Origin of the sequence: Bifidobacterium sp. UTCIF-38 (genome assembly GCF_006454495.1) — a bacterium.
GTDB lineage: Bacteria > Actinomycetota > Actinomycetes > Actinomycetales > Bifidobacteriaceae > Bifidobacterium > Bifidobacterium callitrichos.
On record NZ_JFAL01000002.1, the window covers coordinates 57672 to 112816 of the forward strand.

At 63.6% G+C, this 55145-nt stretch carries 68 protein-coding genes and 1 other RNA gene (2 of these 69 cut by a window edge); 49 read left to right on the forward strand and 20 right to left on the reverse strand.

Features of this window, described 5'->3' with window-relative positions:
* Both BW11_RS00735 and BW11_RS00740 read right to left on the reverse strand, forming a co-directional pair.
* Positions 1-113: the start of an alpha-mannosidase gene (locus BW11_RS00735; RefSeq protein ID WP_043167044.1), read on the reverse strand. It extends 3022 nt beyond the left edge of the window; 113 of the gene's 3135 nt are visible here — the first part of the coding sequence; the start codon lies at positions 111-113; its stop codon lies beyond the left edge, outside the window.
* Positions 114-1056: 943 nt separating this feature from the next.
* A complete protein-coding gene (locus BW11_RS00740; RefSeq protein ID WP_140444312.1) occupies positions 1057-2223 on the reverse strand; it encodes a site-specific integrase in 1167 nt (388 codons plus the stop codon).
* Between the two features lie 83 nt (positions 2224-2306).
* Between BW11_RS00740 and BW11_RS00745 the strand changes: the two genes are divergently transcribed.
* Entirely contained in the window at positions 2307-3056 is a 750-nt protein-coding gene (locus tag BW11_RS00745; RefSeq protein WP_181162431.1) for a PolC-type DNA polymerase III, read from the forward strand.
* A gap of 34 nt (positions 3057-3090) precedes the next feature.
* Here the strand turns inward: BW11_RS00745 and BW11_RS00750 are convergent, their stop codons facing one another.
* Entirely contained in the window at positions 3091-3492 is a 402-nt protein-coding gene (locus BW11_RS00750) for an ImmA/IrrE family metallo-endopeptidase (RefSeq protein ID WP_258184414.1), read from the reverse strand.
* On the reverse strand, positions 3485-3865 hold the full coding sequence (locus tag BW11_RS00755) for a hypothetical protein (protein ID WP_140444314.1): 381 nt from the start codon (positions 3863-3865) through the stop codon (positions 3485-3487). Before BW11_RS00755 ends, BW11_RS00750 begins: the two co-directional genes overlap by 8 nt.
* A 97-nt stretch (positions 3866-3962) precedes the next feature.
* On the opposite strand from BW11_RS00755, the gene BW11_RS11455 reads away from it, so the two are divergent.
* The 37 genes from BW11_RS11455 (at position 3963) to BW11_RS00935 (ending at position 27398) form a co-directional block, all read left to right on the forward strand.
* On the forward strand, positions 3963-4139 hold the full coding sequence (locus tag BW11_RS11455) for a hypothetical protein (RefSeq protein WP_181162432.1): 177 nt from the start codon (positions 3963-3965) through the stop codon (positions 4137-4139).
* A 23-nt stretch (positions 4140-4162) separates the two neighbouring features.
* Positions 4163-4486 carry a hypothetical protein gene (locus BW11_RS00760; protein ID WP_140444315.1) on the forward strand — a complete coding sequence of 108 codons (324 nt, stop codon included), beginning with the start codon at positions 4163-4165 and terminating at the stop codon, positions 4484-4486.
* The gene (locus tag BW11_RS00765) at positions 4486-4680 is read left to right on the forward strand and encodes a hypothetical protein (RefSeq protein WP_140444316.1); all 195 of its coding nucleotides are present in this window, start codon (positions 4486-4488) and stop codon (positions 4678-4680) included. Before BW11_RS00760 ends, BW11_RS00765 begins: the two co-directional genes overlap by 1 nt.
* Positions 4677-4883 (forward strand): hypothetical protein, encoded by a 207-nt coding sequence (locus tag BW11_RS00770; protein WP_140444317.1) that lies wholly within the window; start codon positions 4677-4679, stop codon positions 4881-4883. The genes BW11_RS00765 and BW11_RS00770 overlap by 4 nt, the downstream gene beginning before the upstream one ends.
* Before the next feature lie 333 nt (positions 4884-5216).
* Positions 5217-5429 carry an AlpA family transcriptional regulator gene (locus tag BW11_RS00775; RefSeq protein ID WP_140444318.1) on the forward strand — a complete coding sequence of 71 codons (213 nt, stop codon included), beginning with the start codon at positions 5217-5219 and terminating at the stop codon, positions 5427-5429.
* On the forward strand, positions 5426-5569 hold the full coding sequence (locus BW11_RS11460) for a hypothetical protein (RefSeq protein ID WP_181162433.1): 144 nt from the start codon (positions 5426-5428) through the stop codon (positions 5567-5569). The genes BW11_RS00775 and BW11_RS11460 overlap by 4 nt, the downstream gene beginning before the upstream one ends.
* Entirely contained in the window at positions 5566-6114 is a 549-nt protein-coding gene (locus BW11_RS00780; protein WP_140444319.1) for a hypothetical protein, read from the forward strand. Before BW11_RS11460 ends, BW11_RS00780 begins: the two co-directional genes overlap by 4 nt.
* Positions 6111-7145 (forward strand): YqaJ viral recombinase family protein, encoded by a 1035-nt coding sequence (locus BW11_RS00785; RefSeq protein WP_181162434.1) that lies wholly within the window; start codon positions 6111-6113, stop codon positions 7143-7145. The genes BW11_RS00780 and BW11_RS00785 overlap by 4 nt, the downstream gene beginning before the upstream one ends.
* A 2-nt stretch (positions 7146-7147) precedes the next feature.
* Entirely contained in the window at positions 7148-8029 is an 882-nt protein-coding gene (locus BW11_RS00790) for a recombinase RecT (RefSeq protein ID WP_140444321.1), read from the forward strand.
* Positions 8029-8487 carry a single-stranded DNA-binding protein gene (locus BW11_RS00795; protein ID WP_140444322.1) on the forward strand — a complete coding sequence of 153 codons (459 nt, stop codon included), beginning with the start codon at positions 8029-8031 and terminating at the stop codon, positions 8485-8487. Before BW11_RS00790 ends, BW11_RS00795 begins: the two co-directional genes overlap by 1 nt.
* Entirely contained in the window at positions 8487-8645 is a 159-nt protein-coding gene (locus BW11_RS11465) for a hypothetical protein (RefSeq protein ID WP_181162435.1), read from the forward strand. The genes BW11_RS00795 and BW11_RS11465 overlap by 1 nt, the downstream gene beginning before the upstream one ends.
* Complete coding sequence (locus BW11_RS00800; protein WP_140444323.1) at positions 8623-9252, forward strand: hypothetical protein; 630 nt, start codon at positions 8623-8625, stop codon at positions 9250-9252. The genes BW11_RS11465 and BW11_RS00800 overlap by 23 nt, the downstream gene beginning before the upstream one ends.
* Entirely contained in the window at positions 9236-9736 is a 501-nt protein-coding gene (locus BW11_RS00805; RefSeq protein WP_140444324.1) for a hypothetical protein, read from the forward strand. Before BW11_RS00800 ends, BW11_RS00805 begins: the two co-directional genes overlap by 17 nt.
* 78 nt (positions 9737-9814) lie before the next feature.
* Positions 9815-10789, forward strand: coding sequence for a hypothetical protein (locus BW11_RS00810; RefSeq protein ID WP_140444325.1), 975 nt, complete (start codon positions 9815-9817; stop codon positions 10787-10789).
* Positions 10790-10895: 106 nt separating this feature from the next.
* A complete protein-coding gene (locus BW11_RS00815) occupies positions 10896-11201 on the forward strand; it encodes a hypothetical protein (RefSeq protein WP_140444326.1) in 306 nt (101 codons plus the stop codon).
* Complete coding sequence (locus BW11_RS00820) at positions 11201-11515, forward strand: hypothetical protein (protein ID WP_140444327.1); 315 nt, start codon at positions 11201-11203, stop codon at positions 11513-11515. The genes BW11_RS00815 and BW11_RS00820 overlap by 1 nt, the downstream gene beginning before the upstream one ends.
* The gene (locus tag BW11_RS00825) at positions 11512-11712 is read left to right on the forward strand and encodes a hypothetical protein (protein WP_140444328.1); all 201 of its coding nucleotides are present in this window, start codon (positions 11512-11514) and stop codon (positions 11710-11712) included. Before BW11_RS00820 ends, BW11_RS00825 begins: the two co-directional genes overlap by 4 nt.
* Before the next feature lie 11 nt (positions 11713-11723).
* The gene (locus BW11_RS00830) at positions 11724-11945 is read left to right on the forward strand and encodes a hypothetical protein (RefSeq protein WP_140444329.1); all 222 of its coding nucleotides are present in this window, start codon (positions 11724-11726) and stop codon (positions 11943-11945) included.
* Positions 11942-12214, forward strand: a complete 273-nt coding sequence (locus BW11_RS00835) for a hypothetical protein (RefSeq protein WP_140444330.1) — start codon at positions 11942-11944, stop codon at positions 12212-12214. Before BW11_RS00830 ends, BW11_RS00835 begins: the two co-directional genes overlap by 4 nt.
* A complete protein-coding gene (locus BW11_RS00840; protein ID WP_140444331.1) occupies positions 12211-12462 on the forward strand; it encodes a hypothetical protein in 252 nt (83 codons plus the stop codon). The genes BW11_RS00835 and BW11_RS00840 overlap by 4 nt, the downstream gene beginning before the upstream one ends.
* Positions 12459-12650 (forward strand): hypothetical protein, encoded by a 192-nt coding sequence (locus tag BW11_RS00845; RefSeq protein WP_140444332.1) that lies wholly within the window; start codon positions 12459-12461, stop codon positions 12648-12650. The genes BW11_RS00840 and BW11_RS00845 overlap by 4 nt, the downstream gene beginning before the upstream one ends.
* Positions 12651-12751: 101 nt before the next feature.
* A complete protein-coding gene (locus BW11_RS11710; RefSeq protein WP_258184416.1) occupies positions 12752-13513 on the forward strand; it encodes a hypothetical protein in 762 nt (253 codons plus the stop codon).
* Positions 13514-13523: 10 nt separating this feature from the next.
* Positions 13524-14018 (forward strand): hypothetical protein, encoded by a 495-nt coding sequence (locus BW11_RS00855; protein WP_140444333.1) that lies wholly within the window; start codon positions 13524-13526, stop codon positions 14016-14018.
* Between the two features lie 612 nt (positions 14019-14630).
* Positions 14631-15833, forward strand: a complete 1203-nt coding sequence (locus BW11_RS00865; protein ID WP_181162436.1) for a DNA modification methylase — start codon at positions 14631-14633, stop codon at positions 15831-15833.
* A gap of 10 nt (positions 15834-15843) precedes the next feature.
* Positions 15844-16443 (forward strand): hypothetical protein, encoded by a 600-nt coding sequence (locus tag BW11_RS00870; protein WP_140444336.1) that lies wholly within the window; start codon positions 15844-15846, stop codon positions 16441-16443.
* Between the two features lie 14 nt (positions 16444-16457).
* Positions 16458-18050 carry a terminase gene (locus BW11_RS00875; protein WP_140444371.1) on the forward strand — a complete coding sequence of 531 codons (1593 nt, stop codon included), beginning with the start codon at positions 16458-16460 and terminating at the stop codon, positions 18048-18050.
* Between the two features lie 16 nt (positions 18051-18066).
* Complete coding sequence (locus BW11_RS00880; protein ID WP_140444337.1) at positions 18067-19482, forward strand: phage portal protein; 1416 nt, start codon at positions 18067-18069, stop codon at positions 19480-19482.
* The gene (locus BW11_RS11715; protein ID WP_258184420.1) at positions 19469-21487 is read left to right on the forward strand and encodes a phage major capsid protein; all 2019 of its coding nucleotides are present in this window, start codon (positions 19469-19471) and stop codon (positions 21485-21487) included. Before BW11_RS00880 ends, BW11_RS11715 begins: the two co-directional genes overlap by 14 nt.
* An 11-nt stretch (positions 21488-21498) precedes the next feature.
* Positions 21499-21939 carry a hypothetical protein gene (locus BW11_RS00895; RefSeq protein WP_140444338.1) on the forward strand — a complete coding sequence of 147 codons (441 nt, stop codon included), beginning with the start codon at positions 21499-21501 and terminating at the stop codon, positions 21937-21939.
* Positions 21940-21958: 19 nt separating this feature from the next.
* On the forward strand, positions 21959-22480 hold the full coding sequence (locus BW11_RS00900; RefSeq protein ID WP_140444339.1) for a hypothetical protein: 522 nt from the start codon (positions 21959-21961) through the stop codon (positions 22478-22480).
* Positions 22477-22875 carry a hypothetical protein gene (locus BW11_RS00905; protein ID WP_140444340.1) on the forward strand — a complete coding sequence of 133 codons (399 nt, stop codon included), beginning with the start codon at positions 22477-22479 and terminating at the stop codon, positions 22873-22875. Before BW11_RS00900 ends, BW11_RS00905 begins: the two co-directional genes overlap by 4 nt.
* 6 nt (positions 22876-22881) lie before the next feature.
* The gene (locus tag BW11_RS00910; RefSeq protein WP_140444341.1) at positions 22882-23172 is read left to right on the forward strand and encodes an HK97 gp10 family phage protein; all 291 of its coding nucleotides are present in this window, start codon (positions 22882-22884) and stop codon (positions 23170-23172) included.
* Positions 23169-23588 carry a hypothetical protein gene (locus tag BW11_RS00915; RefSeq protein ID WP_140444342.1) on the forward strand — a complete coding sequence of 140 codons (420 nt, stop codon included), beginning with the start codon at positions 23169-23171 and terminating at the stop codon, positions 23586-23588. Before BW11_RS00910 ends, BW11_RS00915 begins: the two co-directional genes overlap by 4 nt.
* Before the next feature lie 67 nt (positions 23589-23655).
* Positions 23656-24870 carry an Ig-like domain-containing protein gene (locus BW11_RS11470; RefSeq protein WP_181162437.1) on the forward strand — a complete coding sequence of 405 codons (1215 nt, stop codon included), beginning with the start codon at positions 23656-23658 and terminating at the stop codon, positions 24868-24870.
* Positions 24871-24947: 77 nt separating this feature from the next.
* On the forward strand, positions 24948-25841 hold the full coding sequence (locus tag BW11_RS11475; RefSeq protein WP_181162438.1) for an Ig domain-containing protein: 894 nt from the start codon (positions 24948-24950) through the stop codon (positions 25839-25841).
* 47 nt (positions 25842-25888) lie between these two features.
* Positions 25889-27088 (forward strand): hypothetical protein, encoded by a 1200-nt coding sequence (locus BW11_RS00930; protein WP_140444343.1) that lies wholly within the window; start codon positions 25889-25891, stop codon positions 27086-27088.
* Between the two features lie 55 nt (positions 27089-27143).
* Entirely contained in the window at positions 27144-27398 is a 255-nt protein-coding gene (locus tag BW11_RS00935; RefSeq protein ID WP_140444344.1) for a hypothetical protein, read from the forward strand.
* On the opposite strand, the gene BW11_RS00940 is transcribed toward BW11_RS00935, so the two are convergent.
* Entirely contained in the window at positions 27364-27714 is a 351-nt protein-coding gene (locus BW11_RS00940) for a hypothetical protein (RefSeq protein ID WP_140444345.1), read from the reverse strand. The genes BW11_RS00935 and BW11_RS00940 overlap by 35 nt on opposite strands.
* A gap of 225 nt (positions 27715-27939) precedes the next feature.
* Here BW11_RS00940 and BW11_RS00945 point away from each other — a divergent pair, with 225 nt between their 5' ends.
* The 8 genes from BW11_RS00945 to BW11_RS00975 all read left to right on the forward strand — a co-directional run bounded on the left by BW11_RS00945 (position 27940) and on the right by BW11_RS00975 (position 37456).
* The gene (locus tag BW11_RS00945; RefSeq protein ID WP_140444346.1) at positions 27940-28362 is read left to right on the forward strand and encodes a hypothetical protein; all 423 of its coding nucleotides are present in this window, start codon (positions 27940-27942) and stop codon (positions 28360-28362) included.
* Positions 28363-28514: 152 nt separating this feature from the next.
* Positions 28515-28673 (forward strand): hypothetical protein, encoded by a 159-nt coding sequence (locus BW11_RS11480; protein WP_181162439.1) that lies wholly within the window; start codon positions 28515-28517, stop codon positions 28671-28673.
* A gap of 28 nt (positions 28674-28701) precedes the next feature.
* Complete coding sequence (locus BW11_RS00950; RefSeq protein ID WP_140444347.1) at positions 28702-32166, forward strand: hypothetical protein; 3465 nt, start codon at positions 28702-28704, stop codon at positions 32164-32166.
* A 1-nt stretch (position 32167) separates the two neighbouring features.
* Positions 32168-32968, forward strand: a complete 801-nt coding sequence (locus BW11_RS00955) for a hypothetical protein (protein WP_140444348.1) — start codon at positions 32168-32170, stop codon at positions 32966-32968.
* Between the two features lie 12 nt (positions 32969-32980).
* Positions 32981-34510 (forward strand): phage tail spike protein, encoded by a 1530-nt coding sequence (locus BW11_RS00960; protein ID WP_140444349.1) that lies wholly within the window; start codon positions 32981-32983, stop codon positions 34508-34510.
* Positions 34507-35289, forward strand: coding sequence for a hypothetical protein (locus BW11_RS00965; RefSeq protein WP_140444350.1), 783 nt, complete (start codon positions 34507-34509; stop codon positions 35287-35289). The genes BW11_RS00960 and BW11_RS00965 overlap by 4 nt, the downstream gene beginning before the upstream one ends.
* Positions 35290-35363: 74 nt before the next feature.
* Positions 35364-37082 (forward strand): hypothetical protein, encoded by a 1719-nt coding sequence (locus BW11_RS00970; protein ID WP_140444351.1) that lies wholly within the window; start codon positions 35364-35366, stop codon positions 37080-37082.
* A 23-nt stretch (positions 37083-37105) separates the two neighbouring features.
* Positions 37106-37456, forward strand: a complete 351-nt coding sequence (locus tag BW11_RS00975; protein WP_140444352.1) for a hypothetical protein — start codon at positions 37106-37108, stop codon at positions 37454-37456.
* Here BW11_RS00975 and BW11_RS00980 read toward each other — a convergent pair.
* On the reverse strand, positions 37453-37674 hold the full coding sequence (locus BW11_RS00980; protein WP_140444353.1) for a hypothetical protein: 222 nt from the start codon (positions 37672-37674) through the stop codon (positions 37453-37455). The genes BW11_RS00975 and BW11_RS00980 overlap by 4 nt on opposite strands.
* 624 nt (positions 37675-38298) lie before the next feature.
* A complete protein-coding gene (locus tag BW11_RS00985) occupies positions 38299-39159 on the reverse strand; it encodes a site-specific integrase (protein ID WP_140444354.1) in 861 nt (286 codons plus the stop codon).
* An 84-nt stretch (positions 39160-39243) separates the two neighbouring features.
* On the opposite strand from BW11_RS00985, the gene BW11_RS00990 reads away from it, so the two are divergent.
* The 3 genes from BW11_RS00990 to BW11_RS01005 are packed head-to-tail and all read left to right on the forward strand — an operon-like array spanning position 39244 to position 40934.
* Positions 39244-39687: a hypothetical protein gene (locus BW11_RS00990; RefSeq protein WP_140444355.1), complete on the forward strand. Its 444-nt coding sequence runs from the start codon at positions 39244-39246 to the stop codon at positions 39685-39687.
* 21 nt (positions 39688-39708) lie between these two features.
* A complete protein-coding gene (locus BW11_RS11635) occupies positions 39709-40686 on the forward strand; it encodes a GH25 family lysozyme (RefSeq protein WP_219846710.1) in 978 nt (325 codons plus the stop codon).
* A gap of 17 nt (positions 40687-40703) precedes the next feature.
* The gene (locus BW11_RS01005) at positions 40704-40934 is read left to right on the forward strand and encodes a hypothetical protein (RefSeq protein ID WP_140444356.1); all 231 of its coding nucleotides are present in this window, start codon (positions 40704-40706) and stop codon (positions 40932-40934) included.
* Between the two features lie 217 nt (positions 40935-41151).
* Here BW11_RS01005 and BW11_RS01010 read toward each other — a convergent pair whose 3' ends face one another.
* The 13 genes from BW11_RS01010 to BW11_RS01070 all read right to left on the reverse strand — a co-directional run.
* A complete protein-coding gene (locus BW11_RS01010) occupies positions 41152-41421 on the reverse strand; it encodes a hypothetical protein (RefSeq protein WP_140444357.1) in 270 nt (89 codons plus the stop codon).
* Positions 41418-41855 carry a hypothetical protein gene (locus tag BW11_RS01015; RefSeq protein WP_140444358.1) on the reverse strand — a complete coding sequence of 146 codons (438 nt, stop codon included), beginning with the start codon at positions 41853-41855 and terminating at the stop codon, positions 41418-41420. Before BW11_RS01015 ends, BW11_RS01010 begins: the two co-directional genes overlap by 4 nt.
* 75 nt (positions 41856-41930) lie before the next feature.
* The gene (locus BW11_RS01020) at positions 41931-42422 is read right to left on the reverse strand and encodes a hypothetical protein (protein WP_140476339.1); all 492 of its coding nucleotides are present in this window, start codon (positions 42420-42422) and stop codon (positions 41931-41933) included.
* Positions 42423-42817: 395 nt separating this feature from the next.
* Positions 42818-43214: a transfer-messenger RNA gene (gene ssrA, locus BW11_RS01025) on the reverse strand.
* A gap of 174 nt (positions 43215-43388) precedes the next feature.
* Complete coding sequence (locus tag BW11_RS01030; protein ID WP_043165284.1) at positions 43389-44363, reverse strand: cell division protein FtsQ/DivIB; 975 nt, start codon at positions 44361-44363, stop codon at positions 43389-43391.
* Positions 44363-45901 (reverse strand): UDP-N-acetylmuramate--L-alanine ligase, encoded by a 1539-nt coding sequence (murC, locus tag BW11_RS01035; RefSeq protein ID WP_258184424.1) that lies wholly within the window; start codon positions 45899-45901, stop codon positions 44363-44365. Before murC ends, BW11_RS01030 begins: the two co-directional genes overlap by 1 nt.
* A 95-nt stretch (positions 45902-45996) precedes the next feature.
* Positions 45997-47154: a glycosyltransferase gene (locus BW11_RS01040; protein ID WP_140444373.1), complete on the reverse strand. Its 1158-nt coding sequence runs from the start codon at positions 47152-47154 to the stop codon at positions 45997-45999.
* 44 nt (positions 47155-47198) lie between these two features.
* On the reverse strand, positions 47199-48407 hold the full coding sequence (locus BW11_RS01045) for a putative peptidoglycan glycosyltransferase FtsW (RefSeq protein WP_081887223.1): 1209 nt from the start codon (positions 48405-48407) through the stop codon (positions 47199-47201).
* Positions 48394-49875 (reverse strand): UDP-N-acetylmuramoyl-L-alanine--D-glutamate ligase, encoded by a 1482-nt coding sequence (murD, locus tag BW11_RS01050; protein ID WP_140444374.1) that lies wholly within the window; start codon positions 49873-49875, stop codon positions 48394-48396. The genes BW11_RS01045 and murD overlap by 14 nt, the downstream gene beginning before the upstream one ends.
* A gap of 114 nt (positions 49876-49989) precedes the next feature.
* The gene (gene mraY / locus BW11_RS01055; RefSeq protein WP_140444375.1) at positions 49990-51096 is read right to left on the reverse strand and encodes a phospho-N-acetylmuramoyl-pentapeptide-transferase; all 1107 of its coding nucleotides are present in this window, start codon (positions 51094-51096) and stop codon (positions 49990-49992) included.
* Between the two features lie 102 nt (positions 51097-51198).
* On the reverse strand, positions 51199-52713 hold the full coding sequence (gene murF / locus BW11_RS01060) for a UDP-N-acetylmuramoyl-tripeptide--D-alanyl-D-alanine ligase (protein WP_140444443.1): 1515 nt from the start codon (positions 52711-52713) through the stop codon (positions 51199-51201).
* A 61-nt stretch (positions 52714-52774) separates the two neighbouring features.
* Complete coding sequence (locus BW11_RS01065; RefSeq protein ID WP_043165296.1) at positions 52775-53662, reverse strand: hypothetical protein; 888 nt, start codon at positions 53660-53662, stop codon at positions 52775-52777.
* A 28-nt stretch (positions 53663-53690) separates the two neighbouring features.
* Positions 53691-55145: the 3' portion of a penicillin-binding protein 2 gene (locus BW11_RS01070; protein WP_107043281.1), read on the reverse strand. 369 nt of this gene lie beyond the right edge of the window; 1455 of the gene's 1824 nt are visible here — the last part of the coding sequence; its start codon lies beyond the right edge, outside the window; the stop codon is at positions 53691-53693.

The window sequence follows — 55145 nt, forward strand, 5'->3', positions numbered from 1 at the left end:
ATGTCGAAGGATTCGACGTCCAGATGCGCCACGACCGGGTGGACATGCGGGTCGACGCGCTGTCGGAGGATGCGTTTGCAGCGTTCCAGCTGCGCTTCGGGTTTGAGGAACATCGGTGCTCTGCCACTTCCTTGTCGTGTCTTGTCGTGTTGTCGGCCGTCGTCCGTCGATGTCGCCGTCGGCATCGCGGTCACGTCATCGTGTGTCCTTGACGCCCGCGCTCACGGACCATGCCCTGTCTGTTCGCGCCGTTCGATCCCGACTATCCCGTCGATCCCGACGAACACGGGAACTAAAGCGCTTTAGTATGTATTCTCGTCAACAACGACCACCCTGTCAAGTCCGACGGCGTTGCTCGCCGCCGAAATCCGACGCATACACGCGCCATCCGGGGCAACCGGCCCGTAACGTTCTAATCCACCCTCCGGGAGCACCGCCACAGCCCCATCGCCGGTATTGCCTCCCAAGGTATCCCCATATCGAGATAGCGGTCCGAGACGTTCCTGCCACAACTCGTACGACGTGCCGATTCCACGTTGTTGTGGCCCTCTGCTTGTCCACAACTCGACCGAAACCTCATTTTTGCGATCTTATGGCAATGATCTCTGCCACATCGCACGCAACTGCGTTCTTTCAAACACTTGTGGCAACAGGTCCCGCCACAACACTGCGGAATCGACGCAACGCAAGAGTTGTGGCAATCCCTGAAATGGCCGAATCCTTGGAAATCTGCCATTTTACGCGAATCGCATCCACAACGTCTCGGACGAGCATTGCCACAACATCCTCAGAATCCTTTTTCCGAACACTTGTGGCAGCGGATTCTGCTGCAGAATCCGTCAGACCACATGCCGCACCACACATACCGCTCCCAGAAACCCTCTACAACGACCCGAAACGGCATGTCGGCGAGCGCTGTGGCGGCGGAAACGGCTCGAAATCGTTGGTATCCCAACGAAAAAGCGCCACCCCGGTTGGAGTGGCGCTTTTTGCTGGTGGAGATGCGGGGAATTGAACCCCCACACATCACACCCGAAACCCCTACTCCCGCTTGACCTAAGACGCCTCGCCCTGCTCTTTTGCCCACATATTGCCCACACTCTCCAAAAGCATCGAATTCATCGACTCGCCCACCGCGTCCAGGTCATCGTCGAACAGGTCGGCGTACACATCCAACGTCATGGAAGCGGTCGCATGGCCCAGCTGCCGCTGCACGGCCTTCACGTTCGCGCCGGCATGCACCATCAGGCTCGCGGCCGTATGCCGCAGGTCATGGACGGTCATGCTCCCCTCGATGCCCGCACGCTTGCGCGCCCAGTAGAACCACGACGACGTGGTGTTCGGCCCGTGGGTCCTGCGCACATACCCGCCGTCCGCGCCGGTGAACACCAGATCGCCGGCGGACTTGCCCGCGCACGCCTCCCGCAGAGGGGCGTCCAGCACGGCGGGGAACACGACCTGCCGCCAGCGGTCCGACTTCGGGGTGTCGACGACGATTTTCCCTTTGACCTCGGTGGCGCTGCGTCTGATCGAGAGACGTCGACGCCCGAGGTCCACGTCGCCGACGCGCAGGCCGGCCATCTCGCCCCAACGCAGACCCGTCAGGCCCAGCACGAGCACGATTGTGCGCCGGTCCCCGGCGGCGTCCGCCAGCCGCAGCAGCTCCGCGCAGGTGAGGTACCGGTGCTCCCTGCGCTGTTTGCGGGGCAGTTCGAGGTCACGGCAAGGGTTCGCCGGGATGAGCCTGTCTCGCACCGCCTGTTCGAGAAGGCCGGAGAGGATGCCCTCGGCTCGCAGCACCACCGTCGAGCTCGAGCCTTTTCTGGTGACGTTGCCGTCGGCGTCGGTCTCGCCGGCGTGCAGGTCCGCGACCCATGCCTGTATCTCGGCGTGGGTGATGGACGCGACCTCGCGGCCTCCCCACTGCGGTTCGACCCTGACCCGCCATTCACGTTCGAGGCTCTCGAGGTAGCTGGCCTTCACCCGCACCCTCTTGGCGGCGATCCACGCGGGCCACAGCGACGCGACCCTCGCCCGCCCGGCCTGCGGATCGATGAACGTGCCCCGCGCCTTCGCGACCGTCACGTGCTCCGCGGCCCAATTCTCCGCGTCGACCTTGCGGCGGAATCCACGCCGGTCGGTCTGGCTCCCGTCCGGCTTGCGATACCTCACCCGATACCGCGTCTCACCCTTACTAGTGGTGTATTTCGTTACGCTCGCCATGCGCGACACCCGGCCTTTCCCGCCTCGCGGATACACTGTGCCCTATGCCTCGACGACTGCGGTCGAGGAGAAGGAAAGAACTCATGAAGAAACGAACATTGTGGATCATCTTGGCGGTGTTCTTCGGCATCACCACCGTGTACTCTCTTTTCACCCTCAGCGAGAGCGGCATCGAGGGCCTGATCGGCTGCGCGCTCGTCACGGCCGTCTTCGGCGTGCTCGCCGCCCGCACATCCCCGGACGCACGATTCAAGTCGAAGCCGAAGCGTGCCAGGGCGAAGAAGGTCAGGGTGGATTCCGCCGGTGACTATACCGCGGTCGATCTGGAGACCACCGGGCTCACGCCGGAGGTGGACAGGATCATCGAACTGGGTGCCGTCCGTGTGCGCAACGGCAGACCCGTGGCGACGTACAGTCAGCTCGTCGACCCCGGTATTCCGATCCCGCCGCAGGTCCGACGCATCACCGGCATCACCGACTCCGACGTGCAGGGCAAGCCCACTATCGACAAGGCGCTGCCGGAATTCCTCGATTTCATCGGCTCGGATCCTCTCGTGGGCCATAACATCATCCGGTTCGACGGCGAGTTCCTGCGCCATGAGGCGGCTCGCACCGGCAACACGATCCATCCGACCACACTCGTCGACACGCTGCCGATAGCGCAGCGACTGTTCCCGACCCAGCCCCGTCACCGTCTCGTCGATCTCATCCAGCTGCTCGGCATTGGAGAAGTCGAGACCCATCGTGCCTCCGATGACGCGCTCCAGACGGCGCAATGCTACGAAGCGATGAAGATGTACGCGAAGCGCAGGCATATAAATCTCCGCAAGTAGCCCACAGCCCCGGCAAGATGCCGGGGCTTTGCTTTTACTCGCCATGCAGTATGGCCTTGTAGTCGTCGATGATCTGCACGGTCAGGTCGAGAGCCTGCGCGATCAAGAAGCTGTCGCCTCCATAGATCCTCTCGGCCGTCGCGTAGTCCACCGGCCGGATGCAGCGTAGCGCGGTCTCGCGCCGTGCCCGGCGCTCGGCCTTGGCGTCGCCGTGGCCTCCCTGATCGTGGTGTTCGGCGTGCACGAGCTCGTGGACGAGTGTGCAGCGTCGCATGTAGTCCGGCATGTTCTCGTCGATGATGATGAGATGGCCGGGATCGTAGTAGTAGCCGCATTTGCCGGGCGCCATGGGTCGTTCCTCGACCCTGACGCCCATTCTCGCGGCCTCGTCGAGCAGGTCCTCGTACCGCAATGCCCGCTCTCCCTTCCTACTCACGCGGAGTGTTCATCTCGTTTTCCTTGTCGGGGTTGGTGCTCGCCGCGAGATCGAAGCTGTCGGGGTCTGCGACGATGCGATCCGCCAGATCGGAGGCGGCGCGTTCGCGTTCCAAGCGTTCGGCCTCGGCGATGATGTCGCGCAGCGTCTGGACCGGGTCCGCACCGCACACGTCACAGATGATCAGAAACTCAGACAGACGGATCGGCGCCTTGAGTCCGTTCCTGATATCTCGCACTCGGTTGTATCCAATTGCGCTTTTAGACGCTCGGTCGATGGCGGAATTGTTCATCCCTGCGTGCTGGATCACGTTGTCCATAACTTTTGCGGACACCTCATCGACAAGGCTTCGCTCTCTCTTATTGGCTGCCATATCAGCAACTATAGCAGACACGCCGAGCATTTGCTATGAGATATAGCAGGCGCTATATTGGGAGTCAGTTAGAGCAAATGCTATAGAGGAGGTCAGGATGAGCGAGACGGAAGCCAAGGGCTGGAGCGAGACGCACAAGCCGGAGGGGGTCAGCGACACGGACTGGTGCCACTACCTCTGGCAGGTCGCCGGACAGACGACGGAGGTCAGGGCGGCCAAGGCCCGGGAGTTCGGATACCCGCAGGTTCCGGACAACGTCCTCGCCCTCGCCTGAGTCCCAGAAAGGACAAAGTCATCATGCAGACAGTGAAGAGACTGCCGCCGAACGCCGGCATCGGCCGAGGTCCGGCATTGCCGCTGAAGCCCGGCATGAAGAAGATCGCGAAGCGCCTCACGCGCAAGGCATGGAGGGCATTGAGGACAGGGAACGTTCCGGACACGCAAGTGGCAAGAGCTGCAGAGGTGAACCGGATGACCGTCCAGAGCTTCCGTACCGAAGAGAGACCGCGCGATGACATGAGCCTCAAGCTGTTCCTCGCCGCCATCAACGAAACCGGCGGCGATCCGGCGCAGGTCATCGCGGACACGTTGAACGCCGCCGGTTCGACGGAGGTTGCGTGATGGCTGAGATCACTCGCATGACGTGGAACGGCGACTGTTCCATCGACCGTCAGGGACCGGCAGGCTCGTGGCGCATCTGGATGGCCAGCGCCGACCGCGTTCACATCGTCGAGGGCATGACCACCACCGCCATGCGCGAGTTCGCCCGCCAGATCAACCGGACCCTCAAGGAATCGAAGGAGGAATCACGATGAAGCGTGAATCGTTTTCGCATCGTTACCCGTATACGACCGGCCTGATTTGCGTGGTGCTCATCATCGGAGCGTTCCTTTACGTGGTCACTCACTGGTGGCCGACTGACCCGTGGGGCATGACGGCAGCGTGGCTGATCGGCGCGGGCGGTTTCATCCGCCTGGCCTGCCTCATCCTCGCCGACCTCGACGACCTCGACGAATAACAGTCTTGCCCGCCGGGACACCCTTCCTCGCCCCGGCGGGCGGCGACAAAGGCCAGTCGTTAAAACCAAATAACCGAATATGACCATACTCCCGGCGCGACAACACATGTTCCCCGCGCCGGGCCACACACGCCGGGGTCGCAACCTTGTCCACGTATTTCCCCCCCGGCACCGGGCGGCAGCAGGCAGGCCCCCAGCCGAGATCGCGGGTCATGTACGCGGCAAAGGCCGGGCTCGTGGTGCAACTCCACGACCGTCCACGAGCAACCGCTCAACAAAAAAGCCCCGGCTGCAACCGAGGCAAGAGAAAGAACTCACAGAAAGGATACCACGATGTGCAAGCTGCTGTCATACGCCGATCTGGCCAGACATTACGGCATCACCGTTACCTCGATGTACGACCGTGTTTACCGCGGCTCAGCCCCAACCCCTGTGCTCGGCCCCGGAGGCCGCGTCCGCGGATGGCGACCCGAGGAGGTCGAGAAATACGACCGCGCCCACACCATGACCCGCAGGGAATACCTCTACGCGCAGAAACGCAAATGAACGACCTCACCCAGCTCCTCGACCGACTCGTCACCGACACGGGCCTACGCCGCATCCTCTACGAAGCCGACCGGGATACGTTCCACACACTCATGCATGCCGCAATCAACCAACTCATCCAAAGGAAACACGCCAAATGACCGACACCCCTCAAACCGACGACATCGAACTCGTCAACCGTTTCAGCGGCCAGCTGGGCAAAAACCTTGACCTGTTCAAGGTTAAGGCCAGCCGGCAGTTACTCCGGCAACTCGTTTTCCTCAGCCTGCTCTCGACCGGCACATGCCTCACCCCGGTCGCCTACGAGAGCGACGACGAGAACGCCAAACCCATCATCGAGTCGACCGACTCGCGCATCAACCGCACCCTCGACATCATCATCGACGAACTCGACCGACTGCACGCGACCCGCGAACACCTCGACGCGAGCCTCAACAACGCCCCGACAAGTCCGACGAACAGCACCTCCGACATGGAGACGGGGGATGAAGCCCGATTCGGCCGCTACCGGACCCTGCTCGACGGGGCGTACAAGGCCGTCGAACAGGTCCTGCACGAGGCCATGACCAGCCGGGACGGGTTCATCGCCCAGGACGCGAACGAGGCGATCGCCGGCATCGTCGCCCTGCGTGACAGAGTCGACTCTTTCGACGACGGATACCTGTCCGAGGAGGACATGCAGTGAGTGGGAAGGTCACGCGCTCGAACCTGATCGCGCGGGCGCAGCAGCGTTCCAAGGACACCGGCAACGCGTTCAACGTGCATCGTTTCCGTGGAAACGGCACCACGAAGGCCGGACGCGAGGCCGCGTGGCATGCGTTCCGCGACAAGGGCGTGGGCGGCTCGGATATGAGCACGATCCTCGGGCTGAACCAGTGGGCGTCCCCGTACGACCTGTGGCTGGAGAAGACCGGCCGTCAGGCGCCGGAGGACATCAGCGGCAAGTGGGCGATCGTCAAGGGCAACGCCCTCGAGGTCGAGCTGCGCCGCCGCTTCCGCACCCTGCACCCCGAGCTGATCACGGTCGACGGCACCGACATCAGCATCGCGGCCGCCGCTCACCCCTGCATGCACGCCTCGCTGGACGGCTGGCTGTACGACCCCGAATCGGACTCGTTCGGCGTACTGGAGATCAAGACCGCGAACGCCATCCGCGGCCGCAACGACTGGCACGGCGAGGACGGGATCCTGTGCATCCCCGACTACTACATGGCGCAGGTCACCCACTACCTCGCCGTCACAGGCTTCGACTGGGGTTACGTGTACGCGGACATCGGCGAAAGCGAACCTGTCGAGATCAGGTTCGAGCGCGACGAGGAGGACGTGGAGGCGGTCACCCGCAAGGCGGAGGAGTTCTGGGGGTTCGTCCAACGCGACGAGATGCCCGCACTGACCGGCGCGGACGTGGACAAGGCGCAATCCACCCAACCCTACCCGGAGGGCTACGAGCAGGTCGAGGACAGTGAATTCGACGACCTCGCCGGCATGTACGACACATACGCGCAAACCGAAAGCAACGCGAGGAAAGCGAAGGAGAAGATCGCGGCCCAGCTGAAGGCCATGGTCGGCGCGGACCGCGAAGGCCTGATCAGCGGCGGGTGGAAGGTCGGCTACAGGACCATCCACTACAAGTCCAAGCCCGCGGTCGAAGCGAAACCCGCGTACGACCAACGCCGATTCACCATAACCAAACTCAACACCAAGAAGGAGAACTAATCATGGGACAACTCGCACAGGCGGCGCAGGGCCGCCAACTCCAAGCGATGAACCCAGCGAAGCAGATGAAGCAGCTGCTGGAGAAGTCATGGCCGCGCATCATGGCGGTCATGCCCAAGGAGATGAGCGCGCCGCGCCTCTACCAGATGTACCTGAGCACCATCAACCGAGAGAAGGAGCTCGCGAACTGCACCGTCGAATCGGTGCTGTCCTGCTTCATGCGCTGCACGTCGCTCGGTTTGGAGCCGTCGAACGTGAACGGGCTCGGCATGGCGTACATCCTGCCGTTCGGCAACAAGAACTACCGGACCGGCCAGAAGGAGGCCACGTTCATCCTCGGCTACAAGGGCATCCTCGAACTCGCGCGACGTTCCGGCCAGATCAGGGACATCAGCGCCCGCGTCGTCCACGAGGGCGACGAGTTCGAGTACTCGTACGGTTTGAACGAGGACCTGCGCCATGTGCCGTGCGCGCACCACGGCAAGCTCACCCACGTGTACATGATCGCGAACTTCAAGGACGGCGGACACTACTTCAAGGTCATGAACGCCGACGAGATCAAACAGGCCATGCAGCGCAGCCCCTCCGCGCGCAAGCAGAACAGCCCGTGGCACACCGATTTCGAGGCCATGGCCATGAAGACCGTGATCCGCCGCTCCGCCGCGTTCCTCCCGCTCAGCGTGGAGACCAAGACCGCGATCGTCGAGGACGAGGCCACGCCCGACTACTCCGACGTGTTCAAGCCGCTCCCGGACACGATCACCGACGACGAGCCGGTCGCCGTGGACGCGGAACCGCAGGACGAATCGCCGACCGCACCCGAGGAGCCGGCCGACACCGATACCACGAACGACATCGAACCTCAGCAGGAAGGCGGTGAGTGATGGCCGTCAACATCGCGTTCAAAGGCAACGTCGGCAAGGATCCCGAGACCCACACGTTCCAGAACGGCAACAGCGTGACCACGTTCAGAGTGGGCGTATCCCAGGGCTATTTCGACCAGTCGCACCAGTGGCAGGATCAGGGCACCATGTGGATCACGGTGGAATGCTCTCCCACCGCCGCCCAACAGCTCCCCTACGTGCGCAATGGCGCGAAGGTCCTCGTCACCGGCCTGCTGTCCCAGAGGTTCTACACCAAGAAGGACGGGAGCCAAGGCAGCGAGCTGCGCGTCTACGCGCAGGCACTCGGATTCCAGCACCGGCAGCAGCAGAACAACGCCGGCACACAGCAGCCGCAGCAGGGCGTGTACGCCCCGCAACGGCAGCAGCAGGCGGCGCCGCCGTCCGACCCGTGGGCCGACAACTCGTACGGCAACGACCCCGAGGACCCGGCGTTCTGATGCCCCGACTGCACCTGTACCACGACGAGACGCCGCCCGACACGGACGCGACGTGCCCGGTCCACGGCTGCGCGATCTACCCGCTGCGGCCCATCCAATGCCCGGAATGCGAAAAAGAACTCGAGGAGCTTGCGAATGAATACGGCACCGAACGCTGACGACGGGACGATCACGATCGCCCGGTCGATGGAGGTGAGCTACACGGCACTGGACTCGCAGGCCGGACTGTCGTACGACACCACGATCCGTGTGAACGTAAACCCCGACCGATATTACCCCGACTTCACCGCGGTCGCGCTCCTGTGGATGGCGTCCACGCACATCTTCCACGGCATCGACGAATTCAACGGCTTCCGCGACGACTTTGAGCAGGATCCGACGAAACGCTACCAGGAGATCGTCGACCACTGGCCAGCCGTCTTCGGAGACACCGAGAAGGCACTCAAGAAACTGTTCGCGTCGGCCAAGCCGGTCGTCAAACGACCCCCGTGGAGCCTGTGCCCCCGCTGCAGGAAACCGGTATGGGCCGAGGAGGGCACCGTCGACCTGCGAGAGACCCGACGCCTGCTCGCCGCCAACCCGAAACCGCTGTGGTGCCGGACCTGCGGCCAGCGCTTCCAGTACGCGGAGGACGACCGGATCGCGTGCAACAGCGAGTTCAGCATCAGGGAGACGGCCGACACCCTCGCGTCGATGTTCCCCGCCGAGCAGCCCACGTTCGAGACGATCCAGATCGAGGGGACGAGGCATGGCGAACCCAAGTAAAAACAAGGGCACCTGCATGGAGACGTGGACCGTCCGCTACCTCGCGTGGGCGCTGCAGGACACCCGCATCGACCGCATGCCGCTGAAAGGCGACGCCGATCAGGGCGATCTGGCCGGCGTGCGCTACGCGGGGGAAAAGGTCTGCGTGGAATGCAAGGACACCAAACAGCCCCAATACCGGCGCTTCTGGCAGCGCACGCTCGAGGAGGCCGCGAACATGGACGCACCGTACGCGGTCCTCGTCCGCCACCGCAGGGGCGTGGGCGTGAAAAGCCTCAACGGCATGGCACGCCAGATGGCCGTCATGGACACCGCGATGGCCGAACGGTTCCTCGACGCGTGCAGGGCGGGAGACGATTTCAAGGCAATGGTCCGCAGGGAGGCGAGGGCGGTGCGAGGCACCCCCACACTCGTATGGATGCCCCTCGAACTGTTCGCCCTGATCCTCAACCACGGGCTCCCGTTGGGCCCGGAGGACCGATAATGACCGGCTTTATCGCCACCATCCTGCTGCTTGCGCTCACCGTGCTCATCGGATGGCTCGGCGGAAGGAAGTGACACCATGGCGCGACAGGGATACGCGAAACTGTCGAACGGCCTGTGGCTCAACGACAAGGTCAACGACCTCATCGAACGCAGCCCGCGCGCGTTCGCCATGTGGACGCTCGCCATCAGCTACTGCTCCGACCAGCTGAACGACGGGATCATGAGCATGCGCGCGTGGCGCCGCATTGGCGCCGACGACGAGGACGTGCTCACGCTCGTGGCCGCCGGACTGGTCGACAGGACCGACGACGGCATGTACGCGATCCACGACTACCTCCAGCACCAGAACAGCAGGGAGAGCGTGGAATCGGAGCGGGAGGCCGCGAAGGAGCGCATGAGCCGCAAACGCGCGAGCAAGCGTTCGCCCGAACAGAACGAGCCTACGACAGAACAGGACGAAACACGTTCGGACGAAGTTCGCGCGAACACCGACCGAACAGCCACCGAACGTTCGGACGAAGTTCGGACGAAGTTCCTTGGTTTAAACCAAAACCAAAACCAAAACCAAAACCAAATACTTCCTCCCCCTACCCCCTCCGCGGAGGGGGCGACGGCGGACGGCGAAACCGACGACGAGGGCTTCAAGCGCTTCGAGGCCGCGTACCCGAAGCACGGCAACCGGGCTCGCACTCTGGACGCCTACGCGAAGGCGCTCGTCGACGGGGCCATGCCCAGCCAGCTCGAGGCCGCCGCCAGGGCGTACGCGAAAGCCTGCCGGGACGAGAACAAGCCCACCCGGTTCATCCCGCAACCCGCGAACTGGCTCACCAACGGCCAGTGGCGCGACCACCTGCCAGCCCCCGCACGCCCGGAACTCCCCAGCGACGCGTGGATCGGCCGGCACCTGCTCGAGAAGCTCCCCGACTGGTCGGACGGATGGCACGCGCAACGCCGCCTCATCCGACTCATCCGCGACGGCACGCCAGCCGACCAGGCCGCGGAAACCATCATCGGCGAAATCACCAGCAAACGAGAGGAACCAACGACATGAACGAAATACGCGTACTGGGCGCGCTCATCCTCATCACCACCGGGGCCGCCGGAATCATCACAGGAATCGCGCTGACGGCCTACTACGGAACGCGGGGTGACGGACGATGAGCGTGCAGCGAGGCAAAGGGCCCACCGTGCCAGCCGACCGTCGCCACGAGGCGTTCCCCGTCCGCGAATGGCTAGCGAACAGACTCGAACGGCCGCTCGCCTACTCGGAAACGACGACGTTCGGACGGATGGCCCACGACCGGTACACGGCCGACCACAAACGCCAGCCCTACACAATGCGATTCGGGCGCAAAAGCAGCCAGATCACCGTCTACCTGCCCGAGGACGAGCCCATGCTCGACAGCGTGCTCGCCGACTACAGGACCACCGACACCTACCGGAACGCGGAGAACAACCAATGATGAGCGACTTCGAAATCGCCGCGCAGAACGCGGCGGCATCCCACGGATACGATCACTCGATCGAGGAGACCATGGCGTTCCTCATGGGCGCCCAATGGTGCCTCGACCAGACACGCATGCTCGAGACCGCGATCACCGAAAGCGCACCCACCGACGAGGAGCTACAAGCCGGCGCCGAGGCCCTGCTGCTCGACGACGCCGGTCTGAGCTGGATGGAGGCGACCCCGCATCAGCGCTACCAGTACACGCAGTGGGCGCGAACCGTGATGCAGGCCGTCATAGATCTGCACAACCACACGAAGGAAATTGAATGAGAAAGTTCGTCCCCATCGACAAGCTCCGGTTCACGAGCGTGTACCGGATCGTGCAACGCAGGGATGGCGAGGTCACCGCGCGATACAACGCGCGGCTCGTCTCCGGCGTCGAACGGGAGGACGACGACACGTTCACCCTGCGCTTCCAGGAAACGAGCGAACCCGCCAACAGCGGCACCCTGTACATCAACGAGTGAGAGGATCACCAATGAGGGAAACCATCTGCATCACCTACCGTTGCGAGGACGAGCTCACTCGCAACACCGAGACCGTGCCGCTCTCCGTCGTCACCCTTGACGATCAGGGGCGCGCCGTCGACATCCAGACCTACGAGCGCGGCCACACCAGCATGCGACACCGACTCCGCACCGACCTCATCGATATCGTCACCAACGTCACCTATGAGTACCTCTACGGGGAGGACGAATGAGCATCAATACGATAGTCCACCGCAAGCTCCGCGTGCTCGCGGGATGCCTGCTGATCATCCTCGCCGGCCTTCTCGCAGGATGCGGCAACACTGGCGACGGCACCGCCCAATCGCCCGACACGAGCACCGAGACCCGCGTCTACCAGACCAGTGACGGACGCCGCGTCACCTGCATCGTCATCACCCGGGGACTCGTCCGAACCCCGGAGGCCATGTCGTGCGATTGGATTCACGCCGACGGCAGCGACTGGATGGGAGCGGAATCATGAACGTCAGCGTCTCGATCGACTGGAAACGCACGCCACTGAGCGAACTCAACCGGCACCGGTTCATCGCGGTCACGCAGGAGGGACAGACCCTCTACGGATACCTGTCATACGAGCCCGACGGCATGCACGGGCCCACCTGCTTCGACTGGGACTACCTGACCGAGGTCCTCGAACGCCACCCGGCCGGCCACAACGTCCTCTACCCCGGCTTCCGCTTGATCAACGTGCTCGAGGAGGTGAAACCATGACGAGCAAAGCCAAAAAGGACATGGTCATCCGCTGGAACGCGCGCGGCGTCGCCTCACCCGAGGAAACCGCACGACTCCTAGGCATCCCACTACCCGAGGTCCACGCGATCCTCAAAGAGAGCATGACACGACACCCGAGCGTACGCACCACCGACCCCGAATTCATCGAACCGCCACTATTCGAGTGAAAAATGATCCTCCCCTGACGCCAACCAGAACGGGAGAACCAAAAAAGATGACGAAAAGATAATGCGCCACCTGCACCACCAATCATACCCGAGGAGAAGCCATGCCCGAATGCCAGAACTGCCAGAACCCGGTCGAAACACCATGGACCCTATGCGCCGCCTGCCGACGCGACTACGCGACCCAACTCCACCGGCTCCGCGTCGACATGCAGCTCCTCCAACGACTCGCCCGCCACGAATACAAGCTCACCGACCCCACCAACAGCGGACACGCCCACGGCGGTGACGCCCCGCTCCCGGTCAACCCGCACCTCGAGGACATGCTTGACGAGGTGGAAAGCATGCTCCAAGACGCATGGTTCGACACCGGCGCCCCATGGACCGACAAATGGCAACGACTCATCACCCGCATGCAAACCCACCTCAACCAACTATGCCAGGCGCCCCACGCCGGCCAATCACTCCGCAGCATCACCAAAGCCATCATCCGCATCGAAAACGTACCCGTCGACCGACGCCCCCGCACCCGCCGCATCATCGGCCACTGCCCCGAATGCGGACGCGAAATCACCGCCGCCAAAAACGAACTATTCCGCATCTGCGAATGCGGCAACCTCGTCCGCACCGACGACATCCGCGAACAAGCCCGAAACAACATCGACAAATACCACAAGACGCTCACCCCCGCAGGATGCGCCCAATGGCTCCACGACGAATACGGCTACCAAATCAGCCGCAAAACAATCCTCATGTGGATCCGACGAGGCAAACTACCCAGCACAAAACCAGTCGAAGGATCCGACGGATACTACGAATTCAGCATCCGTGAGATACTCCCGCTCGCCATGGCAAGCAGAAAATAAGGGGACTACAATGCCCGAACTAATCAACATCGGAGCAGACCTGTTTGTACCACAGGAATTCAATGAAGACAACATTACAATCCATGAAGAACCGAACATAATCTATTCCGTCAGAATAGTCCATTCAACGACGGACAATGAATTCCATATTACATCGCTTACCGTCGCAACAAGAGACGGCAACCCACTACCCGCCGAAAACAGAATCCTCTACGCCACGATAAAAAAGAAGGCAATCAGCAAAAACATATACATCCTAGACCGCCAAAAAGGTTTAATCCCATATTACCCCGTCAACATACCAAGATCACATAAACGCGGTGCCACCACGATTGACCTGTTGTACACGGCTCGAATCTATGTGGCCGCTCGATACGGCGACGGCGACGCCCGCGAAATGATGTGCAGCATGCTCGGCGTCAGCAGGTCCACGGCCGGCCGTTGGGTGTCGAAGGCGCGTGAGTTGGGCTACATCGACGGACACACGACATCAGCCCGGCAGTAGGCTGTTGCCACACCGTGGTATACTCTCGTACCGAGATCACTATATTGAGGCCATCACGGAACGAACCGGATGGCCTCAACTCATATACGCGCATATACGCGCATATACATGCATACACCACAACAACGAGGGGGATGACAACAAAGCATGCCCACTCAACCCCGCACCCGAACAAACACAAGAGCATTCAACAAAGCCCGAAAACAATTCTTCCAGCAATGCAAACACAACAACGCACCCTGCTGGCTCTGCGGCATGCCAATCGACTACAACGTCGACCCCAACACCACTGACGACAGCTTCAACCTCGACCACTACTACCCCGTCAGCAAACGCCCCGACCTCCAAGAGGATCCCGCCGGCTTCAGACCAAGCCACGCCCAATGCAACAACCTCCGCGGAAACAAAGACCCCAACACCCCCATCGGCCAACTCAGCCGCCAATGGATACACACCTAACCCCACACCAAGCCACACCACACCAAACAAAATGGGGAGGGGCGGTAGAATCCCAAAACCACCCCCAAACGGCCCACTATCCGCATGGCCGGTCGGCCTCTCCCCCCGTTTTTTACCACCCTATCGCGCGTTAGCGTTGGAATGGAGCCGTTTATGCCTGATCTTAGGGTTGAGTCGTTTCCTCTTGATGCTCTTCGGACGTATCATCGGAATCCGCGTCGTGGTGATGTGGATGCGATTGCGGAATCGTTGAGGGTGAGGGGCCAGTATAGGCCGATCGTGGTTAATATCGGTTCGCATGCGTCGTATCAGATGGAGATTCTGGCGGGCAATCACACGTATCTGGCCGCGAGGAAGCTCGGCTGGGAGTCGATTCAGGCGACGACGGTGGATGTGGATGATGATCAGGCGGCGCAGATCGTTTTGGCGGATAATCGTCTCGCTGATCTCGGTGGTTATGATGATCGGACGCTCGCGGACCTGCTGCAGGACGTCGATAGTCTTGACGGCATCGGCTGGGAGAAGGATGATGTGGACGATCTGATCGCCGCTCTCGAACCGGAGCGCGACGACGGTGAGGTCGAGGACGTGGAGGTGCCCGAGAACGCGCCGCAGCGCGTGAAGCGTGGCGAGATCTGGGTGCTTGGAGACCATCGTCTCATGTGCGGCGACAGCACTAGCGCCGTGGATATGCGGAAACTCACAGGGGAGGGGGGGGACGTTGATCTGTGGCTTACGGACCCGCCCTATAACGTAGCGATCGTCGGCAAGACCAAGGATCATCTCACCATAGAGAATGATTCATGGTCGGACGACTCCAAGTTCGTGGACTTTCTTCATAGGGCGTTCTCCACTGCAGTCGACGTGCTCAAGCCCGGAGGGTCATTCTATATCTGGTATGCGGCGACGCATGCAGGGAACTTCCTCGCCGGAGCGAAAGCCTCCGACCTGCATATCCGGCAGATTCTCGTATGGGCGAAGAGCAATTTCTCTCTCGGCCGTCAGGATTACCAGTGGAAGCATGAACCCTGCCTGTATGGCTGGAAGGACGGTGCCTCCCACCGCTGGTTTTCCGACCGCAAGCAGACCACGCTGCTCGAGTTCGAGAAGCCGGCCAGGAATGCTGAGCATCCGACCATGAAGCCGGTGCCGCTCATGGCCTACCAGATCAGGAACAGCAGCCGTGTAGGCGAGACTGTTCTTGATGGTTTCGGAGGCAGCGGTTCGACGCTCATGGCCTGCGAGCAGACCGGGCGGAAATGCCTGACCATGGAACTGGACCCCCATTATTGTGATGTGATCCTCAAACGCTGGGAGGATTACACCGGTCGCAAGGCCGATCTACTGACGGAATGAGGTGATTGCCGTGACGGCGAGCGAGAAGGATAAGCGCGCGTTGCGTCTGTTCGTTGCCGCCACGGACCTCGAGCAGATTCGCGACAAGCTGGGATACAAGACCGTCTCATCGGCGTTGGCCGCGATCCGTCGCGCGCTGGAGGATGCCAGGCGCGGCAAGGACCAGCCGACCGAACGCGCTCTCGAACTGGAGCGTATCGACAGCCTGTATCGTGCCGCGTACCCGCAGGCGATTCAGGGTGATCTGAAGGCGATCGACACATGCAACACGCTGTCGGAGCGACGTATCCGGTTGATGGATAAGCCGGGCGATGGGGCAGCGATCACGGCGGCGTATGAGGATACGCTGCGCGCGTTGGATACGACGGACGCGGATGCGGCGGTGACCGCGGCGGGTCGTGCGATCGCGCGCCAGATCGATTATGCGCTGATGCATGGCACCGGTCAGGAGGTCACCAAGGCCCTCTATCTCGTGCCGCACCTGATGAACGTGCTGCGCGAGCTCGGCGCGACGCCGGCGGCACGCGGCATCGTGAGACAGGCGGCGAAGGACGTGAAGCCGGTCGCGGATGAGTTCGAGGAGTACCTCGAGAAGATCAACAACTCGTGACAGGGGAGGCGGCCATGGACTACGGCGAGATCATCGACGACGACCATGGCATCACCCGCCCCCGCGTATACACCCCGCCGTTGCGCGAACTGACGCCGGAGACCACGAACGGCTTCCAGGTGATCGAGTTCGCGCAGCGGTTTTTGAAGGTCGATCTCTACCCGTGGCAGAAATGGCTGCTGATCCACGCGCTTGAACTCAACCCGGATGGCTCGTACCGTTTCCGTCGCGTCATCTCATTGGTGGCGCGTCAGAACGGCAAGACCACCGTCATGGGCGTTCTATGCGCGTGGTGGCTGTTCGTCGACTCGGGTCGGCACCCGGAATTGTCTCCCGCATGGAAGTTTCTGGTGGTCGGCGCCGCGCAGACTTTGGACAACGCCCGCGCCCCCTATCAGGCCGTGCTTAACTGGTGTAATCCGAATCCGCAGTCGGATGAGGAGGCGGCGCTTACCGTGTCGGCGCTCCAGCGTCGCGTGCAGCGTGTGAACAACAGCCACGGCGAGGAGGCGATCGTCTGCCGCAACAAGGCGCAGTACATCGTGCGCGCCGACAAGAACATCCGCTCGAAGAGCGCGAGCAGGGTCGTGTTCGACGAGCTGCGCGAACAGCATACGGATGAGGGTTGGAACGCGGTCAGCCAGACCACGAAGGCGATCTGGTCATCCCAATTGTGGGGTATCAGCAACGCGGGCGACTACCGTAGCGTGATCCTCCGCAAACTCGTGGACGAGGGCCGCGCGTTGGCCGAATCATGGAACGAGCAGGTGGTCGCGGGCTCCGCCGGCGTGGACGACTGGCGTGAGACCCACGACGACTCCTATGGATATTTCGAGTGGAGCGCTCCCGACGGTTGCGCGTTGGACGACCGGGATGCGATCCGCCAGGCGAATCCCAGCATGGGGTATGGGCCGATGACCTACCGGTCGATCTGCGCGGACATCAACGGTCTCACGGAGGCCGCGTTCCGCACGGAGGTGCTGTGCCAGTGGGTTACGGCGGATATCACCCCGTACATCGACCCGCGCATGTGGCGTCGTGGCATCGACGAGCATTCGTTCATCCCCGTGGATGGGCGCGTGGTGTTGTCGGTGGATACGAGCGCGGATCGTGAGACCACGTACATCGCCGCGGCCGGCTACCGGTCGGATGGGCTGCCGCATGTCGAGCTGATCGCGCGGCGTGACGGCATGCTCTGGGTGCCCCACTATCTGCGGCTCCTGCGCGACGCGTGGCCGAACATTCATGAGATCGCGATCCAGTCGAAGGGTTGTCCGGCGGTTGATTTCTGCGATCCGCTCACGGAGGCTGGTTGGACGGTCCACATGATCGAGGGGTTCAGGGTCGGCGCGTGCACGGGACGGTTCCGTGACCGGGTGCGCGAGGGCAAGCTGCGGCATCTCCCCCAGCCCGCGGTCGAGCAGCAGGTAGCAGTGGCGGTCACCCGCCGTCTCGGCGAGGTCGAGGTGTGGGACCGGACGCAGAGCGCGATGCATATCAGCGGGCTGATCGCGGAATCCGAGGCGTTGTACGCGTTGGAGACGATGAGCGGGGAACCGGAGCCGCCGAAATACCAGCCGAGCATCGGCGTGAGAGTCAGATTCTAATCGTAGGAGGGACCATATGGGATTGTTGGACAGATTGCTGCGTGGTCCCGCGGCCGTGGCGTTGAAATCCGCGGATCCGGCGAACCTGCCGACCATCATGGACGCGGCCACGCCGTCGGTCATCGACTGGCCCACGGAACGTGAGTGGGAGCATGCGGCCAACGGCCTCTACTGCCGCGAATACGCGGTGAGAGTGGTCGTGGACTACATCACCCGTCAGCTCGCGTCCCTGCCGCTCAAGGTCTACCGGCGTAACGCGGACGGTGACGCGGAGGAGGTGCATGACACGCCCCTCGTCCGGCTCGTCCGCCACCCGTCGCGCCTGCCGGGCATGAGCCGATACCGTTTCTATGCCTCCCTGATCCGCGACATGCTCCTCGAGGACAAATGGCTGGCCACATTGGGATTGGAACGTGACGGCGAGTATACGCTGCGGCGTATCCCCGTCGAGGGCTACTCGCTATCCGCGAACGGTTTCGGGGAGATCACGGGCGTGACGATCGATTCCGTCGACGGGAACCCCGGCGGCGTGTACCAGTTGCCGTCGCCGCGCATCCTCTTGGACGTCGGCTACGTGGACGGTTTGCATTTCGGCGATCCAATCACCCGCGTGCTCCGCCCGCTGCTCTCCGAGGCGCGGGCCATGGCCGAATACCGGCGTTCGATCGCCGAACACGGCTATCAGATTCCCGCGTACGTGTTCAGGCCGAAGGAAATGCCGTGGGCCAACCAGGATGATTACGACGAGTTCGTGCAGGGGTTGCGCAATTACACGGCCAACGGCGGCATGGCCGGCTCCATTCCCACTCTCAAGGATGGCATGGAAATTCGGACCATCGACAACCTGTTCAAGCCGGTCGATATGGCCGATTTGGAGGCGCGTGAGCGGATCAATGAGCAGGTCGCACTCGCGTTCCAGATTTCGCCGGAGAATGTGGGCTTCCGCACCGGCACCAACTCCAACATCGCAGCGTACAAGGAAAAGTTGTGGAACGTCGAGCTGCTGCCGTATCTCGTGGCGTTCGAGGAGGCGTTGAACCTCACGCTCCCCGCGGCGGTCGGCGAACCCGACTGCTACATCAAGGCCAACTTGGACGCGAAGCTGCGCGGCACGCTCGAGACCCAGTATCAGGCGTTGTCCACGGCGACCGGCCGGCCTTTCATGAGCACGAATCAGGCGCGCGAAATCCTCGATATGCCGAAGGTCGAGGGCGGCGACGATCTCATCACCCCGCTCAACGTATCCCAGGGCGGCCAGCCCAGTCCGCAGGATGGCGGGCGCACGCAGAACGCGCAGCAGGCGGCCAGCCCGAACGGCAAGAGCGCCGCGGTCGCGGTGTTCGACGAATTCCAGCGTCTCTACCAGTATGATGCCAACTTCCGGCGAAGGTGGGACGCGATGACGAGAGGAGAAACCGATGACGAAACTTGAATTCAGGAGCTTCGACGTCAGGGAGGCGCCGGAGGATAGCGGCGGCGGCACGGGCGTGTTCCGCGGCTACGCGTCCACATGGGACAAGGATTTGTATGATGACGTGATCGTCAAGGGCGCGTTCGCGCAGACCCTATCCGCCGATTACCCGGACGGCGGCGCGGGCATCCCGATCCACTGGGAGCACAGGGATGGAAGCCCGAACGACATTATTGGCGAGACGTTGAGCGCCGTCGAGGATGATCATGGCCTCCTGATCACGGCGAAGCTCGACACGGATATTCCGGAGGGAAAACGCGCCTACGATCTACTGCAGCGTGGTCTCATCCATCAGATGAGCATCGGATTCGTCCCGGAGAAGACCGCGTGGGTCGAGGCGGAGGACGCCAAGACCCCGTTAGACGGGCATAGGGAGATTCGACAGATCAAACTGTTTGAAATCTCGCTCGTGCAGATCGCAGCGAATCAGGGCGCGGAGGTACTCGAGGTCAAATCGGGTCGCGCGATCAGCGACGCGAACCGGTCGAAGATACAGGGCGTCGTGGACGCGTTGACCGCGCTCCTCGAGGATTCCGCACCCCCGTCCGCCGACGACAAGCCCGACGACACGGACAAGCCGGACGAAGAGCCGGACGACACCACGTCCGACGACACCACGGACGGTGATACCGCGAACGATGCCGAGGACGGCGAGACCGCCGCGAAAAAGGACTTTGACCACAATCAGGTCAGGGAAATCAAGGAAATCAGCGACTTCCTCTCGCTGGCAAACAACAACAAGGAGGATCCCGTGAACATCATGGATCAGCTCGCCGCCGAGAAGAAGGCGGCACAGGCACTCATCGACAAGGGCATGGACAACCTCACGGGCGACGAGTTCGCCGCCCTCAAGCATCACTATGAGGAGGCCAAGACGCTGCAGGAGCGCGTCGACCTGTTCAAGGGCGTGAACGACCTCAACGTGCGAAAGGAGGACGTGGTGAACGCCAAGTCCGCTGAAATCCGCTCCCTCGGCGACCTGTACGCCTACGAGCTCAAGAAGGCCGGCCTGACCGTCGAACAGACCAAGAGCGGCGGTTTCGTGACCTCCGAATACAAGGCCAACACCGATACTCATGTCGCCGGCTCGGGACGTACCACCGACACCGGATACCAGCCGGTCGTCACGCAGATCGATATGAACGGCGTGTGGCCGTACGAGCGTCCGCTCGTCGTCGCCGATCTTTTCGGCAGCATCACCCTCACCGGCAGCAACAACACCGTCGAATACCCGATCTACAGCGCCCTCGAGGGCGCGCCGGGCATGGTCGCCGAAGGCGGCGAGAAGCCGCAGGTGCACCTGCCGGAACCCACGTGGACGTCCGACAGCCTCAAGGAGATCGCCGCCCTCTGGAAGATCAGCGACAACATGGCCGAAGACCTCGGCTACGTCGTGTCCGAGATCAACAACCACGCACGATACAACCTGCAGCTCCTCGAGGAGACCCAGTTGCTGTTCGGCGACGGCACCGGCCAGAACATCAAGGGCCTGCTCAACCGCGACGGCGTCCAGACCATGGCGCAGGCCACCGACAGCGACCCGGACCGTATTTTCAAGGCACGCACCAAGATTGCACTGGCGACTGGCTTCCGCGCCGACGCGCTCGTCATCAACCCCGCCGACTACGAAACCATCCGCCTGTCCAAGGACGCGAATGGACAGTACTACGGCGGCGGCTACTTCCAGGGACAGTACGGTAACGGCGGCGTGATGCAGGATCCGCCGCTGTGGGGTCTGCGTACCGTGGTCACGGAGGCGGTCGCGGCCGGCACCGCGGTCGTCGGCGCGTTCCGTCTCGGCGGCGCCGTCATGCGCAAGGGCGGTTTGCGCGCCGAGTCCACGAACTCGCATGACACCGATTTCGCCCACGACCTGATCAGCTTCCGCATCCGCGAGCGTATCGGCCTGCAGGTCAAGTACCCGAAGGCGTTCGTCAAGATCACGCTCGGCAAGGCCACTAAGTGAGGTGACCGCTGATGAGTGACGTCACCAAGATCCTCCAGACCGGCGGTGATGCCGCCGGGGATGTGTCGCAGTATCCGACGCCGGTGACGATCGTCGACGCCGACGGCAATCCCGTCGAACTCGGCGGCGGCTCGACGCCGGCGGCACCGTCGGACGGCAGCGTCACCGCGGCGAAGATCGCCGCGGGCGCGGTCACCCCGGCAAAGCTCGCATCCTACGACGGCAACACCGGCCACGGCAAGGTGCCGAGGGTCAAGTCCGATGGCACCGGCTTTGATTTCGTCGACCTTCCGGTCGTGCCGGCGGCGCCCGGAGCGGCCACGACCGCAGCGGCGGGCCTCGTCAAGCAGGCCGCGTTCGTCGCGGACCCCGCGGGCGACACCGTAACCAAGGCCGAGTACATCGCGTTCCGCAACGCGCTCGTCGCGGCGGGCTCGATGGCCGCCAAGTGAGTTAGTGAGGGAGGCCGTGATGGATGAGCCGACGATCGATACGACGATCCCCGATATCATCCCCGACCCGGCTGTGTTCGACGCGGACGGAGCGTTCTGGTTGCGGGCCGCGCAGGCGGCGATCCGCCGTGAATGTGGCTGGCATGTCATGCCGAACGTCATCCTGTCCGGCGCGGTCAACTCGCGTGGCGGGCGCATCATCCGGTTGCCCGCCCGGCATATCACGGCCATCGACTCGCTCACCGACAAGGCCGGCAACCCGCTCTCCTACGCTTATGACCCCGAGACCGGTCTCGTGGAGACCACGGGCCGGCCGTTCCCGGTCGGCATCGCCGCAATCCGGTACGTGATCCACGCGGGATACGACGACTGCCAGGACGTGCAGGGCGTGCTCATCAACGCCGCGAAGCGTGCGAGCATGGCCTCGGCCGGCGTCGTGCAATCCCAGTCGGTCAACGGATCGAGCGTGAAATACAACGTGACGCTCATGGACAGCGAGCTCGCCAAACTCCGCCACTACAAGCTCGGGACGATGCCATGAGCCTACTGGACGATCTCAACACGACCAAAGACAACGGATTCCACCTGCCCGGCGGAACCGAGTTCGTCCGATTGCGTGCCAGGCGCGTACCGGACCCGTACAATCCGTCGCAGGACGCGTTGGACTGGACCAACCCGGACACGCTCACAATCCATGGCGCGCTCTCGTCGAGCACATCGACCCGCACGCCGAACGTGCTCGACGTGCAGACCACGTCAACCGCGTATCTCACCATCGACGACCCGACTGCGGACGTGCGGATCCTCGACCGGATTCGCGCGGTTCCCGACGACGGCCGCCTATGGGAGGTGAGCGGTTTCCCCGCGCGGGATGTCAACGGTTTCACCGGCTGGCAACCCACACTCGAGGTCGCATTAACCGAATACAGGGGGTGAGAGCGTATGGCCTACGCAGGCCAGACCTATATTGATTTCAACGACGCGTTTTTCGACGAGATTCTCCACTCGGCGGGCGTTCGCGCCATGACGCGCGGTGCCGCGGAGAAGGCGCTCGGCGTCGCCAAGGCGAACGCGCCCGTCGACACCGGTGCATACCGTGACGGGCTCGAGGTCAAGGCCGTGGAGCACGCGCATCGAACGACCTATATGGTCGTCGGCCATGATCCGAAGACCATGCTGGTCGAATCGCAGACCGGGAACCTGCGTCGGGCGTTGAGGGCGGCGCGCGTATGAGCGTCGTCCTCCCACCCGATCTCGAACTCTGGCTCTGCCAGTACCTGCGGTCGAAACTCACGGACGTGCCCGGCGTGCAGGTCGGGAACAAACGCCCCGACCCGGTGATCCTCCCCGATACCGTGCCTCTCGTCACCATCCGTGACGACGGCGGATATCGGGACGATTTCGCCGCGTTCGACCGCAGCATCGGCGTCAACGTGTACGGCTGGTCGCGATCGAACGACAAGCCGTGCAAGGATTTGGCGCGACGCGTGTTCGGTCTGCTCGCCGACCCTGATATCGCCACGGTGCCCGGCTCCCCCATCATCAACGTGGACGGCTCCTCCTGCAACGGACCATACCCGGTCACGGAGGACGAGCAGTACGCCCACTACTACCTGATCATCGCGTACACGGTGATCGGCGAATACTAGCCAATCGAAATTTTTTCAGGCCCGACCGAACACAACGGTCGGGTCTCTGTTTTTGAAGGAGGAAATGATGACCGCCGATTCCCAGGGCAACGACCTGCAATCCGTCAAGTACGTCGTCACGTCCATGATCAAACTGGCGCCGTATGATCCGACCAAGCGGCTTGTGGCCGCTATGATCGCGTCCGGTGTCAAGGATCCGATCACCACGCTGGGTGATATTTTCGCGGACGGCTCGTTTGTTGGTCTGATCACGTCCGATGGGGCACCGCAGGATGCGCGTGACGCGGACGATGCGATCGAGTTCCATCAGCCGGGCTACCAGTTGAACGCGGACCCGTCGTTGACGCTCCAGTTCACGGTCGCGGAGGATAATGCGCTGACGCGTGAGATGACGATCGGCAAGCCCGACGCTGATGGCGTCTACCACGTGAGCGACACGGTGCAGGACACTAAATGGTTCGCATATCAGGAGACGGTGTACAAGGCTGGTCCGCATCGTCGTCGTCTGGGTGTCGTGCAGATCACCGGCAACGAGCCGGCGCAGGATACCCGAGGCGAGGTCTCCGGCCTCGCGCTGACCGCCACGTGGCAGAAGGATGCGACGGTTGATGACGGTAACAGCCGTTACCTCCAGTCCTACTACACGCCGGAAACCGGTGGCGGTGATACACCGTCTCCGACTGTGAAGCCGGTTGAGTCTATTTCCGTGTCTCCTGCGACCGCATCGGTTGAGGAAGGCAAGGACGTGACGTTTACGGTTGGTTTCACGCCGGCTGATGCGTCTGATCAGGCGTATACGGTCGTGTCCTCGGCCGAGGCGAATGCGACGGTCGCGTCTGCGGGCAATAAGGTGACCGCGCATGGTGTGAAGGCTGGTAAGTCCACGATTACCGTGACGTCGCATGATGGCGGGAAGACCGCGACCGCTCAGTTGACGGTGACTGCTCCGGCTCCGGCTCAGCACGCCTACTATGGTGCGGCCGACAATAATCTTGCGGCCACGTTCACCGCCGACTTCCTCAAGGGCCTGACCGCGAAGGAGGTCACCGCCGAAACCGTGAAGGCCGATTACGATTACACGCCCAACGCCAGTGCGAACAATGGTGACGGCCAGTATTTGGTGTTCGCGCTTCCGACCGCGTTCGCGAAGCCGAAGTTCACCAGCTCCGGTTTCACGTTCCCGTTCACCAAGACCGCGACGGTTGATGTGGATGGTGTTCCCACCGACGTGTACACGTCGGACAACATGGCGACCGTGAACGTGACGATCACGGTCGGCTGATGAATACCCGTAATGATGATGGTTCGGCCGTGCTGGGCGAGGCCCGGCTCGGCCAGATGAGACTAGGAGAGGCTTCCATGGCAGACAAGTACAGGCCCGGCGTCGTACTGGGTGGCATATTGGGTCCGGTCGGAAAGTTCCCGATCGTTCTCGCGGAGAACATCATGTTCGCGGACGGCACCCCGCTCAAGGACTACATCGACCAGCACGGCGGTGGTACTCCCACCCCGTCGCTTGGCGTGCTGACCGTTACCGCGACCGCCATCGAGAACGGTCAGACGATCACGGTCGCTCCCGATCTCGCGGACGGCGAGCTGCGCCGTTACAGGATCACCGACGCGAACACCGCGCCGACCATCGCGTACGATCAGGCGCTCGTCAAGGCGGACGGCTGGCTGGACTGGCCGGAGAACAATCAGGTGTCGGGCGCGGAGGGGCAGATCATCACGGTCGCGCATGTGACTACGCAGGGCGCGTACGCGCGTGCCGTGGGCACCGCGACCCTGCCCGCGCCCCTCACCACGGACGCGAAGCGCCTCGTCATCGACAAGACCACGGCGACGGGCGTGGCGGGTACGGATGTGACGCTCGCGGTCACCGCGTCCGACAATGCGACCGATCTCACGGTCACGTGGACGTCAAGCGCCCCGGATGTGGCCGCGTTCACCAAGGTCGGTGCAGCACCCATGCACAAGATCCTCACTCTCCTCAAGGAGGGCAAGGCGACCATCACCGCGCACGTGGACGGCTACGAGGATGATTCGTTCGAGTTCACCGTCACGGCCGCGTCCGCCATCGTGCCGACGTCGATCGAGGTGACGCCGGCCGGACCGCTCACCCTCACTGCCGGCCAGAAGCAGACGATCACCCCGAAGGTGCTGCCGGAGGGTGCGCCGCAGGACGTGACCGTCACCTCTGACCATCCCGACATCGTGTCGGTCGAAAACGTTGAGGGGGGGGATTTAGCCTAACCGCGCTTAAACCGGGTAACGCCTCGATCACGGTCGCGGCGAAGGGCATGCCCGCGGTCGCGGCCTCCGTGGCGGTCGTGGTCACGGACCCGGTCCTGCCGGTCCTGCCCACTCCCGCGCCCGCGGGCGCGACGCTGGACGCGACGCACGTCAAGTACGCGAAGCAGGCGTTGAAGCTCGTCACGCCCGAGGGCGGCATGAACCTCGATCACGCGTTCGACGGTTTCACGGCCACGGCCGGCACGACGATCGGCGTCTGGTACTGGGTCGCGCCCGAAAGCCTGCCCGACGCGAGGATCAACGTGGTCGCGTTGAACGGCGGCAAGCTCACCTCCATCGCCGGCGAGGACACGGGCTTCGGCGAGCACGCGGGCTGGAACCTCGCCCTCTACCACGTGGACGAGGCGCTGACCGCGAACACGGTCCTGCGCATCCAGCCGGCCGGCACGATCTGGGTGGACAGCATCGTCCTCGACCCGCTCAAGGGCCACAAGGCCCGCCTCGTGTTCACCCACGACGCCACGCCGGATGATTTCGCCGCGCACATCCTGCCCCTGTACGTCAAGCGCGGTCTCGTCGCCGCGTACAACATCACCCACGACGCCACGCCCACCACGTACCCGGACGACACGCTCCGGCCGCTCGTGGACGCGGGCATGCTCGACATGGGCGTGTACTCGAGGCCCCATGGCATGACCGGTGATCTGCCCGACTACACTACGGGCGACTGGACCCAGATCTCCAACCAGCTCGCCTCGGCACGCCTCCAGTCACCGTTCCCGCGTCCCAGCTTTGTGGCCAGCACGCAGAACAAGACCGGCAAGGCGTACGACGAGGCCCTCACCAAGACCGGCTGGCCGCTCATCCGCGCCGGCTGGATGTACGGGGTCAACGCGTACACGACCTGCTTCGACCCGCAGTACCGGGAGATCGCCACCATGAGCGTGGACCTCAACGGCACCAGCCCGGCGGAGGCGCGCATCCAGAGCATGCTCGACGCGATCGATTTCGCCGTCGAACACAACCTGACCGTCACCGTCTGCCAGCATCAGGTCATGCCGGACGACCAGGTCGCCGACCTGTCCGGTCGTGGCGCGCTCGTCATCAAACAATCCGTGTGGGAGCGGGTCCTCGACCACGTCAAACAGCTCGTGGACGAGGACCGGATCGACGTGGTCACCATGCGCCAGATCGCCGCCGTGGAATACCCCGACACGCTCGCCGCGTGGGACAAGAAAACCAACTAACCCCAGCAACCCCTTCCTGTGAGTGGCTTGCGGGCCCTCTCACAGGAAGGAACATATGGTCTATTCTCCTCATGAATGGCGTGACGGCGACATACTGTCATCACAGGCCATGAACCAGATCGAACAAGGGGTGGCCATGCCCTCGCCGGTCCATTACCGGGACGTGACCGACCTCGCCTCGCCGGTCGATATCGGCGAACCCACGGCGTTCGGCCCCGCAGCCCTCTCCGCCGGCAACGGGATCGCGGTGGACGCGACCGGGCAGAACTGCGGCGTCATATGGACGCTGCCGGCCACTGCAGCGCAATGAGGGTAAGTCTCCAATGCTTCTTGGTCTCCTCATCCCAGACAAGCTGAAGCCCTTGGGCGACGAGTCCACCGGCAGCCGATAGCGCCAATCCAGCTAACGTCAGATTATTGACGGCAGTTTTGACGGTATCGACAATTGCCTCACGGCTTACTCCGGAACGGGAAATGGGATCGCTAAATAATGTGGTACAAGCAGCAGCAATAAACAGAAAGTACGCTGCATAAATAATCGCACAAACAATGCCATCGCAATTAGACTTGTGATCGCCCGTATCGTCGGTGTTGTCGGTTTCTTCCGTTTCGGTTTGAGTGGTCATATCCTTAGCCTCTTTCCTGTTCGTTTAGGACGTTCTCATTCTCCGCCGGTTACCTTATCCACGGCAACCGGTGTCACATTATTCGTCCCCGTGGGGTCTTCAGGAACCTTACCTCACGGGGATTTCCCCTTAAAGGGTTCCTCCTGTGAGAGGGTCTACCCTTTCTACCTCTCACAGGAAACACACAAACACAACAGAAGGGGGAAACGTAGAAAGGAACCGATCATGATTGCCGATCACGCTTGGACGCCGACCCCCGCGGATTTTGACTCGTGGACCGACGAGGACGAACAGGCCGCATTGACCGAGGTCGCGCAGGCCACGCAGGTGCGTCACATCATCAAGGACAACTCGTATTGGGCTCTCGTGCCCGGTGGCAACATCTACAAACTCCCACTTTACCTCTCCATCTCCCAGTTCGAGGGACTCTCGTCCGCGGAATCTGACGAGGAGTCGTTCGCGAAGATCAAGAGCATTCTCAGCACTTTCGCCGGCCCCGAACAGGCCGCCCGTCTCGAGGACGAGCCGCTGCAGGTCGCGTACAACCTGCTGCAGGACTATGGTGAGACGATCGCGAAGACTCAGGGGGTCGCCGATCTGGGAAAATCCGCGAATTCTGCCTCACCCTCCACGGCAGCACTGGAGTAGCGGTCCGCGCCGACTTCGCACGCGCCGGATGGAGCCTCGAACGCGACCTAGGCCGACGCCTCCGCTACATCGACGCGATCGCCCTCCACGAATCGTTCTCCACTGACCCGCGCACCTACACGGGCGCCGCGAACCTCGGACTGAGCTTCCCCATGGGCGGCGTCGACATCGTCGCCCTGATGGCGTTCGGCGGCAACCGTCTCCTCGGCGATCTGGCCGGCGGAGACAAACCCGGACCGACAGCGGAGCCGGAGATCAGCGCGAGTGAACTGCAGGCGGCACGGCAGACCATGAGCCGCATGTTCGATTGAAATAACCAGGATAGAGAGAGGAGCCGTGATGGCTGGAGGAGCAGAGGTCGGCACCGGTCACATCTCCATATTCCCGACCATGAAGGGCTTCCGGAGCGCGGTCAACAAGGAGATGAAGGGCGCCGGAAAGTCCGGCGCCACTCGCTTCGGCAGCGCGTTCGGAAGCGGAGCGTCGAAACTCGGCAAAAGTTTCGGCGACTCGTTCAAAAAGGGCTTCAATTCGGCCGGCGGAGGCATGGGCGCGGACATGCTCAAACCGTTCCGTCAGGACGTGGCACAGGCGACATCTAAGGCGTCCGCGGCGCTCCTCAACTATCGTCAGAGCACGGTCAACGTGCAGGCCGCGCAGGACAAGCTCAACGCGGCCATCGCGAAATACGGGCCCGAATCCACGCAGGCGCAGACCGCCGCGATCAACCTCGAGAAGGCACAATTGCGGCAGGCGCAGGCGTTGGAGAAATCCGAGGCCGCGGCCGAGAAGAAAGCCGAGGCGCTACGTGTCCTCAAAGCCGCCGAGGCCGAATTATCCACGGCGAACGCGAAAAGCACCAGCTCGCTACGAACCATGGCCTCCTCGTTCAAGGCCGGATTCCAGAGCGTCGAACGCGGCCAGTCGAGCTTCACCGGCCTATCCGGCGCCCTCGGCTCGCTCGCCCGCAGCCTCCTAGGCATAGACGCGATCTGGAAACCGTTGGGTGCTAAAATCACATCCTTCTTCTCTTCCGCGTTGACGAGCGTCGGCGGTTTCGCCACCCAGTTGGGTGCCAAGATCAGCAACGGCCTGTCCGGCGCGATCAAAACCGTCCAGTCAACAGCGGCCGGACTCGGATCGAAACTCGCGAACGGATTCGCATCGGTCACCAGTACAGTGGCCGGCAAGCTCGCCCCACTGGGACAGAGGGTCAGCACGATCGCATCCACGGCGGCGTCGGCCCTCGCCAAACCATTCCAGACGATCGGCATACGATTGGCTGGACCCGTCAATAGCGCGGTCGGCGTGATCTCCAAACCGTTCATGGCGATCGGCGCGAGGATCGGGCCGCCGATCAGTTCGGCAATGGCCGGCATCAGCAGCACGGTCGGCCGGTACACGTCGGGCATAGCCACGGCCGCGTCCGGCGTGTGGGCGAAACTCCCCGCGGGCGCGCAGTCCGCGGTATCGTCCATCGGCAGCGCGTTCGGCAGCATGGCGCGTGGAGCCGCGTCTAGTTTCCAGTCGCTCGGCAAGGAAGCGCTCGGCGCGCTTCAGGGGCTCGCGACCGGAGCGGTAGCGGCGATCGGCGCGGGCGTCACCGCGATCGGCGCCAGCGTACTCTCCGCCGGCAAGCAGGCGTTGGACGCGTACGCGTCATGGGAGCAGGCGGTCGGCGGCGTCGACACCCTGTTCAAGGACGCGTCGGGCAAGGTCCAGTCGTATGCCGCCGAAGCGTACCAGACGGCGGGCGTGAGCGCGAATGACTACATGAGTCAGGTCACGTCATTCGCGGCCTCGCTGGTCAGCTCTCTCGGCGGCGACACGTCCAAGGCCGCCGACATGGGCAACCGCGCCATCATCGACATGTCCGACAACGCCAACAAGATGGGCACCGACATGGAGCTCATCCAGCAAACATACCAGTCAATGGCCCGCGGAAACTACGCCATGTTGGACAACTTGAAACTCGGGTATGGCGGTACGAAGTCGGAGATGCAGCGTCTCATGTCGGACGCGAGCAAGCTCCCCGGTGTGATGAAGGAGGGCAACGACCTCTCCATCGACTCGTTCGCGGATGTGGTCGAGGCCATCAGCCGAGTCCAGCAGCATCTCGGTATCAGTGGTACTACGGCGCGTGAGGCGGCGTCCACGATCGAGGGCAGCGTGAACGCGATGAAGGCCGCGTGGGGCAATTGGCTCGCCGGCCTCGGTAACGAGAACGCGGACATGGGCGCCCTGTCGCAGCAGCTCGCCGAAAGCATCGGAACCGCGTTAAAGAACATCGTTCCACGCATCGGCGTGATCGCGAAGGGCGTCGTCGGCGCCATCCCCGCACTGTTCGGTGATTTGGTCAACACGCTCCCGCAGCCATTCCAGGACGCGGTGAACGCCATCGGCGGCGTGTTCTCCAACCTCGGCAACATCTTCGCGCCGATTCAGGGTGCGATTGCACCGCTTGCGGCCGCGTTCGTCGCGTTGGGCGCGAGCGGCATCAGTCCGCTGCTGTCGCAGATTCCACTGCTGGGTGGCGCGCTCGGCGGATTGACCGCTCCCCTGTCGGTGCTTGGCGGTCCGATCGGGTTGATCGTGACCGCGTTGGGCGCGTTGATCGCGACGACACCTCAGTTGAGTGCGGCGTTCACGGAGATGGCGTCGGGTATCATGTCGACCCTGCTGTCGGCGTTTCAGGCGATACAACCGTCGATCACCGCGTTCCTGTCGGCGTTGACGTCGTTGGCGTCCGCGGTGCTGCCAATTATCATTCAGGTGTTGGCGGCAATCATTCCGGCGATTCAGCCCATCGTCGACATGCTGGTATCCTCGTTGATTCCGGTGATCCAGAACGTGTTCAACACGGCCACGCAGGTCATCAACGCGTTGATGCCGATCATTCAGGCGCTGCTCCCGGTCATCTCGACGGTGATTCAGTCGGCCATGCAGCTGATTCAGGCGCTCATGCCGCTTGTGCAGAGCGTGCTCGGCATCGTGACCGGCGTGGTCAACGGCATCATGAGCGCGATCCGGTCGGTGCTGATTCCGGTGATTCAGGCGATCCTGCCGGTCGTGCAGGGTGCCGTGTCCGGCGCGATGGGCATCATCCGCAGTGTCACGGGCATCGTGTCCGGCGTGATCGGCGTAGTCGTCAACCTGATCAACGGCAACTGGCGCGGCGCTTGGAACTCGTTCAAAAGCATCGCAACGAACGGCGCAAATCTCGTCAAGAGCGTGCTCAGCACGTTCATGGGCGCGATCAAGGGCTTGTTCGCCGGCGCCGGCAACCTGCTCGTCGACGCGGGCAAGGCCATCATCAACGGCCTCATCCGCGGTATCAAATCCATGATCGGCGCGGCCAAGAGCGCGATCAAGGGCGTAATGAACGCCATCGCCGGATTCCTGCCCCACTCCCCCGCGAAGGAGGGCCCGTTCAGCGGCCGTGGCTGGACCCCGTATTCGGGTCGCGCATTGGTCGAGGGTCTGGCCGAGGGCATGACGGACGCGGCACCGGTCGCGGTCGGCACCATCCGAAGCGTGATGGGTGATATCAACGGCAGTCTCCGTGGAGCGAAGGCTCGCATCGGCACGGTCGTGGACACGGTTACCCGGTCCATGCCGGCCGCGGGCACGACGGTCCAGCCGAGTGGCGGGGTGTCGGAGGATGCGATCTACGAGGGCATGACCCGCGCGTTGGCGGGGCTCCCGCAATTGCAGGTCTACCGTACGCCTCGACAATTGGCCATGGCGACCGCACCATACGTTGATAGCGAGCTCGCGAAGCGCCGTGAGAAGGGAGTGAGGTGACATGAGTCAGTTGCGCCGATACGGCACGTTCGACCGTTTGCGTATCCCGGTCGACGACTCCGGTCTCCGATTGGCAGGCAAACCGATCAGCGACTACGGTATCAGTCTCATCCTCGGCGGCGTCGAGATCGACGTGGGCGACCCGGTATCGGATTTCGCGACGGTGCCCGGCATGTCCGGCAGCGTCAACCGGTCGCTGCGCGACGCGTCCGGGCACACGTTCACCGACCGGCGGACCATCACCATGCATGTGGCGACCACGGGCAGTGAAATGGACGCGTGGGAGACCAAGGTCACATTGGGGTCGCTCGACGGCATGGACATGACCCTAGAATGGGGCGTCATGCCCGGCTGGTACGAGGGGTATCTCACCGTCGGCGCATGGACCGACGAATACGGGCACGGCGGCATCTACCGGTATTCGACCTGCGACCTGACCCTCCTCGCCCAGCCCGATCTCATCGGCCGCGTCCCGCTCGGATTCGAGTTCGGCGTCACCCCGGTGTCGGCGCATGTCAAGGGCAACAGGCCGTCACGTCCGACCATCCGCGCGGTCCCGCCGGCCGACACCAAACGTCTCTACCTGACCATCGGTGGTACCGCGCTGATCTATGACCTGACCAACGCGGACGGTGCCAGGGAGCTCGTCGCGGACTGTGAAAATCGTTCGAGTACGTTCGGCGGCACGGTGATATTCCCCACTGTCGACAGCGATTATTCGGCGCTCGTGCCGGGCGTCATCACGGCGAGTACGAGCGCCGGCACCGCGAGCCTCACGTACCGGCCCCGCTATCGGATCTAAGGAGGTTGTCTCGTGAGATTCATCCTGTTTGACCGGTGGGGCACTCCGAAGGGCGATATCGCGAACCCGGTGGAGGCGGTCGTCAAACGCGGCATCTCGGACGAGTGGTCGGATACGCTTGACATGACGTGTGACACGGATGTGGCCAAGGGCGACCGGCTCCTCGTCAACGATGGCGAATGGCGTGAGTACATTTGCGTGAGTCCCGAGGACATTAGAGAGGACACGCTCGTCTCCACCCCGCATTTCGAGAACAGCGTGCAGGAGCTGCAAACCGCGAGGTATATCGAGGAGTATCACGAGACGGTGGTCACGCCCCGTCGAGCGCTCGAATATGTGCTGCAGGGCACCCGATGGCAGGTCGACCAAATCGCCACCGACATGAACGCGATCGAACTCAAACTCGAACGCATCTGCGGCTATGACGCGCTCAAGCAGATCGCGGACACGCTCGGATTGGAGATCGCGACCCGTATCAAGATCCTCGGCACTGGTACGGGCGTCGAGCAACGCTACGTGTCGCTGGTGCATCGCGTTGGCGAGGATACGCGGCAGCGGTTCGAGTACGGCGCGAACCTCACATCGGTGCGTCGCACGTTCAGTGATCAGGATGTGATAACCCGCCTCTACGTGTACGGCAAAAGCGTTTCCAGCGGCGAGGGCGAGGATGAGAAGCCGATCACCATCACCGGTGTCGCCGGCAAACCATACCTCGACGCCGACCCGAAAATACTCGAGGAATGGGGCGTACCGGACGGCAAGGGCGGCAAACTCCCCGCCTACGGCGTCATCGAACACACCGACATCGACTCGGTGAGCAAACTCTACGATCAGGCGGTCGCCGATCTCGCGGAACTCTCGAAGCCCCGCGTCACCTATGAGGCGGACGTGGCGTCCCTCGAAGCGGGCGGCGTGGACACGTCCAAACTCGACATCGGCGATCTCATACAGGTCGTCGACACCTGTTTCACGCCCGCCCTGCGATTGCAGGCGCGCATCGTCGCCTACGATGAGGACCTGCTCAACCCCGCCAATTCTACCATCACGCTCGGCTCGATCATCGAAACGGTGTCACGCCGGCAGACGCAGGCGGCGCGGACGACGCAGATCGTGACGTTGGGCAAACCGGTGTGGGATGCGGCGTCGACCACGGCGACCGCGGCGCATGACACGGCGACAAGCGTTTCGGGCGAGGTCACGGGACTGTCCACGCGAGTGGAGGACGCGGTCAAATCGGCCGCGTCCGCACAGACCATGGTTCGGGCGGTCGGCGGCATGACGGACGTCACGGTCACCGTCGCCGAGTTCGCGGACAAACTGTCCGCGACCAAGGCCGTGAGCGGTCTCGCAGCGTCCATGGTGGCCGGCCCGCCACCCGACCGAACCCAGATGAGCCTATGGGTCGCATGCCAGCCGATCATCCTCGACCATGACACGGACGAGACGATACCCGCCGGGGCGATCCGCGTCGACGTCAAAACCAAGCCGACCGCTGACCTCATCATCAGGCTCGCGGCGCTCAAGGGGGCGAGCACAGTATGACGATACTCCAGGTGATAGGCGGTGTCGGTACGAGTTCGGGAGGCGGCACGACGACGCTTGATGCGGCCGGCGTGCTGCTGCTCATCGGGCAGGCGTCCGCCGGCACGATACCCGGTGATACCGCGGCCGCCGCCGCGTGCAAGGCTATCGGGGTCACCGTAATGACGTTGGACAAACTCAAGGCGGATACGGCGACGGTCGCGAAGATCAAGACGGACAAGACCGCAATGGCGATCATCCGTACGAGCGCGGACGCCGTGAAGGCGCTCGGCACCGGCACAGTGGACGTGACCGACCCGGATCAGATGACCGCGCTGGCCGCGAACCCCGACGGGTTGAAGGCGTTCTGCGGCAGTCTCGATCAGATCAAGGCCATGGCCAAAACCGACGTCAACGCCGGCACCATCGCCGTGCTACAGGCCATCAACAGCAGCATTCAGCTGGTGCAGGCGGTCTACGATACCGTGACCGACCAGAACAGCGGGTTCACCCTCAAGATCGAGACCGCCGAGGACGTGCCAAGCAGTCTCAATCAATACGGTACAGGCGACTATGCGGGCACCGGCATCATCCTGTGCGCTACGGGCTACTGGAATGACACGAGTCAGCATGGTCTCGTGTCCGTCAACGGCACGCAGGTATCCGACGGCACGCTCGTCAACACGCAGCAACCCAACACGGTCACCCGCGACACCGTCGGCGCCATCGCCCTCCCCACCGCAACATTCGACGAGGACAGCGACGGCTACATGGCGATACGCGTCTACACGACGACCTGACACAATCCATCAACCCAACCAACCGTCTCAAGCCACTCCCCCACCGGAGTGGCTTATTTATTAGGAGCAGCAGCATGGTACTGGACACATTCCGTAAAATCCCGATCAGCATCGACTTGGCGAACGATCGCATCGACCCGATCCGCGTCAATCAGGGCGACTACAACGGCCGATTCCTCTACGTGATGATCACCGACGACCACGTGCCGGTCACCGATACCGGCATCACCGCGCGTCTCACGTTCAACACGTCCGGCGCATACACTCAGGGCGCGGCCGCCGCGTATGCCGCGGACTCCCCCACATCATCCGATCTGGACCCGACCATGGTCGGCGATTTCGTGCCCATGAGCCGCGTGCAGGGCGCGCCGACCGCCACGTTCGCGGTCGCCGTCCCCGCATCCGCACTCACCCGCAGCGGCGAGGTCGTCATGGGCGTCGACATCATCGACTCGAACGGCAGCGTCATCGCAAGCCGCCCGTTCAAAGCGCTCGTCGACCCCTCCACCATCAACTTCAACCTCAAACTCTCCGACGGCCGCGGCTACCTCGAGGCAATGTACACGACCATGCAGGAGCTCGCCGAGAACACGCAGGAGTGGGCCAAGGTCGCCGAGGACGCCGCGAAAAACTTCGGCATCTCGATCGGCACCGTCACCACCGTCGAAAGCCCCGCGGACGCAAACGCGACCATCGACTCGACCGGCGGCACCAAAGTCCTCAATTTGTGGATTCCCCGCGGTAATCCGGGGCCGCAGGGCGTCCAGGGCGAGCAGGGCGTCGTCGGTCCTGTCGGGCCGAAGGGCGAGGTCGGCAGTGGTCTGCGTATCATCGGCGCCGACACCGATGGTTCCTCCCGCCCGACCACCGGACTCACGGACGGTGATGGCTGGCTGATCGGCGACACGCTCAGCGTGTGGGTCAAGGGCGAGTGGAAGAGCATGGGACGTTTCACCGGCCCGGCCGGACAATCCGTATATCTGGCCAGCGTGGTGATCGAACCGAACACGCAGGTGTCCACGTCGAGCATCACGGTCGGTGTCGGCCAGACCCTCAAGGTCGGCGACGGTATCATCGCGACCGATGGCCGCATGTACGCGGTCAAGGCGATGACCACGACTCTCGTCACCGTCGGCGATTTGATTGGCAACATGAACGTCGGCGTCCAGGGGCCTGCGGGACCAAAGGGCGATCCGGGGAGTCAGGGGTTGCAGGGGCCCAAGGGTGATCCGGGGCCGATGCCGTTCGACACGATCTCCAGCGAGGTCGTGTCCGCTACGGATCAGATCGGCGTGGAACTCGTAAAGAACGGCGACAGGACCGACGCTCATTTCAAACTCCCCGCTGCCGGTCCGAAGGGTGATAAGGGAGATCCGGGCCCGAAGGGCGATCCGGGCGAATCCATCATCGGCCCGCAGGGTCCGCAGGGTCCGGCCGGTCCGCAGGGTGAGCCGGGCAAGGATGGCGAGTCGGGGGTGAGTGAGAGTCAGGTCGATAGCATGATCAGCAGCGCGACCCGTAATTTCATTACCGAGTCCGAAGCGAACAGCAGTTTCGTTAGCAAGGGGGATTACACACCCCTCGACTCGCAACAGCTCACCATCGGCGGTGGAGCAGGCACGATAACGATATCTTCGAGAGGCATCGTGATCGAGTATGGTCAGGCAAAACTCAAGGCGACCAGTAGTCAGGCGTCGATCGAGTATGGCGGACAGGCGTTCATCTGTGCGCCGGGCGGTGCCAGCGTGATGGTGGCCGGCAGGAGCTACACCTTCCCCGGCAAGCTCGCCTAGAGGATTACACATCCCTCTGGCCTGTGGGTAGTGTGTTCCTGAACATCGACGGTACTAATCCGTCGCAGTTCATCGGAGGCAGCTGGCGGCAGATCTCCGAGGGGCGCATGATCATGGGTGCCGGCAGCGGGTACCCGGCCGGAACGATGGGCGGTCGTTCGCAGGTCACACTGACCACGAATGAAATGCCCCGCCACCAGCACGGCCTGACGCTACGCCGCAGCTCCGGCAATACCGGTGACGCCGGCACCTTCTCGGCAGGCAACGGATCGGGCAGCACGTCCAGCTACCCGAGCGATTGGGCCGGTGGTAGCCAGCCGTTCAGCATCATCCCGCCCTACATGGCGATCTACGTGTGGCAACGGACCGCCTAGAAGTTCGTCGCTCCCTTCGCTCCGTTGATATGCACACCGGAACTGTTGACCATTATGTTGTAGGAGCCGAACGCAAGCGCGCAGTATCGGCTGTTGAGGTCCACGTGGGCCTCACCGTAGATGAGCTGGAGCGCGGTCGTGTTAATGACGAGCCGCCCCGAACCGCCGCCTACGGTGAGAGTCGTGGAATCAAGCGACGTATAGTCGGATCGCTGCACATACCGGTTGTCAAGGGATGTGTAATCCTACTCGCCAATTCGTACGAGGCCGCAGCGTCCGTACGTGATGCTGCCGCCGCTGGACGTCGTTTCCCACGTGAATCGCACTGTCTGGTTCTTCGACAGTGGCGCGAGGGTCATTCCGGTACATGTCTGCGCCGAACCATCGTAGGAGCCGTTGCCTCCAACCGCTACCGCGCACTGAGCGGACGCATTGCCCGCGCTACAGATGATCGACGCGGACGTGTTACCGCTGCCGACCATCGAGCCGATACGTGCCTGCCAGTAGATCAGGTACGTGCCGGACTCCGGCGCGGACAGACTGCCAAGCGTTCTCCCGTTCGCCAGACTGCTGCCGGACAGCGAGCCACTATCATTCGGCTGGGATGTGTAATGCCTTATGCCAGTTAGCTGGGGAAGGGGTAGGAGCGTCCATTGACGATGACGCTGGCTCCGCCCGGTGCGCAGACGAAGGCGTTGTTGCCGTACTCGATGGAACACTGGCTGCTGATCGCTTTGAGTTTGGCGCTACCGTATTGGACTGTGACACCACTGCCGGTGATTTCGATCGTACCTACGCCGCCACCGATGGTGAGCCGTTGCGAGTCAAGGGGTGTGTAATGCCTACGCGCGCATCAGAGCCTTTTCCCACGTTCGCTGTGCGTCCTTGAGCACGTCGGTGTCGGGCCGTAGGTAGTAGCGTGCCGTGGTCTCGATGCTCGTGTGTCCTAGTGCTCGGCTGACTACGGCGACATCCACGCCCGCAGCCAAGGCGGTCGTCGCCCAACTGTGACGGAGGTTGCGTCGTGGTACGCACGGCAGATCATGTTGTCGGCACCATGACCGGTATCGGCGGTCAACCTGACCGGGGTTGAGATCACCGACGAGCCTCCCCTTGGCCTTGATCTGACGTAGCCGGTTGACGGCGAATCGAGGTAGCACGATGGTACGGCGGCTCAGCTCGGTTTTTGGCTCCACAATCACCTCACGGCCGCCAACCCATTGCACGCCGCGCAGGATACGGACCATGCCGGTCGTCAGGTTGATGTCCGCCCATTCCAGGCCGAGAGCTTCCTCGGGGCGCAAACCAAGCGTGACCGAGCAGATCAGCCATGCCTCCAGTTCGTGATCGTAGAAACCCTGTAGGAGCGCACTCACCTCCTTGGCGTTGAGCGTGTCCGGTTGATACACGGGCTTTTTCGGCGCTTTGACGCGCATGGTCACGTACACGTTCAGGAGTCCCCAGCGAGTGGCCTTGCGAAGCATCGCTCTCAGCAAGCCCAATGCCTTGCGGGCCGCTCCCGGCGTGGGAATGGACGCAAGCCATAGCTCGATGCGCTCAACCGTCAACTCGTCGAGTTCACTCCCGCCAAGTTCGGGCGCGATGTGAATGCGCCACGCACTCTCATACCCGGCCAGTGTGCATTCGCGCAACCCCTCGCACGAGGGGCGGAAACGCTCAACCCAGAACTCCTGTAACAGCATTGTTCACCTCCGGAATCCCCCGCGCCGGACGGCCTCGTGCCGCCTCGCCACCGTGGGGGATTCCGCCTAGTCAAGGGAGACCCATTGACCGAAGACCTACCAACATGGGCGACTATTCTCATCGGCATCCTCAGCGGCGGCGCCACCGTCCCACTTGTCACATGGGTGCTCTCCCGCATCGACCGAAAAGACCGTCTGCTCACCAAGGACGATTTGGACAAGGCGCTGGAGAACAGTCAGGTCATGCGCGACGTACAAGCCAAACTCGACAGGGACTTCCACCGCCTCGAGGAGTCCGAACGCGACCGGCGCGGCATCAAACGCGACATCCTACGCCTCGAACTGTTCGCCCACACGCGTTCACGGACCCAGCATGAGCGGCAGCTCGAGGCCGGAAAAGAGTACCTCGCGCTCGGCGGCAACGGGCTAGGCCACGCCCGCTACGAGTGGCTGTTCCGCGACTACGAGCAGCGGCTGGCCGGCGACGACTGGGATTACACGATCTCCCACCACACCAACAACGACTAACCAACAAGGAGGAGAGCTATCATGGCTTATCTCAACGGCATTGATATCTCCAGCTATCAGGCTGGGATCAATCTCACGGTCGTGCCCTGCGATTTCGTGATCGTCAAGGCCACTCAGGGCACCGGGTACGTCAACCCGGATTGCTCGCGCGCGGTCGAACAGGCTCGCGGCGCGGGCAAACTCTTCGGCACCTACCATTACATTTCCGGTGGTGACCCTGTAGCCGAGGCCGACTATTACATTGACAACATCACCAACTGGATCGGCAAAGGCATGCTCTGCCTCGACTGGGAGTCGAATCAGAATCGGGCGTGGGGCAACGAGGCGTACCTTGAACGCATGGTCGAACGAATCATCGACCGTACCCACATTCCCCCGGTCATCTACGTGCAGGCCAGCCGTTACGCGCAGACCGCCGCCGTCGCGAAACGGCATAACTGCGGCCTGTGGATCGCCCAATACGCGAGCATGAGCACGACCGGATACCAGGCGACGCCGTGGAACGAGGGCGCGTACGCGTGCGCCATCCGTCAGTATTCGTCCGCGGGGCGTTTGAACGGGTGGGGTGGCGCGTTGGACCTCAACAAGTTCTACGGCGACCGATCCACGTGGATGGCGTACGTGACCGGAGGCAAGGGCGGCGCTGTGCCGTCGCCGGAGCCGGTCAAACCGGTCAGCCTCGTCGTGGACGGTTCCGCCGGTCCGGCCACCATCCGCCGCTGGCAGCAGGTAATGGGCACCACCGTCGACGGCGTTATCTCGGGGCAGCTCGTTCCCAAGGGGTACGCGCGGCCCGCGCTCAAATCCGTCACCTACGGTGGCGGCGGCTCGCAGCTGATCCGCGCCGTCCAGCGCAAGCTCAACCTCACTCAGGACGGCCTGCTCGGCCCGGCCACGATTCGCGCGATCCAGCAGCATCTGGGAGTCGCGGTGGATGCGAGTTTCGGCCCGGCCACCGTGCGCGCCCTCCAGACCCGACTCAACAACAACACCTTCTAACCGAGAGGAGATCTATCATGGCAGATCACGCAGCACCCGAAACCACTCCCACGCCGACCTACACGCCCGTGTTCAACGATACGGTGCGTACGGCGATCTATATCGTCACGCTCGTCGCCGGTCTCGTCGGCCTTGGCGTGAGCGCGTTCGGCGATCCGCAGGTCGGCGCATACATTTCCAGCGCGGCAGGCATCATCGCCGCAGCGTTCGGCGTCACCTATAATCCGGTGCGTCTCGCCGGCAAGTAGGCGAACTCCTTAGCAATTCCCTGATCTCCGCCTTGTCCTCCGTCTTGGAGGGCAGGGCGGTTTTCGCGTATCGACAGGCGTGTATGGCATGGTTGGCTGCTACACTAGAGCCATGCCCCGCAGTAGCGGGGATGAGCCGAGTGGTAGTTTCTGATTGCTACTTTGGTTTCAATCTGCCCCGCAGTAGCGGGGATTCTAGGGCCGGCGCAAACCGGCCCTACTCATTCTCCAGCGTTTTCAAACTCACAGGCTCTCCCTTTCGTGGGCGGCTGCGCAGCCACCGGAGGACGGTTTCCTCGAGCCATCCCGGTTTCATGGCCTGTGGGCGCGTGCCCACGATCACGTCGGGTTCGGGGAGGTCTCCCGGCCTTGGGTTGTTGGCTCGTCTGTTGTAGCAGGCACGCTTGTGGTATTGCCGGGCGCTGGCGTCGGTGATTCCGGCCAGTATTGCGATGTCGTGGAGGTCGAGATAGTGGCGTGTCGTCACGCGGCATCACGCCCCTCGTTGCGCAGGTACTGCTCGCGGGCCCGGTCCCGCTGGTGGAGCGCGTCGGTGCGGCGCTGGTATTCGGCTCGTTCCTCGTCGCTCATGCGCTTGAGGTCGTGGCGTCCGAGCGGCAGTCCGACCTTGGGCTTGGGGTGTGTGGCCTCGAAGCGGGCCAGCGCATCCTTGATGTCCTGTTCGATCTGCGCCTGCTCATCGTAGGAGACGATGAGGCTGACGTGGTGTTCGGGGCTGGCGAGGAAGTCGAGGATGGTGCGTGCGTCGTCGCAGTTCTCGATGTTGCGGATGATCGCGAGGGAGAGGCGGCGCTCGTATTCGCCTGCGGCGGTGTTTTCGTGGTTGGTTGCGAGGTATTCGTTGCGGAGGCGGGTTGCGTATGCGATCTGCTTTTCGGTGCCCTTGGTGATGGTCTTCATGTTTTGTCCTTTCCTTGCTGACACTTTTATATTACCACTGTGGAAACATAAGGCAAGTTCGAAACGCCGTGCCCATCACACCCCCAGACACTCCCGCGCCCACGCCTCGACCTCCCTGTTCTCCCGCTCGTCGCCGAGCAGCAGCAGCCACGTCGCCGGACGCTCCCGCCTCACGTCAGCCGGCACCAGCAATTTGATCAGGCCCTGCGCCTGAAGGAATTTCGCGGTCTGACTCAGACGGTTGCGTGCGGTCGTCCTTCGCGCGGTCATCATCGCCTCGAGGTCGCCGCCCTCGGCGATGATCTGCGCGGCCTTCTCCCCTCCCGCGATCGTCATGCCGAAGGCGCGTGCCGCCACGTCCCATCCGCGCGAGTAGCAGCGGCACGGTATGTGGCGGCGGCGCATCTCCTCGGTGGGCGGCCAGTCGTATGCGTTGTGTGCCATGTATGCGAGGAGCATGACTGCGGTCGGGTCGACCGCGACCTGTCCGCCTCGCGGTTTGAGCAGTCGCCCGGCTTCGGAGAGCGCGTATACGGCATCCTCGTTCCTGTAGCCCATCTCGTTCATCTTTCCTCCATGTCTCGCGATAGCATCTGGACATGGATTGCCTACCGGTTTTCCATCACGCCTCGGGATGCGCCAACATCGCCGAGGCATTTCGTTATCAATTAAACAATACCACACGATACCGGATAAACGGTAGCGTTCGATATGGGTTTACCGCGCCGACGATATGGAATAACCCATAGGATTACAAGAGATACAAGCTAGATACATGCTCAATACAAGTGCGGGGCGGCTCGGAGACTCCGGAATCAGGCCGAACGCGGGCGGTCCGTTGCCCACATTTTGCCCACACTCACCACCGAAACACCCAGAAAAACACCGAAAACCACCGAAATGAAAAAGCCGCTCAGCCCTACTCCCGTAAGGCCTTGCGGCTATTTTCCAATCCTCGAAAAACGTGGAGATGCGGGGAATTGAACCCCGGTCCGGTGACCGTACCCTCAGTCTTCTACGTGCGTAGTCTGCTGGCCGTGCGGCGGTTTTTCTGCCCCCAACGATGTCGCAGACGACTGTTGGCGAGCATATCCGCAGTACAAGTCCCGATGCAGCCCTGTGGCTCGGCTACATCAGCAAGTCTCCTAAACGACGCTCAGCTTCCCTCCGAAGACGAGAAGGAGTGAACGGAGCGGCTGCTCACTGGTTAATCCTGGCGCGAAGCTCAGGCAGCGAGAGCGAACTCAGTGCGGTTAGATTTAGCACTTATTCTTTTGCCGGGGGCATCCACGAGCGGACCCGGCGTTCTCGGCACGCTTCCCTGCGACGAACAGGTCACCGTCGAAACCGATCATCCCCAATCTTGAATTATCAAGCCCCGCCCATTCAGGCGGACAATTCAGCATACAACCGATATGCGCTTCGGCGCAAGTCGGCGTATGCCGCGACGGCATGGATCATGCCGTCGGCGAACAAACCCGAGGGAGCCTGACTGGCTGGGCTGAATGGCCTGTGACCTAGGCGCTGCGCGGTCTAGCGCAGCACCGGCCGCAGCGGGGCGGAGACGTCCACTTCGGTCTTGTCGCCGATCACCTTGGGATCGGACAGGATCTTGTCGACGACCGCCTTCTTGAGCTTCATCTGCGAGGAGTCACCCCACACGATCTTGTACTTGCCCTTGTCCTTGCCCATGTCGAGCTCGACGGTGACGGAGTCCTGCGTGCTCGCGGTCACCTTGGTGATCGCGTTGCGCATCGACTCGGGCAGCGAGTCGAGCACCTTGAGCGCCTCCTTGACGGCCCGGTTGTTGAGGCCGGAGGACACGCTCTTCACCTCGATCACGGGGATGCCGTCGGCCGACGCGCCGGCGACGGAATTGAGCACTCGGGCCTTCGAATCGACGGCGGTCATCGAGTCGCCGCCCGAGGCCTTGAGCATCGCGGCCGGACGCTGCGATTCGACGTTCACGGCGAGACCGTGCGGCCATCGCTTCGACGCCGTCGCACTGGTGACGCCCGGGATCGCCGACATACGTTCGGTCATGTCGCCGGTGTTGACCAGTACGAGGGAGCGCCCGGCCTGTTCGTTGACGATATTGCGGATGTCGCTTTCACTCACCCATTCGTTGGCGCCGGAGACCGTGACCTGTGCCGGGTCGAGCCGCAGCACCGGGGAGAGGAACAGCAGCCATCCCAGTGCGGCGACGAGCACGATGGACAGCACCGCGACGCCGATGCGCAGGACGGTGACCCTCATGCCGGCGCGCTTGCGCTCCTTGGCGCGTGCCGTGAAGTCGACGACCTTGGGTCTGATGGCGAGCCCCAGAGTGCCGGAGTTCTCCTCAAGCGTCTTGGCGACGAGATCCTCGCTGCTCAGACGCCGGGCGTCGACGAAGTCCCCCGGCTTGGAACGGGAGGGGTCGGGGGTGGATCCGGAGATCGCCTTGCGCGGTTTGCGGCGTCGATCACCGCCGGGATCCGCGCCGGAGCTGACGACGCGTCCCGCCATCAGTCGCAGCTTTCGCGATGCGCCTCGAGCGCGTGGAGGATCACCTCGCTCATATCGGTGATGTCACCGGCGCCGACGGTGAAGATGACGTCGCCGTGATGGGCGCGCATCGCCATCATCCGGGCGGCGAGCTCCATGTCGTCGACGGCCCGGAACTCCACGCCGGACATGCCCTGAGCCTCGCGCACGATGGTCACCGGCCCGACTCCCGGGAAATCGGCCTGCTTCTCGCGGGCCGGGAAGATGCCGGTGACGATCACGTCGTCGGCCTTGGCAAGGGCCTCGGCGAACTCGCGGGCGAAGAACTTCGTACGGCTGAACAGGTGCGGCTGGAACAGCACGCGGATCACGCTGTGCGGGTAGCGGCGGCGTGCGGCGTCGAGCAGCGCGGCGATCTCGGTGGGATGGTGCGCGTAGTCGTCGACGACCGTGACCTGCTTGACCACGCCCTTGACCTGGAAGCGACGCACGGCCCCGCGGAACGACGCGATGGCGGCGGCGGCATCCGCCGGGGCGACGCCCAGCAGCACAGCGGCGCTGATCGCGGCCGCCGCGTTGCGCGCGTTATGCAGTCCCGGTACTTCGAGCGAGACAGGCTGCTCGACGTCGCCGCCGCCGGTGACGGACGCGGGAAGATGCAGGGTGAAGCGTTCGGCGCCGGAGCCGGCGGATTCGCTCTCCGATTCGATATGCACGTACGCCGCACCGTTCAGCCCCTTGAGTTCGGCCGCATCGGGTGCCGTCGTGCCATAGGCGATGGCGTGGGAGGCGACGGACGGGTCGAGCGCGAGCAGCACGGCGAGCGCGTTCGGATCGTCGGCGCAGATGATCACATGTCCGGTGGCATGGCCGGCGTGTTCGACGAACGCGGCGCGGTAGTGCGCCTCGTCGCCGTAGTGGTCGAGGTGATCGGCCTCGCAGTTGGTGATGACGGCGATCTCGGGACGGTACTTCTCGAAGCTGCCGTCGGATTCGTCGGCCTCGGCGATGAGCGCCGCTCCCCCGCCGACGTGTCCGCCGTCGATGACCGACCCGTCCTCGCCCTGGATGGATCCGCCGATCGCATAGCTGGGGTCGGCGCCGCAGCGTTCGAGCATGTGGGCGATCATCGAGCTGGTGGTGGTCTTGCCGTGCGCTCCGGCCACGGTGACCGCGCGGCGACCGTGCATGAGCAGCGCGAGGATGTCGCTGCGGTGCACGATGCGCTTGCCGGCCTCGTGCGCGGCGACGATCTCTGGATTGTCGGGCTTGATGGCGCTCGAATAGACGATGGTATCCGCACCCTCCACGTTCTGCGCGCGCTGTCCGAAGGCGACGCTGATGCCCAGCTCCTCGAGACGGTCCGTCTTGGCGCTGCGCTCCCGGTCGGAGCCGGTCACGACGACGCCACGTTCGTGCAGCATCTCGGCGAGCACCGACATGCCGGCCCCTCCGATGCCGATGAAATGGGTGGATCCAAGCGCATCGGTGGTTTCGTCGGCGGCGAATGCGGCGTGCTCTGGATCGAGGATGATGGACGAAGTGGTGTCTGCGGTCACGGAAACGTACTCCTTGTGGTACAAGTCAGATCTTCAATCATTATGTCGTATGCGATGACAGACGACGAATGCGCCGGCGGGCGACGCCAGCCGGCTCAGGCGAGGTCGAGGATGCGCCTGGCCATCGTCTCGGCCGCGTCGCGGATGCCGTACTGCCAGGCGTGCGCGCCCATGTCGTGCAGCTGCTCCGGATCGTCGAGCAGTGTGGTGACCTCCTCACGCACCCATGTGGGCGTCAGATCCTTGTCGGCGACCATGATGCCGCCGTGCGCCTCGACGACCGGCTGGGCGTTGAACCGCTGTTCGCCGTTGCCGATGGGCAGCGGCACGTAGACCGCGGGCAGGCCGAGCGCTGTCAGTTCGGCCACGGTTCCGGCGCCGGAGCGGCATACGACCAGATCGGCGCAGGCGAAGGCCAGATCGATGCGTTCAAGATATTCGGCGACGTGGTAGTCGCCTCTGCCAGCATCGTCCGGACCAAGACCCGTCAGATGTTCGGCGCCGGCATTGACGTCGACGAGGCTGCGGACCTCGTCCGACTTGCCCCTGCCGGTCAGGTGCACGACCTGCGCGACCTTGAGCAGATCGGCGGAGGCCGCGGCCACGGCCCGGTTGAGGCTGACCGCGCCCAGCGATCCGCCGGTGACGAGCACGAGCGGACGGTTCGGGTCGACGCCGAGTTCGGCGGCGGCCTCGGCGCGCGCGGCGGCGCGGTCGGTTTCGAGCTTCGTCACCAGATCGGCGATGGCGGGGCGCAGCGGCAGTCCGACGCGTTCGATCGAACCGTCCGAGGCGGGCTTCAGACCGGTGCCGTCGTAGACGGTGCCGATGAACTCGGCCCAGCGGCTGCCCAGCTTGTTGGCCATGCCGGCCCGCGCGTTCTGCTCGTGGATGACGATCGGCAGACCCATCCTGTGGGCCGTGGCGTACACGGGCGCGGAGGCGTAGCCGCCGAATCCGGCGACGACGTCGGCCTCGCGCTCCTCGAGGATGGTGCGGACCTTGCGGGTCTCGGCCGCCCACTTGCCCGGGAACTTGAGCATGTACAGGTTGGGGCGTCTCGGGAAGGGCACCTTCTCGATGGTGTCGAGCTCGAATCCCGCGGCGGGGACCAGATCCTTCTCGAGTCCGACCGCAGTGCCGATGACGCTGACCTTGGCGTCCGGTTCGAGTCGGCCGATCGCGGCGGCGACGGACAGCAACGGGTTGACATGGCCGGCGGTACCGCCGCCGGCGAGGACGATGTGCTTCATGTTCTACGAGCATAGTCGCCCCGCCACGTCCTCGCGGCCATGACTCACAGCTTGGAGATGTCCGCCTTGATCTGCGGTTGCTGGCGCATGAAGCGCATGGCGACGCCGGAGATGGCCAGACACATGATCATCGACGAGCCGCCGGCGGAGATGAACGGCATCGGCACGCCGAACACCGGGAAGATGCCGACGACGACGCCGATGTTGACCATCGCCTGGCCGACGAGCCACACGAGGATGCACATGAGCACCATCGAACTGTAGCGGTCCTTGAGCTGCAGGGCACTGAACAGCAGGCACCAGCCGAGGATCACGAAGATGAGGATCACCATCGCGCAGCCGAGGAATCCGGTCTCCTCGCCGATGATCGCGAAGATGAAGTCGTTGTGCGCGGCCGGCAGGTAGTTCCATTTCTCACGCGAGTTGCCCAAGCCCAGTCCCAGGAATCCTCCGGAGGCGATCGCGTAGCGGGCGTGCATCGACTGATAGCAGATCTGCTGCGCATCGGCCGCGGAGCACTCCGTATAGGCGGCGAGGATGCGCTGACGGCGATTGGGGCTGGAGGCGATCAACGCCACCACCAGCACCGACATGGCGACGACGAGCATCGCCATCCACTTGCCGGGGAATCCGGAGATGAGGAAGGCGACGATGCCGATGAACAGCAGGATCATCGCGGTGCCGAGATCCTTGCCTCCGAGCACGAGCAGCAGGGACAGGCCGTACACACCACCGACCACGCCGTACGCCTTGACCTGCTCCTTGACGGTCCTCGCCCGGTCGTAGCGCCGCTTGGCGACGATCAGAGCCGAGGGCAGCCATATGCACAGGGCGAACTTGATGAACTCGGCCGGCTGGATGGTGAAGCTGCCGCCGACGCGGATCCATCCGGTGTTGCCGTACTGGCTGACGCCGAGACCGGTGAAGGTCAGCAGCTGCAGAGCCATGGCGCCGCCCAGGGCGACGATGCCGAACCTGCGATAGAACCTGATCGGCACGAACGAGAGAATGAACCCGACGATCAGGCCGACGATGCAGAACGCCGCCTGACTCAGCGAGCCGAGGAAGGGGGATTTACCGGACGAGGCGGCCGATACGGCGGAGCTGGAGAACACCATGATCACGCCGAAGACGCTCAATCCCAGCACCGACATGCGGAACCCGTGGTAGCACCACAGCGGATTGAACAGGCTCTGCGGCTGCGATCCCGGTGGTCGGCGACCGGACCGGCCGGGACGTTCAGCGTCCGTCATACGTCTTCACCCATCGCTTGGCGGCTTCGGTGAACTTGACGCCGCGATCGGCGTAGGAGACGAACTGGTCCATCGACGCGCAGGCAGGGGCCATGAGCACCACGTCGCCGGGTTCGGCGTAACGTCCCGCGGCCTCGACCGCACGAGCCATCACGTCGTCGTTCGGATCGGGGTTGATGACCGTCAGCGGCGTGTCCGGCGCAGAGGCGGCGAACGCGTCGATCATCGGCTGCTGATCGCGGCCGATGATCACGGCGGCCTTGATGGTGCGCTTGCGATCGGCGACGAGATGCTCGAACCGGCTGCCCTTGGCGAGGCCTCCGGCGATCCACACCACCGAGCCGTCGGCGAAGCTGGACAGGGAGGCGTTGGCGGCGTGGGCGTTGGTGGCCTTGGAGTCGTCGACGAAGCGGATGGAGCGTCCGGAGACGTCCGGCGTGCTCGTGGCGACGGTGACGATACGGTGGCCGCCCGGGTGGAAGGTCTTCAGGGCGTCGAGCGCCTGCTGCCTGTCCGCGCCGAAGCCGAGCACCAGTGCGAGCGCGGTCAGCGCGTCGGCGAGCAGGTGCGGGTAGATCGTGCCGTCCGGCTCCATCAGATGCGTGAACTCCGCGACCTGTGCGAGGCGTACGCTTTCGCCGACCTCTCCCCCGGCCACGCCGCTCCTGTCGACGATCCATCCGTCGGCGACGCCGATCTGGCCGGACTCGGGCTCGTGGAGCGTGAAGCCGACCCTGCGGCAGCCTTCGGCCGGTTCTGCCTCATGGGCCTTCTCGGTGACGAGCGGGTCGTCCGCGTTGTAGACAAGGGCCCGCGTGACGCCGTGGAACACCTTGGCCTTGTCCGCCGCATAGTTCTCGCGGCCGCCGTGCCAGTCGAGGTGGTCGTCGGCGATGTTGGTGATGGCGGCGCAGGCGAGCTCCAACGAATCGGTGAAGTGCAGCTGGAAGGAGCTCAGTTCGACGCACAGTACGTCGTGCTTCGGGTTCGTGGCGCAGCGAGACAGCGACATCGCCATGTTGCCGGAGGCGATGTTGCCCGCGGTGGGGGCGTCGTACCCGCATGCGGTGAGCATGACCGAGGTCATCTCCGTGGTGGAGGTCTTGCCGTTGGTGCCGGTGATGCCGATCCACGGCGCCGGACGGCCGGTGCGAACCGAATCGACGCGCAGACGCCACGCGAACTCGACCTCGCTCATCACGGGGATGCCGCGCCGCTGCGCCTCGAGGATGAACGGGGTGCGCGGATTGAACACCGGGGACGACATGACATAGTCGACCTCGTCCCAGTTCACCTTGTCGAAGGAGTCGAGGTCGGCGGTGGGCTTGCGCTCGTCGACGCCGATGACCCGTGCGCCCTGCTCCTTAAGCACTTCGGCCAGCGACGTGCCGGACACGCCCAGTCCCGCGATGACTACCGTTTTGCCTTTGATATCCATGATGGTCTTGCCCCCTGCATGTGCTTGCATTGATCGTTGTCGATCGTCACGGCATTATCCCAGCCGTGTGTTTCGTTTGTTGCGAGTCGTTCCGTCAGCCGAACCGAACCGGACTCAGCCTGATTCAGCAGGACTTAGCCGAACTCAGCCGAACAGCAGTCCGGAACGGGTCACCCAGTCGCCGTAGAAGATGACCAGGGCGATGAGCACGAACATGAGCTCGATCATCCAGAAGCGGACCACGACCTTGGACTCCTGCCATCCGCACAGCTCGAAGTGGTGGTGGATGGGTGCCATCTTGAAGACGCGCTTGTGCGTGGCCTTGAAGTAGCCGACCTGGATGACGTCGCTCATCGCCTCGATCACGTACAGTCCGCCGAGGATGACGGCGAGGAACTCGGTGTGCGTGGCGATCGAAAGCGCCGCGAACAGACCGCCGAGCGCGAGCGAGCCAGTGTCCCCCATGAAGATCGTGGCCGGATTGGTGTTGTACCACAGGAAGCCGATGCAGGCCACGGCCGCGCACACGGCGATGATGGTCAGGTCGAGCGGGTCGGAGACGGCATACGCATAGCCGGAGTGGCCGGCGCCCTTGAGATGGTAGCTCTCCCAGAAGGCGATGACGCCGTATCCGGTGAACGCGATCATCGAGGATCCGGCCGCGAGACCGTCCAGACCGTCGGTCAGGTTCACGGCGTTCGTCCACGCGGTCATCAGGAAGTTGACCCAGACGACGAACAGGATGATGGCGACGACCCGGCCCGCGAACTCGAAGCTGAAGAACGGGCGTTCGATGAAGCTCATGCCCGCCTGCGCGCTCGGGAAGCCGCTCTTGGTGGGGATGATGAGGGCGAGCACCGCGTAGATGGTCGCGAAGATGAACTGGCCGATGAACTTGCCGCGGACCGTCAGGCCCTCGCTCTGCTTCTTGCGCACCTTGGCGAAGTCGTCGATGAAGCCGAGCAGGCCCATCGAGACCATCGCGAAGAGCACGAGCACCGCCGACCACGAGGGCACGTCTCCCATGTGCAGGTAGCGGTAGAGGGCCGAGGACGCCCACCCCAGAAGGATGGCGAGGTTGATGACCACGCCTCCGAGGGTCGGCGTGCCTCGCTTGACCTGATGCGACTTCGGTCCGTCCTGACGGATGTACTGGCCGTAATGGAGACGATGCACCAGACGGATGAGCATCGGGGTTCCGACGAGCGTGACGACCAGCGTCACCAGCATTCCTATGATCAGCGCAATCACTTGGGGTCTTCCTCTTCCCTATTCCCTACAGTTCCCGGGCCACGCCCGAAGGTCTTCGTTCGTTTCTCGGCGATACCCGACGGCCGATTATCCGATACCAGCCTAGTGGCGAGCCGGGTCAGCCGGCGCCCATCGTTCGGCCAGCGCGCTCAGACCCGAGGCGTGGGATCCCTTGAGCAGGGCCACGGTTCCCGGATGCTCGGACGCGACGGACGTGACGAGTCGATCGGCCTCATCGGCGTCGTGGACCCAGTCCACCGCGGCGTTCCCTTCCCTAGAGGCGATCGCCGTGCGGGCTCCCTCCGCCAGCGCTCCGGCGAGTGCGTCGAACTCGGCGTCCGTGGCGGAGCCGACGGCGACGATTCGGTCGAGGCCGAGTTCGGCCGCGTAGGCGCCGATCGATCGATGAAGACCCTGCTCGTCGCCGCCGAGTTCCAGCATCGCGCCGAGCACCGCCACGCGGTAGGGCTGCGTCTTTCGGCCCGCACCCCAGCGGGCGAGCCCGTCGAGGCCGGCGCGCATCGAATCGGGGTTCGCGTTGAACGAGTCGTCGATGAGCGTGAAGACCGCGCCATCGCGCTCGACGGTGGAGACGGCCATGCGGTGCGGGCTGATGCGGCGCTGCTCGCCGAGCACGCGGGCGATGTCGTCCAGCGGCATGCCGAGCATGTGCGCCACGGTGGAGGCGGCGAGCGCGTTCATCGCATTGTGTGCGCCGGGGATGGCCAGACGCACGGCCGCGGTATCGCCGTTGGCGGCGACGAGGGTGAACGACGGGTGATCCATGTCGTCGGTCGTCAGCTCGCGGACGGTGAGCGCGTCCTCGTCGGCGTGCGCCGGGTCGATGCCGAACCACACGACGTCGACGGGGGCGATGGATCGCATCGCGGCGACGTGCGCGTCGTCGGCGTTGAGCACCGCGGTGCCGGACGGCAGCAGGCCCCGCACGATTTCGGACTTGGCCTGCGCGATGCGTTCGACGGAGCCGAACTCGCCCAGATGAGCCACGCCGACCTTGAGCACGATGGCGATGTCCGGCGGGGCGATGGTGGTCAGGCGTGCGATCTCGCCGACGTGGTTCGCGCCCATTTCGGCGACGAAGTAGCGGGTGTCGGCGTTCACGGTCAGGGCCGTCAGGGGCAGGCCGATCTCGTTGTTGAACGAGCCGACGGGGGCGACGGTCTCGTCGAGCGTCGACAGCAGCGACTTGAGGAGGTCCTTGGTGGTGGTCTTGCCGACCGAGCCGGTCAGCGCCACGAGCGTGAAGGGCTTGCCGGCGTCCGCGCGACGGCGTTCGATGTTGTGTCGGGCGAGCGCGCCGAGCGCCTCGACGGTGTCGTCGACGACGATCTGGGTGACGTCCGCATCGAGCATGGCGTGGTCGACGATCGCGGCGGCGGCGCCCTTGGCGCCCAGTCCCGCCACGTAGTCGTGGCCGTCCACGCGTTCGCCCTTGATGGCGACGAACACACCGCCTTCGCCCACCAGACGGGAATCGCTGGTCGCCGAACGGGCGACCTCGCCTTCGGGCACCCCGCCCGCGTGCTCGCCCGCGAACGGGGCCGTGACCGTTCCTCCGACGGCTTCGGCGATCTCCGTGATGGTCATCGGCATCATCGTGCTGGACAAATTCCTCTCCTCGGTTGTGTATTGTTGTTCCGTCTGTTGCTGCGTCGTGCTACTGCAGATCGCCGGCCACGCGCAGCGCGTTCCTGATGTTGTTGCGACGCACACCCGCGGCGAGCACCATCGCTATGGCGAGCGACAGACGCGAGCGCTCGGCAGCGTCATCGCCTTCGCTGGCGTATTGGGCGAGCGTGTTCGACTCCTCGGTGGGACTGGTCACGCGCATCTGCTCGTCGGCGCGGAAGCCGTACTCCCCCTGCATGCGTTCGATCATCGCCCGGTCCGCGTTCGCTGGCGCCGGAAGCGACGAGCCGAGCACGTCGACGTTCACCGCTTCGAGCGCGTGGGCGCGGACGGTCAGATCGTTCAGCGCGATGACCACGGCGGCGGCGCCGTCCTCCGCGCAGATGGCGAGGGCGCGCTGCAGATCGATGATGCCGAGCGGATAGTCCAGTTCGAGAGGACGTTCGAGGGAGTACGATCCCCCGACGCTGATCGTGCCCACCGGATTGCCCAGCATGTGCAGGAACCGGGCGAGCTTGTCGACGGTGGCCACCCCTTCCTGTGGGCTGGCGGCGCTGACGGCGAAGATTGCGAGCGTGTTCGACGGATTGCCGGCCATCTGAGAGGCGAGCGTGCCCACCTCCTCGGGCGTCGGGTCGGCGAACAGCAGCGGCATGTCCGGATCGGACAGGGTGTCGCGTTCGGATGTCGGCACGATCGCGGCGTAGGCGCCTGCCCTGCGCGCCCGGCGCAGCGCGTCCATGCTCATGTCGTGGCCGGGGTGGAAGAGCGCGCCTGGCTCGATCGAGTCGAGATCGTCGGCGAGCGAGGTGACGGTGACGTGTCCGGCGAACGGCGGCACCAGTTCCCACCCGTAATGCTCGACGAGGTGCCCGAGGGTCATGCGCTGCATGATCGACTCATTGACTGCACTCATAGTGTCCCTTTCATCATTGCGCCGCTTTTCACCAATCCACTGCAATAGCATCCGTGCGCGGAGACGAGGTGGGCACTTCGTACTTCTGCATAAGGAATTCACCAATCTTGGCGAACAATGCGCCGGAGGTGAGACCGCCGTACGTGCCGTCGGGATCCTGCATGACGACGGTGACGACATAGCGCGGATTGTCGGCGGGCAGGATGCCGACGAAGTCGGCGATGATCGAGGTGAGCCGTCCGTCGGCTCCCGCGACCTCGGCGGTGCCGGTCTTCGCGGCGACGCGGTAGCCATTGACGCCGGCGGTGGCCTTGTACTCCTCGCCGACCGACTCCATAGCGTTCCTCAGCTGTTTGGCGTACTGCTCGTCGATGACGCGCGTGGCCTCGTTGTGTACCTTGTCGGTGACGTGCCCGTCCGCGTCGGTGATCGACTTGATGATCGACTGCTTGCGGATGACGCCGTCATTGGCGATGACGGAGATGGCTCGCGTCAGCTGCAGGGGGTTGACGGTGTATCCCTGGCCGAACAGGACGGTGTCCTTGGTGCGCCCGTCCCAGGCGGAGGGGGATGCGAGGATGCCGTTCGTCTCGCCGGGCAGATCGAGCCCGGTGGGCTGTCCGATGCCGAATTTGGTGAGCATCTCATGGCGCTGCTGGGGCGTCACGTTCTTGGCGGCCATGACCATGCCGACGTTCGACGAGTTCCTCAGGATGCCGGCGAGCGTCCAATGCTCGCTGCCGTGCTCGTGGGAGTCGTGGAACTTCTGTCCGTTCCAGTCGATCTCGTAGGGGACGGTGAACTTGTCGTCGATCTTGTGCGCACCGTTCTGCAGGATCGCGGCCATCGCGGGCACCTTGCCCACCGATCCGGGCTCGAAGGTCTGCGTGACCGCACGGGAGGCGTTGAGCTTGGCCTGGTCGGAGCCGGCCTGGATCTGGTCGCTGTCCTCCAGGGCGATGATCTCGCCGGTGCGGCAGTCCTCGACCACGGCGACGCCCCACTTGGCGTGGAAGCTCGCGACCCCCTCGGTCAGGACCTTCTTGACGTACCAGTCGACATCGGCGTCGATGGTCAGACTCACGTCCTTGCCGTCGACCGCGTCCTTCGATTCGGTGACGGTGCCGGGGATGACCTCGCCGCCGAGGCCGCGCTGGTACACGGTGTAGCCGTCAGTGCCCTTGAGCGTCTCGTTGAGGGTGCTTTCCAGTCCGGCCGCGCCCTCACCCTCGTCGTTGACGCCTCCGAGCAGGGATCCGAGCAGCGTGTTCTCGGCGTAGACGCGTTCGCTGCTCAGCTCGCCGTAGACGATGCCGGCGAGTCCCAGCTTGTCGATCTTGCGCTTGACGGCGGGGGTGACGTCCTTCTTGATGATGAGGTACTTGCCGTCGCCGTTGAGCTTGGCCCCCAGTTCGAGCGCGTCGACCTTGAGGATCGGGGCGAGCAGACGCGCCACGGCGGCCGCGCCCGTGGCGCCGACCGG

Bases quoted from the DNA above. Each gene is read 5' to 3' on its own strand.
- BW11_RS00740 (WP_140444312.1), bottom strand. From the start codon at position 2,223: ATGGCGAGCGTAACGAAATACACCACTAGTAAGGGTGAGACGCGGTAT.
- BW11_RS00745 (WP_181162431.1), top strand. From the start codon at position 2,307: ATGAAGAAACGAACATTGTGGATCATCTTGGCGGTGTTCTTCGGCATC.
- BW11_RS00755 (WP_140444314.1), bottom strand. From the start codon at position 3,865: ATGGCAGCCAATAAGAGAGAGCGAAGCCTTGTCGATGAGGTGTCCGCA.
- BW11_RS11455 (WP_181162432.1), top strand. From the start codon at position 3,963: ATGAGCGAGACGGAAGCCAAGGGCTGGAGCGAGACGCACAAGCCGGAG.
- BW11_RS00760 (WP_140444315.1), top strand. From the start codon at position 4,163: ATGCAGACAGTGAAGAGACTGCCGCCGAACGCCGGCATCGGCCGAGGT.
- BW11_RS00765 (WP_140444316.1), top strand. From the start codon at position 4,486: ATGGCTGAGATCACTCGCATGACGTGGAACGGCGACTGTTCCATCGAC.
- BW11_RS00770 (WP_140444317.1), top strand. From the start codon at position 4,677: ATGAAGCGTGAATCGTTTTCGCATCGTTACCCGTATACGACCGGCCTG.
- BW11_RS00775 (WP_140444318.1), top strand. From the start codon at position 5,217: ATGTGCAAGCTGCTGTCATACGCCGATCTGGCCAGACATTACGGCATC.
- BW11_RS11460 (WP_181162433.1), top strand. From the start codon at position 5,426: ATGAACGACCTCACCCAGCTCCTCGACCGACTCGTCACCGACACGGGC.
- BW11_RS00780 (WP_140444319.1), top strand. From the start codon at position 5,566: ATGACCGACACCCCTCAAACCGACGACATCGAACTCGTCAACCGTTTC.
- BW11_RS00790 (WP_140444321.1), top strand. From the start codon at position 7,148: ATGGGACAACTCGCACAGGCGGCGCAGGGCCGCCAACTCCAAGCGATG.
- BW11_RS00795 (WP_140444322.1), top strand. From the start codon at position 8,029: ATGGCCGTCAACATCGCGTTCAAAGGCAACGTCGGCAAGGATCCCGAG.
- BW11_RS11465 (WP_181162435.1), top strand. From the start codon at position 8,487: ATGCCCCGACTGCACCTGTACCACGACGAGACGCCGCCCGACACGGAC.
- BW11_RS00800 (WP_140444323.1), top strand. From the start codon at position 8,623: ATGAATACGGCACCGAACGCTGACGACGGGACGATCACGATCGCCCGG.
- BW11_RS00805 (WP_140444324.1), top strand. From the start codon at position 9,236: ATGGCGAACCCAAGTAAAAACAAGGGCACCTGCATGGAGACGTGGACC.
- BW11_RS00810 (WP_140444325.1), top strand. From the start codon at position 9,815: ATGGCGCGACAGGGATACGCGAAACTGTCGAACGGCCTGTGGCTCAAC.
- BW11_RS00815 (WP_140444326.1), top strand. From the start codon at position 10,896: ATGAGCGTGCAGCGAGGCAAAGGGCCCACCGTGCCAGCCGACCGTCGC.
- BW11_RS00820 (WP_140444327.1), top strand. From the start codon at position 11,201: ATGAGCGACTTCGAAATCGCCGCGCAGAACGCGGCGGCATCCCACGGA.
- BW11_RS00825 (WP_140444328.1), top strand. From the start codon at position 11,512: ATGAGAAAGTTCGTCCCCATCGACAAGCTCCGGTTCACGAGCGTGTAC.
- BW11_RS00830 (WP_140444329.1), top strand. From the start codon at position 11,724: ATGAGGGAAACCATCTGCATCACCTACCGTTGCGAGGACGAGCTCACT.
- BW11_RS00835 (WP_140444330.1), top strand. From the start codon at position 11,942: ATGAGCATCAATACGATAGTCCACCGCAAGCTCCGCGTGCTCGCGGGA.
- BW11_RS00840 (WP_140444331.1), top strand. From the start codon at position 12,211: ATGAACGTCAGCGTCTCGATCGACTGGAAACGCACGCCACTGAGCGAA.
- BW11_RS00845 (WP_140444332.1), top strand. From the start codon at position 12,459: ATGACGAGCAAAGCCAAAAAGGACATGGTCATCCGCTGGAACGCGCGC.
- BW11_RS11710 (WP_258184416.1), top strand. From the start codon at position 12,752: ATGCCCGAATGCCAGAACTGCCAGAACCCGGTCGAAACACCATGGACC.
- BW11_RS00855 (WP_140444333.1), top strand. From the start codon at position 13,524: ATGCCCGAACTAATCAACATCGGAGCAGACCTGTTTGTACCACAGGAA.
- BW11_RS00865 (WP_181162436.1), top strand. From the start codon at position 14,631: ATGCCTGATCTTAGGGTTGAGTCGTTTCCTCTTGATGCTCTTCGGACG.
- BW11_RS00875 (WP_140444371.1), top strand. From the start codon at position 16,458: ATGGACTACGGCGAGATCATCGACGACGACCATGGCATCACCCGCCCC.
- BW11_RS00880 (WP_140444337.1), top strand. From the start codon at position 18,067: ATGGGATTGTTGGACAGATTGCTGCGTGGTCCCGCGGCCGTGGCGTTG.
- BW11_RS11715 (WP_258184420.1), top strand. From the start codon at position 19,469: ATGACGAAACTTGAATTCAGGAGCTTCGACGTCAGGGAGGCGCCGGAG.
- BW11_RS00895 (WP_140444338.1), top strand. From the start codon at position 21,499: ATGAGTGACGTCACCAAGATCCTCCAGACCGGCGGTGATGCCGCCGGG.
- BW11_RS00900 (WP_140444339.1), top strand. From the start codon at position 21,959: ATGGATGAGCCGACGATCGATACGACGATCCCCGATATCATCCCCGAC.
- BW11_RS00905 (WP_140444340.1), top strand. From the start codon at position 22,477: ATGAGCCTACTGGACGATCTCAACACGACCAAAGACAACGGATTCCAC.
- BW11_RS00910 (WP_140444341.1), top strand. From the start codon at position 22,882: ATGGCCTACGCAGGCCAGACCTATATTGATTTCAACGACGCGTTTTTC.
- BW11_RS00915 (WP_140444342.1), top strand. From the start codon at position 23,169: ATGAGCGTCGTCCTCCCACCCGATCTCGAACTCTGGCTCTGCCAGTAC.
- BW11_RS11470 (WP_181162437.1), top strand. From the start codon at position 23,656: ATGACCGCCGATTCCCAGGGCAACGACCTGCAATCCGTCAAGTACGTC.
- BW11_RS11475 (WP_181162438.1), top strand. From the start codon at position 24,948: ATGGCAGACAAGTACAGGCCCGGCGTCGTACTGGGTGGCATATTGGGT.
- BW11_RS00930 (WP_140444343.1), top strand. From the start codon at position 25,889: ATGCCCGCGGTCGCGGCCTCCGTGGCGGTCGTGGTCACGGACCCGGTC.
- BW11_RS00935 (WP_140444344.1), top strand. From the start codon at position 27,144: ATGGTCTATTCTCCTCATGAATGGCGTGACGGCGACATACTGTCATCA.
- BW11_RS00940 (WP_140444345.1), bottom strand. From the start codon at position 27,714: ATGACCACTCAAACCGAAACGGAAGAAACCGACAACACCGACGATACG.
- BW11_RS00945 (WP_140444346.1), top strand. From the start codon at position 27,940: ATGATTGCCGATCACGCTTGGACGCCGACCCCCGCGGATTTTGACTCG.
- BW11_RS11480 (WP_181162439.1), top strand. From the start codon at position 28,515: ATGGGCGGCGTCGACATCGTCGCCCTGATGGCGTTCGGCGGCAACCGT.
- BW11_RS00950 (WP_140444347.1), top strand. From the start codon at position 28,702: ATGGCTGGAGGAGCAGAGGTCGGCACCGGTCACATCTCCATATTCCCG.
- BW11_RS00955 (WP_140444348.1), top strand. From the start codon at position 32,168: ATGAGTCAGTTGCGCCGATACGGCACGTTCGACCGTTTGCGTATCCCG.
- BW11_RS00965 (WP_140444350.1), top strand. From the start codon at position 34,507: ATGACGATACTCCAGGTGATAGGCGGTGTCGGTACGAGTTCGGGAGGC.
- BW11_RS00970 (WP_140444351.1), top strand. From the start codon at position 35,364: ATGGTACTGGACACATTCCGTAAAATCCCGATCAGCATCGACTTGGCG.
- BW11_RS00985 (WP_140444354.1), bottom strand. From the start codon at position 39,159: ATGCTGTTACAGGAGTTCTGGGTTGAGCGTTTCCGCCCCTCGTGCGAG.
- BW11_RS11635 (WP_219846710.1), top strand. From the start codon at position 39,709: ATGGCTTATCTCAACGGCATTGATATCTCCAGCTATCAGGCTGGGATC.
- BW11_RS01005 (WP_140444356.1), top strand. From the start codon at position 40,704: ATGGCAGATCACGCAGCACCCGAAACCACTCCCACGCCGACCTACACG.
- BW11_RS01015 (WP_140444358.1), bottom strand. From the start codon at position 41,855: ATGAAGACCATCACCAAGGGCACCGAAAAGCAGATCGCATACGCAACC.
- BW11_RS01020 (WP_140476339.1), bottom strand. From the start codon at position 42,422: ATGAACGAGATGGGCTACAGGAACGAGGATGCCGTATACGCGCTCTCC.
- BW11_RS01030 (WP_043165284.1), bottom strand. From the start codon at position 44,363: ATGGCGGGACGCGTCGTCAGCTCCGGCGCGGATCCCGGCGGTGATCGA.
- BW11_RS01040 (WP_140444373.1), bottom strand. From the start codon at position 47,154: ATGAAGCACATCGTCCTCGCCGGCGGCGGTACCGCCGGCCATGTCAAC.
- BW11_RS01045 (WP_081887223.1), bottom strand. From the start codon at position 48,407: ATGACGGACGCTGAACGTCCCGGCCGGTCCGGTCGCCGACCACCGGGA.
- murD (WP_140444374.1), bottom strand. From the start codon at position 49,875: ATGCAAGCACATGCAGGGGGCAAGACCATCATGGATATCAAAGGCAAA.
- murF (WP_140444443.1), bottom strand. From the start codon at position 52,713: ATGATGCCGATGACCATCACGGAGATCGCCGAAGCCGTCGGAGGAACG.
- BW11_RS01065 (WP_043165296.1), bottom strand. From the start codon at position 53,662: ATGAGTGCAGTCAATGAGTCGATCATGCAGCGCATGACCCTCGGGCAC.